Source organism: Streptomyces sp. NPDC046939, assembly GCF_040644575.1.
Classification (GTDB): domain Bacteria; phylum Actinomycetota; class Actinomycetes; order Streptomycetales; family Streptomycetaceae; genus Streptomyces.
This window is the reverse complement of the sequence record NZ_JBEYWV010000023.1, coordinates 57,672-114,554: the sequence shown is the minus strand read 5'-3', so window position 1 is coordinate 114,554 and position 56,883 is coordinate 57,672. Positions and strand designations below refer to the sequence as shown.

Annotated in this window: 51 protein-coding genes, 1 tRNA gene and 1 riboswitch (1 of these 53 cut by a window edge); of the genes, 29 read left to right on the top strand and 23 right to left on the bottom strand. The window is 70.9% G+C overall.

Annotated elements, in window-relative coordinates; all coding sequences use genetic code 11:
- Window positions 1-367: the 3' portion of an ATP-binding protein gene (locus ABZ877_RS24820; RefSeq protein ID WP_361074800.1), read on the top strand. The gene continues 272 nt to the left of window position 1, outside the view; the window shows 367 of its 639 coding nt (coding positions 273-639); the start codon falls outside the window, past its left edge; it ends in the stop codon at window positions 365-367.
- A gap of 128 nt (window positions 368-495) precedes the next feature.
- Window positions 496-1,458, top strand: a complete 963-nt coding sequence (locus ABZ877_RS24815; protein ID WP_361074799.1) for a DUF5926 family protein — start codon at window positions 496-498, stop codon at window positions 1,456-1,458.
- 218 nt (window positions 1,459-1,676) lie between these two features.
- On the opposite strand, the gene ABZ877_RS24810 is transcribed toward ABZ877_RS24815, so the two are convergent.
- The gene (locus ABZ877_RS24810; protein WP_361074798.1) at window positions 1,677-2,357 is read right to left on the bottom strand and encodes a hypothetical protein; all 681 of its coding nucleotides are present in this window, start codon (window positions 2,355-2,357) and stop codon (window positions 1,677-1,679) included.
- Between the two features lie 55 nt (window positions 2,358-2,412).
- Complete coding sequence (locus ABZ877_RS24805) at window positions 2,413-3,108, bottom strand: bifunctional DNA primase/polymerase (RefSeq protein WP_361074796.1); 696 nt, start codon at window positions 3,106-3,108, stop codon at window positions 2,413-2,415.
- 510 nt (window positions 3,109-3,618) lie between these two features.
- Here ABZ877_RS24805 and ABZ877_RS24800 point away from each other — a divergent pair.
- The gene (locus tag ABZ877_RS24800) at window positions 3,619-5,127 is read left to right on the top strand and encodes a PP2C family protein-serine/threonine phosphatase (protein ID WP_361074794.1); all 1,509 of its coding nucleotides are present in this window, start codon (window positions 3,619-3,621) and stop codon (window positions 5,125-5,127) included.
- A 143-nt stretch (window positions 5,128-5,270) separates the two neighbouring features.
- Window positions 5,271-6,743: an aminopeptidase P family protein gene (locus ABZ877_RS24795; protein ID WP_361074792.1), complete on the top strand. Its 1,473-nt coding sequence runs from the start codon at window positions 5,271-5,273 to the stop codon at window positions 6,741-6,743.
- A 101-nt stretch (window positions 6,744-6,844) separates the two neighbouring features.
- On the opposite strand, the gene ABZ877_RS24790 is transcribed toward ABZ877_RS24795, so the two are convergent.
- Window positions 6,845-7,300 carry an ATP-binding protein gene (locus ABZ877_RS24790; protein ID WP_361074790.1) on the bottom strand — a complete coding sequence of 152 codons (456 nt, stop codon included), beginning with the start codon at window positions 7,298-7,300 and terminating at the stop codon, window positions 6,845-6,847.
- A 191-nt stretch (window positions 7,301-7,491) separates the two neighbouring features.
- Between ABZ877_RS24790 and ABZ877_RS24785 the strand changes: the two genes are divergently transcribed.
- The 9 genes from ABZ877_RS24785 (at window position 7,492) to ABZ877_RS24745 (ending at window position 17,487) form a co-directional block, all read left to right on the top strand.
- Window positions 7,492-8,295 (top strand): hypothetical protein, encoded by an 804-nt coding sequence (locus ABZ877_RS24785; protein ID WP_361074788.1) that lies wholly within the window; start codon window positions 7,492-7,494, stop codon window positions 8,293-8,295.
- Window positions 8,296-8,467: 172 nt separating this feature from the next.
- Complete coding sequence (locus ABZ877_RS24780) at window positions 8,468-9,214, top strand: YcnI family protein (RefSeq protein WP_361074786.1); 747 nt, start codon at window positions 8,468-8,470, stop codon at window positions 9,212-9,214.
- 90 nt (window positions 9,215-9,304) lie between these two features.
- Window positions 9,305-9,958 carry an SCO family protein gene (locus tag ABZ877_RS24775; RefSeq protein ID WP_361074877.1) on the top strand — a complete coding sequence of 218 codons (654 nt, stop codon included), beginning with the start codon at window positions 9,305-9,307 and terminating at the stop codon, window positions 9,956-9,958.
- The gene (locus ABZ877_RS24770; RefSeq protein ID WP_361074784.1) at window positions 9,955-10,431 is read left to right on the top strand and encodes a copper chaperone PCu(A)C; all 477 of its coding nucleotides are present in this window, start codon (window positions 9,955-9,957) and stop codon (window positions 10,429-10,431) included. Before ABZ877_RS24775 ends, ABZ877_RS24770 begins: the two co-directional genes overlap by 4 nt.
- 16 nt (window positions 10,432-10,447) lie before the next feature.
- On the top strand, window positions 10,448-12,439 hold the full coding sequence (locus ABZ877_RS24765) for a copper resistance protein CopC (protein ID WP_361074783.1): 1,992 nt from the start codon (window positions 10,448-10,450) through the stop codon (window positions 12,437-12,439).
- Window positions 12,440-12,445: 6 nt separating this feature from the next.
- Window positions 12,446-13,723: an iron uptake transporter deferrochelatase/peroxidase subunit gene (gene efeB, locus ABZ877_RS24760; protein WP_361074781.1), complete on the top strand. Its 1,278-nt coding sequence runs from the start codon at window positions 12,446-12,448 to the stop codon at window positions 13,721-13,723.
- 80 nt (window positions 13,724-13,803) lie between these two features.
- The gene (pheA, locus tag ABZ877_RS24755; protein ID WP_361074779.1) at window positions 13,804-14,736 is read left to right on the top strand and encodes a prephenate dehydratase; all 933 of its coding nucleotides are present in this window, start codon (window positions 13,804-13,806) and stop codon (window positions 14,734-14,736) included.
- Window positions 14,737-15,369: 633 nt separating this feature from the next.
- On the top strand, window positions 15,370-16,641 hold the full coding sequence (serS, locus tag ABZ877_RS24750; protein WP_361074777.1) for a serine--tRNA ligase: 1,272 nt from the start codon (window positions 15,370-15,372) through the stop codon (window positions 16,639-16,641).
- Window positions 16,642-16,665: 24 nt separating this feature from the next.
- Complete coding sequence (locus ABZ877_RS24745) at window positions 16,666-17,487, top strand: HAD family hydrolase (protein ID WP_361074775.1); 822 nt, start codon at window positions 16,666-16,668, stop codon at window positions 17,485-17,487.
- Between the two features lie 39 nt (window positions 17,488-17,526).
- Here the strand turns inward: ABZ877_RS24745 and ABZ877_RS24740 are convergent.
- From ABZ877_RS24740 to ABZ877_RS24715, 6 genes are all read right to left on the bottom strand, one after another.
- Window positions 17,527-17,617, bottom strand: a tRNA-Ser gene (locus tag ABZ877_RS24740).
- Between the two features lie 270 nt (window positions 17,618-17,887).
- Window positions 17,888-18,127, bottom strand: a complete 240-nt coding sequence (locus ABZ877_RS24735; protein WP_361074773.1) for a hypothetical protein — start codon at window positions 18,125-18,127, stop codon at window positions 17,888-17,890.
- A gap of 104 nt (window positions 18,128-18,231) precedes the next feature.
- Window positions 18,232-18,951 carry an ABC transporter permease gene (locus ABZ877_RS24730; protein WP_361074771.1) on the bottom strand — a complete coding sequence of 240 codons (720 nt, stop codon included), beginning with the start codon at window positions 18,949-18,951 and terminating at the stop codon, window positions 18,232-18,234.
- Between the two features lie 9 nt (window positions 18,952-18,960).
- Complete coding sequence (locus tag ABZ877_RS24725; RefSeq protein ID WP_361074769.1) at window positions 18,961-19,872, bottom strand: ABC transporter ATP-binding protein; 912 nt, start codon at window positions 19,870-19,872, stop codon at window positions 18,961-18,963.
- Window positions 19,869-20,771 carry an ABC transporter permease subunit gene (locus ABZ877_RS24720; RefSeq protein WP_361074767.1) on the bottom strand — a complete coding sequence of 301 codons (903 nt, stop codon included), beginning with the start codon at window positions 20,769-20,771 and terminating at the stop codon, window positions 19,869-19,871. Before ABZ877_RS24720 ends, ABZ877_RS24725 begins: the two co-directional genes overlap by 4 nt.
- Window positions 20,761-21,780, bottom strand: a complete 1,020-nt coding sequence (locus ABZ877_RS24715) for an ABC transporter ATP-binding protein (RefSeq protein ID WP_361074875.1) — start codon at window positions 21,778-21,780, stop codon at window positions 20,761-20,763. Before ABZ877_RS24715 ends, ABZ877_RS24720 begins: the two co-directional genes overlap by 11 nt.
- Window positions 21,781-22,019: 239 nt before the next feature.
- Here ABZ877_RS24715 and ABZ877_RS24710 point away from each other — a divergent pair, with 239 nt between their 5' ends.
- From ABZ877_RS24710 to ABZ877_RS24690, 5 genes are all read left to right on the top strand, one after another.
- A complete protein-coding gene (locus ABZ877_RS24710; RefSeq protein ID WP_361074765.1) occupies window positions 22,020-23,801 on the top strand; it encodes an SDR family oxidoreductase in 1,782 nt (593 codons plus the stop codon).
- 31 nt (window positions 23,802-23,832) lie between these two features.
- Window positions 23,833-24,768 carry a MerR family transcriptional regulator gene (locus ABZ877_RS24705; protein ID WP_361074763.1) on the top strand — a complete coding sequence of 312 codons (936 nt, stop codon included), beginning with the start codon at window positions 23,833-23,835 and terminating at the stop codon, window positions 24,766-24,768.
- Window positions 24,769-24,913: 145 nt separating this feature from the next.
- Complete coding sequence (locus ABZ877_RS24700; RefSeq protein ID WP_361074761.1) at window positions 24,914-25,456, top strand: RNA 2'-phosphotransferase; 543 nt, start codon at window positions 24,914-24,916, stop codon at window positions 25,454-25,456.
- Window positions 25,457-25,558: 102 nt separating this feature from the next.
- Complete coding sequence (locus ABZ877_RS24695; protein WP_361074759.1) at window positions 25,559-26,500, top strand: LLM class flavin-dependent oxidoreductase; 942 nt, start codon at window positions 25,559-25,561, stop codon at window positions 26,498-26,500.
- A gap of 127 nt (window positions 26,501-26,627) precedes the next feature.
- Window positions 26,628-27,506 carry a Cof-type HAD-IIB family hydrolase gene (locus ABZ877_RS24690; RefSeq protein WP_361074757.1) on the top strand — a complete coding sequence of 293 codons (879 nt, stop codon included), beginning with the start codon at window positions 26,628-26,630 and terminating at the stop codon, window positions 27,504-27,506.
- 143 nt (window positions 27,507-27,649) lie between these two features.
- Here the strand turns inward: ABZ877_RS24690 and ABZ877_RS24685 are convergent, their stop codons facing one another.
- The 5 genes from ABZ877_RS24685 to hisC all read right to left on the bottom strand — a co-directional run bounded on the left by ABZ877_RS24685 (window position 27,650) and on the right by hisC (window position 36,865).
- On the bottom strand, window positions 27,650-29,371 hold the full coding sequence (locus tag ABZ877_RS24685) for a GAF domain-containing protein (RefSeq protein ID WP_361074755.1): 1,722 nt from the start codon (window positions 29,369-29,371) through the stop codon (window positions 27,650-27,652).
- A gap of 86 nt (window positions 29,372-29,457) precedes the next feature.
- Complete coding sequence (gene cydD, locus ABZ877_RS24680) at window positions 29,458-32,955, bottom strand: thiol reductant ABC exporter subunit CydD (RefSeq protein ID WP_361074753.1); 3,498 nt, start codon at window positions 32,953-32,955, stop codon at window positions 29,458-29,460.
- 45 nt (window positions 32,956-33,000) lie between these two features.
- Complete coding sequence (cydB, locus tag ABZ877_RS24675; protein ID WP_361074751.1) at window positions 33,001-34,005, bottom strand: cytochrome d ubiquinol oxidase subunit II; 1,005 nt, start codon at window positions 34,003-34,005, stop codon at window positions 33,001-33,003.
- 21 nt (window positions 34,006-34,026) lie between these two features.
- Window positions 34,027-35,538 (bottom strand): cytochrome ubiquinol oxidase subunit I, encoded by a 1,512-nt coding sequence (locus ABZ877_RS24670; RefSeq protein WP_361074749.1) that lies wholly within the window; start codon window positions 35,536-35,538, stop codon window positions 34,027-34,029.
- A gap of 247 nt (window positions 35,539-35,785) precedes the next feature.
- On the bottom strand, window positions 35,786-36,865 hold the full coding sequence (gene hisC / locus ABZ877_RS24665; protein ID WP_361074747.1) for a histidinol-phosphate transaminase: 1,080 nt from the start codon (window positions 36,863-36,865) through the stop codon (window positions 35,786-35,788).
- Window positions 36,866-37,245: 380 nt separating this feature from the next.
- On the opposite strand from hisC, the gene ABZ877_RS24660 reads away from it, so the two are divergent.
- The 3 genes from ABZ877_RS24660 (at window position 37,246) to ABZ877_RS24650 (ending at window position 40,717) form a co-directional block, all read left to right on the top strand.
- Window positions 37,246-38,358, top strand: a complete 1,113-nt coding sequence (locus tag ABZ877_RS24660; protein ID WP_361074745.1) for a LacI family DNA-binding transcriptional regulator — start codon at window positions 37,246-37,248, stop codon at window positions 38,356-38,358.
- A 226-nt stretch (window positions 38,359-38,584) separates the two neighbouring features.
- Complete coding sequence (locus ABZ877_RS24655) at window positions 38,585-39,664, top strand: metallophosphoesterase (RefSeq protein ID WP_361074743.1); 1,080 nt, start codon at window positions 38,585-38,587, stop codon at window positions 39,662-39,664.
- 177 nt (window positions 39,665-39,841) lie between these two features.
- Window positions 39,842-40,717: a hypothetical protein gene (locus ABZ877_RS24650; RefSeq protein ID WP_361074741.1), complete on the top strand. Its 876-nt coding sequence runs from the start codon at window positions 39,842-39,844 to the stop codon at window positions 40,715-40,717.
- A 66-nt stretch (window positions 40,718-40,783) separates the two neighbouring features.
- On the opposite strand, the gene thiC is transcribed toward ABZ877_RS24650, so the two are convergent.
- On the bottom strand, window positions 40,784-42,562 hold the full coding sequence (thiC, locus tag ABZ877_RS24645) for a phosphomethylpyrimidine synthase ThiC (protein WP_361074739.1): 1,779 nt from the start codon (window positions 42,560-42,562) through the stop codon (window positions 40,784-40,786).
- Window positions 42,555-42,719, bottom strand: a riboswitch (TPP riboswitch). It overlaps the preceding gene by 8 nt.
- A 71-nt stretch (window positions 42,720-42,790) precedes the next feature.
- Between thiC and ABZ877_RS24640 the strand changes: the two genes are divergently transcribed.
- Complete coding sequence (locus tag ABZ877_RS24640; RefSeq protein WP_361074737.1) at window positions 42,791-44,155, top strand: YibE/F family protein; 1,365 nt, start codon at window positions 42,791-42,793, stop codon at window positions 44,153-44,155.
- Window positions 44,156-44,218: 63 nt separating this feature from the next.
- Here the strand turns inward: ABZ877_RS24640 and ABZ877_RS24635 are convergent, their stop codons facing one another.
- The 4 genes from ABZ877_RS24635 to ABZ877_RS24620 form a co-directional block, all read right to left on the bottom strand.
- Window positions 44,219-44,686: an SsgA family sporulation/cell division regulator gene (locus ABZ877_RS24635; RefSeq protein ID WP_361074735.1), complete on the bottom strand. Its 468-nt coding sequence runs from the start codon at window positions 44,684-44,686 to the stop codon at window positions 44,219-44,221.
- A gap of 100 nt (window positions 44,687-44,786) precedes the next feature.
- The gene (locus ABZ877_RS24630; RefSeq protein ID WP_361074733.1) at window positions 44,787-45,557 is read right to left on the bottom strand and encodes a helix-turn-helix domain-containing protein; all 771 of its coding nucleotides are present in this window, start codon (window positions 45,555-45,557) and stop codon (window positions 44,787-44,789) included.
- A 178-nt stretch (window positions 45,558-45,735) separates the two neighbouring features.
- Window positions 45,736-45,948 carry a DUF5326 family protein gene (locus ABZ877_RS24625; protein WP_361074732.1) on the bottom strand — a complete coding sequence of 71 codons (213 nt, stop codon included), beginning with the start codon at window positions 45,946-45,948 and terminating at the stop codon, window positions 45,736-45,738.
- Window positions 45,949-46,093: 145 nt separating this feature from the next.
- On the bottom strand, window positions 46,094-46,411 hold the full coding sequence (locus tag ABZ877_RS24620; protein ID WP_361074730.1) for a cupin domain-containing protein: 318 nt from the start codon (window positions 46,409-46,411) through the stop codon (window positions 46,094-46,096).
- Window positions 46,412-46,492: 81 nt separating this feature from the next.
- Between ABZ877_RS24620 and ABZ877_RS24615 the strand changes: the two genes are divergently transcribed.
- The 4 genes from ABZ877_RS24615 (at window position 46,493) to ABZ877_RS24600 (ending at window position 49,013) form a co-directional block, all read left to right on the top strand.
- The gene (locus ABZ877_RS24615; protein ID WP_361074728.1) at window positions 46,493-46,870 is read left to right on the top strand and encodes a phage holin family protein; all 378 of its coding nucleotides are present in this window, start codon (window positions 46,493-46,495) and stop codon (window positions 46,868-46,870) included.
- Window positions 46,871-46,875: 5 nt separating this feature from the next.
- Window positions 46,876-47,367 carry a low molecular weight protein-tyrosine-phosphatase gene (locus ABZ877_RS24610; RefSeq protein ID WP_361074726.1) on the top strand — a complete coding sequence of 164 codons (492 nt, stop codon included), beginning with the start codon at window positions 46,876-46,878 and terminating at the stop codon, window positions 47,365-47,367.
- Between the two features lie 198 nt (window positions 47,368-47,565).
- Entirely contained in the window at window positions 47,566-48,471 is a 906-nt protein-coding gene (locus ABZ877_RS24605) for a LysR family transcriptional regulator (RefSeq protein WP_361074724.1), read from the top strand.
- Between the two features lie 59 nt (window positions 48,472-48,530).
- On the top strand, window positions 48,531-49,013 hold the full coding sequence (locus ABZ877_RS24600) for an NUDIX hydrolase (protein WP_361074722.1): 483 nt from the start codon (window positions 48,531-48,533) through the stop codon (window positions 49,011-49,013).
- Between the two features lie 19 nt (window positions 49,014-49,032).
- Here the strand turns inward: ABZ877_RS24600 and ABZ877_RS24595 are convergent, their stop codons facing one another.
- A complete protein-coding gene (locus ABZ877_RS24595; protein WP_361074720.1) occupies window positions 49,033-50,265 on the bottom strand; it encodes a globin domain-containing protein in 1,233 nt (410 codons plus the stop codon).
- A gap of 304 nt (window positions 50,266-50,569) precedes the next feature.
- Here ABZ877_RS24595 and ABZ877_RS24590 point away from each other — a divergent pair, with 304 nt between their 5' ends.
- A complete protein-coding gene (locus ABZ877_RS24590; protein ID WP_361074718.1) occupies window positions 50,570-51,436 on the top strand; it encodes a GNAT family N-acetyltransferase in 867 nt (288 codons plus the stop codon).
- Between the two features lie 37 nt (window positions 51,437-51,473).
- Here ABZ877_RS24590 and ABZ877_RS24585 read toward each other — a convergent pair whose 3' ends face one another.
- Window positions 51,474-52,679 (bottom strand): MFS transporter, encoded by a 1,206-nt coding sequence (locus ABZ877_RS24585; protein ID WP_361074716.1) that lies wholly within the window; start codon window positions 52,677-52,679, stop codon window positions 51,474-51,476.
- Window positions 52,680-52,821: 142 nt separating this feature from the next.
- Between ABZ877_RS24585 and ABZ877_RS24580 the strand changes: the two genes are divergently transcribed.
- Together ABZ877_RS24580 and ABZ877_RS24575 are read left to right on the top strand one after the other, a co-directional pair.
- The gene (locus tag ABZ877_RS24580; protein WP_361074714.1) at window positions 52,822-53,280 is read left to right on the top strand and encodes a MarR family transcriptional regulator; all 459 of its coding nucleotides are present in this window, start codon (window positions 52,822-52,824) and stop codon (window positions 53,278-53,280) included.
- Between the two features lie 34 nt (window positions 53,281-53,314).
- A complete protein-coding gene (locus ABZ877_RS24575) occupies window positions 53,315-53,767 on the top strand; it encodes a GNAT family N-acetyltransferase (RefSeq protein WP_361074712.1) in 453 nt (150 codons plus the stop codon).
- Window positions 53,768-53,852: 85 nt separating this feature from the next.
- Here the strand turns inward: ABZ877_RS24575 and ABZ877_RS24570 are convergent, their stop codons facing one another.
- Both ABZ877_RS24570 and dnaB read right to left on the bottom strand, forming a co-directional pair.
- Window positions 53,853-55,232, bottom strand: coding sequence for a serine hydrolase domain-containing protein (locus ABZ877_RS24570; protein WP_361074710.1), 1,380 nt, complete (start codon window positions 55,230-55,232; stop codon window positions 53,853-53,855).
- 97 nt (window positions 55,233-55,329) lie between these two features.
- Window positions 55,330-56,808 (bottom strand): replicative DNA helicase, encoded by a 1,479-nt coding sequence (gene dnaB, locus ABZ877_RS24565; protein WP_361074708.1) that lies wholly within the window; start codon window positions 56,806-56,808, stop codon window positions 55,330-55,332.
- Window positions 56,809-56,883: the final 75 nt, after the last annotated feature.

The window sequence follows — 56,883 nt, the reverse complement described above, 5'->3', positions numbered from 1 at the left end:
CGGCAGGCCGCTGGGTGACGCCATGGCGGGCGACGGGGACGTGCGCGTCGCCTGGGAGGTGGACGACCGCGGCAGGCTCACGATCGAGGTGACGGACGGCGGCGGCCCGACCCGTCCGGTTCCGGCCACTCCGTCGGTGACCGCGCGCGGTGGCCGCGGACTCAACATCATCACGGCGCTCGCCGACGACTGGGGCGTGCGCGACGACGCGCGGGGTGAGGTCACCGTCTGGGTGGTCGTCCACAAGGACGTGCACGCGGCCGCGTCGTCGCACCGCCGCGACGACTTCGCCGCCCGTATCGCCGCGCCGCCCGCCGCGGAGCTGGTGGGCCTGGATTTCGCGGACGCCCTGGAGGAGTTGGGCTGAGCGCCGCCGTCGGGCCCTACGGGGGTCACGGCCCCGCGCCGGGCGACCGGAGCGCGACACCCGGTGTCGGTACGAGCGGCTAGGCTCGCGCCCGTACGTAGGAAAGCCGTATCCGGGAGACGTCCAAGATGGCCAAGAAGCGCCCGCAGACCAAGGGCAAGCCGCAAGTCACCAGTGGAGAGATCCCGGTCGTCGGTGCCCGCGAACCCTGCCCCTGCGGCAGCGGACGCCGCTACAAGGCCTGCCACGGCCGGGAGGCCGCCCACGCGGTGACCGAGCTGGTGCAGCGCCCCTTCGAGGGTCTGCCGGGCGAGGGTGACTGGGTCGCGCTGCGCGAGCTGGTGCCCGCGGCGACGGTCGAGCTGCCCCTCAAGGACGAGTTGCCGGAGGGCGTCCCGTCGGTGACGCTCGCGACCGTGCTGCCCATGGCGTGGCCCGCGCTGCGCCGTGACGACGGTTCGGTCCTGCTCGGCCTGCAGAACGACACGCCGTCGGGCGACATCAGCCGCGACCTGGCGGACACGTTGCAGCGCGCGCTGACCACCGAGCCGGGCAACCCGGTGCACGCGCGCCGCGCGCCCGCCGACGGCCCGCGCCTTCAGGATCTGATCGACCCGGACGGCGCTTTCGAGCCGGTCGTGCACTCGGGCTTCGAGTTCTGGGTGCCGGACTCGGAGAACGCCTCGGGTGAGGTCGCCGCCTCCCTGGAGCGGGCCAACGCCGCGGCGATCCCGACCGTCAAGCTCACCGGCGTGGACAGCGCGTACTGGTGCGAGACGCCGGACAAGAACCACCTGCGCTGGGTCATGCCGCACCCGGAGGAGAAGCTCCTCGACGCGCTCGCGCGGCTGCACGCGGCCGGCATGTCCTCGCTCGGCGAGGGCACGCGTCTGGTCGGTTCGTTCCGGGCGCACGGCCTGACGGTCCCGGTGTGGGACCTGCCGAGCGAGGTGAAGGCGGAGGATGTCGAGAAGCCGGCCGCCGAGTTCGCCGAGCGGCTCGCCGCCGCGCTGGCCACGGACGCGCCGCTGACCGCGGACGAGCGCCGCGCGCGCGGGGGCCTCACCAACCGCCAGGTGACGCTGAGCTGACGCCTGGGAACGCCCGGTGCGGAACCACGGAACGGGCCGCACCGGAGCGGGTGACTCCGGTCACAACTCCCGGTAGTTGCAGGTAAATCCATGTCCGAATAGAAGAGATCGAATTTGTAAACCGCGGATCTCTTGTTACCGTTCAAGTAGCCCGGTTGCTGGTGCATCCCCCGTCGCCAGCAACCGGGCGCTTTCATGCCCGCGCCCGGCCGGGGGCCTCAACGTCCGTACGCGGGCGCCGAGTTGGTCCCGGAGCGGAGCAGCAGCGGGCCCTCGCCGTCGGCCGCGTACTCCGCCACGGCTGCGTACCGGGCGGGCTCGGCCCGGGTCTGCCAGCGGGGCGTCTCGCACATCCCCGGCTCGTCCTCGGCGCCCACCACGCAGGTGATCCGCACCGTGCGTCCGTCGGGCGCCATCAGGGTCAGGGTGACGCTGAGGCTCTCGCCCGTCGTGTTGCGGTAGTAGGTGCGCGCCCAGGTCTCCTTCGCCTGGCGCAGCACGCAGGTCTGGGCCTCGATGCCTTCGGGCGAGGTGAGCTGCGGGCCGCATTGCGCGGCGGTGGCCAGACCGAGCCCGGTCAGCAGGGAGGAGGCCGGGCGCTCGGACCCGGCGCCGGACTCGTCGCCGCCGCGGTCGTCCGCCGGGGCGGCGCTCGGCCCGGTGCCCGCCTTGTCGTCCACCTTGTCCGCCGCACCGTCCGGCGCCGACTCCGCCTTCGGCACGGGCGGCCGCTCCGGCTCACCGTCCGTGGGGCCCGCGGAGGCGCCCGCCAGGGGCAGCGCCGCGATGAGCACCACTCCGGCCACGAGCCCGAACAGCCGGAGGCGGGACGCGGGTTTCTCCTGCGCGCGCCCAGGGGGAGCCTCGGAAGTCTCTGGGGGCGGGGGCGCGGCAGGCATGCGCCGAACATAGCGGCGCACACCCGTCACAGCGGTCCGCAGCACCCCGACTGCGCTACAACTCGGGCGCGCTCACACCCGTACGAGTGAGAGCCTCCACGACCGCGTCGACGACGGCCTCCACGTCGGGGGTCCAGGGCGCCGCCGAGCCGGGCAGCGGCGCGCGCTCCCAGCGGACCTGGCCCGCGCCCGTGCCGGACGGCGGCAGGGCCAGGTAGCCGCCCTCGCCGTGGAAGCGCAGGGAGCCGGGCACGAAGTCCTGCGCGTAGAGGAGTTCGCCGAGTTGTGCCAGGGAGTAGGGCGCGACGAGGATCGCGATCCGCTCCGGGGTGGCGATCACCGGGCCGAGTCGTACGTCGGCGCGGTCGAGCGCCGCCAGCGCGCGGGCGCCCGCGACAGCGGGGAGGCTCACGGCGCAGGGCGCGCGCCCCTCGGACGCCCCGGACGAGGCACCGGTGGCGAGGATGACCGGGGCGTCGGGCCGGTTGGCCCACCACCAGCGCACCATGCGCTCGTCGGTCGTCGCTGCGAGCAGCCCCGGATCGAAGGGGTGGGCGCCGGGCACCGTGCAGTCAGGGTCGGGGCATGCGCAGCGGACGCCGTCGCGGCGTCCCGCCGCCGCGAGAGCTATGCCGGGCAGAACCGGCCACCGCCAGGCCGTCGCGTACGTGAGGGCCGCGCTGGTCAGGTCAGACTTCCCGCTGTCCCGCCTGGACAGGATCCTGCGTCGCCTTCCGGGGATCTCGCGCATGAGCGCTCGTTCCTTTCCGTTGACCGAAGAGAACGCTGTGGGCCACATCACACCATGTGTCGAACAGTCACCGTGCGTACGTGCTGGAGCGCTTGACCTCAGCCTGGGCTGCCGGCCCGGGGTGGGCACCCCTATGGTCCGAGCGCCTACTGGGTCATTCATAAGCCTGGCGTGGGGTGGCGGCGCCTGGCGTTTTGCCATCCCGCGTACTTTTCGGCGCCTCCCCCACGGGAGGATGGGGCTCGGTCGTCGATGGCTATGACGCCCGGGTCCGGTACCAGGTTCCGGGTGGATCCCAACTGCCCCTGGTCTTCACCGAGTACGTACCCACCATGACCGCTATGACGCTCCGTCGAACGATGCCAGTCGACCTCAGTGCACTGTTCACCGAGTCGGTTTCTGGCCAACTTGGAACGATCTCTATCGTGAATTGATCATGAGGGAGAACCGCGATCTCTTTACCCCAGAAATCCCTTGAGCACCAGAGACACCGGGAATCCCCGCAGGACAATGCTGGACATCCCCTCTCCGGTGCGTGTAGATGTGGAGACATTGCCGGCGGCGCAGAACAACATGGGGGTTTGCGATGCTATTGAGCAATATGCGCCGGTCAGAAAGCCGGAAGCCATGACGACCCCACGTCTTCCGAAAGTGGCCGGAATCGATTCCTCTCCTGGACAGGTTCCCCCTCCCGCCCACACTGTCGCGCCCGCACCCGCGGTCGCATCCGCCGCTGCCGCACCCCCCGCCCCGGGGGCCGTGATCCAGGACCGGCTCGCCGGCTGGGTCTCCGACCTCACGACGCTGCACGAACTCACGGAGCGGCTGGCGCGCACCGGCGCACTCGACGAGGCACTCGACGAACTCCTGCGCGCCGGAGCCGTCCTGGTGGGCGCCCGGCGCGGTCTCGTCGTCCTGGAGCCGGGCGACGGACTCGGCCCCGCCACCACCGTCGGCCTCGGCCTCTCCCGCCCCGACCTCGGCCATCTGGAGACAGTGCCGCGCGCCGCGACCTCGTACGGGCGCATCCTCGACGGGTTCAGCAACCAGGCCGAGGCGCGGGCCGACCTCCTCGCCGAGGACGGCCTCGACCCCCGCCTGCGCGAGGTCTCCGCGCGCCTCGGCCACGCCGCCAGCTACGCGCTGCCCCTGGCCACCGACGCGGCGGGCCGGCTCGGCGCCGCCGCCTGGTTCTACGACGAGCCCGCCGCGCCCTCCGAGCGCCGGCGCCACCTCATCGGCCTGTACGCGCGCTACGCGACCGAGCACCTGGCCCGCCTGCTCGAAACGGAGCGCACGCGCGCGTGGTCGCGCACGCTCAGTGACGAACTGCTGCCCGCGCGGCTGCCCCGCGTCGCAGGCGTCCAGCTCGCCGTGCGGCACCGCACCGGGCCGCGCGGCGGCGGCGACTGGTACGACGCACTGCCGCTGCCCGAGGGGGCGCTCGGCCTCGCCGTCGGTTCGGTCACGGGCTCCGGCGCGAGCGCGGTCGCCGCGATGGGGCGCCTGCGCGCCTCCTTGCGGGCGTACGCGGTGATGGAGGGGGAGGACCCGGTCGCGGTCCTGTCCGACCTCGAGCTTCTGTTGCGGCTCACTGAGCCGGCGCGCAGCGCGACCGCCCTGTTCGCCTACTGCGAGCCCGCGCAGCGCAAGCTCCTCCTCGCGGGCGCCGGACACTGCCCGCCCCTGCTGATCGGGGAGCGCCGCACCGAGTTCGCGGAGACGACGCTGTCCGCGCCGCTCGGCATGCTCGCCTGCTGGGAGGCGCCGAGCCTGGAGATCGAGCCGGACCCGGGCGAGACGGTGCTGCTCTACACGGACGGCCTCCTGCACCGCACCGGCGACCCCATGGACCGCGCCTTCGCCCGGCTGCACGCGGCCGCCGCGGGCGTCCCCAAGGCGCTCCGCGAGGACCCCGGCGCGATCGCCGACCATGTGCTGCGCACGATGCTCCCCGACGGCCTCGACATGGCCGACAGCGATGAGGACGTGGTGCTGCTCGCGGCCCGTTTCGCGTAGCCGCTCCCGCACATCCAGTAAGAGGCCATCCGGCCCTGGACCCCCTTCCGTACGCTCGTACGATGGAGGGGGTCCACAGCCATATCAGGCCATAGCCACAGGCCATACCCCGGTCATCAACGGACCCGCGTCGAGGAGGAACCGTGTCGGAGGAGCTCACCCCGGAGAACCCGGAGATCATGGAGGCCCCCGAGGGCGACGAGCCCATCAAGCAGCGCAAGAACGGCCTCTATCCCGGTGTCTCCGACGAGCTCGCCGAGAACATGAAGTCCGGCTGGGCCGACACCGAGCTGCACGACCTGCGGCCGATCGCGCAGGCCGCCGAGACGGCCGCGCGCCGCGCCGCCCTGTCCGCCCGCTTCCCGGGCGAGCGCATCGTGGTGCCCGCGGGCAACCTCAAGACCCGCTCGAACGACACGGAGTACGCCTTCCGCGCCTCCGTCGAGTACGCGTACCTCACCGGCAACCAGACGGAGGACGGCGTCCTCGTCCTGGAGCCCACCGCCGACGGCCACCAGGCGACGATCTACCTCCTTCCGCGCTCCAACCGCGAGAACGGCGAGTTCTGGCTCGACGGCCAGGGCGAGCTGTGGGTCGGCCGCCGCCACTCCCTGACCGAGGCCGAGAAGCTCTACGGCATCCCCGCCGCCGACGTCCGCGAACTCGCCGACGCGCTGCGCGAGGCCACCGGCCCCGTGCGCGTGGTGCGCGGCTACGACGCCGGCATCGAGGCCGCCCTGACCGACAAGGTCACCGCCGAGCGCGACGAGGAGCTGAAGACGTTCCTGTCCGAGGCGCGCCTCGTGAAGGACGCGTTCGAGATCGGCGAGCTGCAGAAGGCGGTCGACTCGACCGTGCGCGGCTTCGAGGACGTCGTGAAGGTCCTCGACAAGGCCGAGGCGACGAGCGAGCGCTACATCGAGGGCACGTTCTTCCTGCGCGCCCGCGTCGAGGGCAACGACATCGGCTACGGCTCCATCTGCGCCGCGGGCCCGCACGCCTGCACGCTGCACTGGGTGCGCAACGACGGCCCGGTCCGCTCCGGCGACCTGCTGCTGCTCGACGCCGGTGTGGAGACGCACACGTACTACACCGCCGACGTCACGCGCACGCTGCCGATCAACGGCCGCTACAGCGACCTCCAGCGCAAGATCTACGACGCCGTGTACGAGGCCCAGGAGGCCGGTATCGCAGCGGTCAAGCCCGGTGCCAAGTACCGCGACTTCCACGACGCCTCGCAGCGCGTGCTCGCCGAGAAGCTCGTCGAGTGGGGTCTGGTCGAGGGTCCGGTCGAGCGCGTCCTGGAGCTGGGGCTCCAGCGCCGCTGGACGCTGCACGGCACCGGGCACATGCTCGGCATGGACGTCCACGACTGCGCGGTCGCGCGGACCGAGACGTACGTGGACGGCACGCTGGAGCCCGGCATGGTCCTCACCGTGGAGCCGGGTCTGTACTTCCAGGCCGACGACCTGACCGTGCCCGAGGAGTACCGCGGCATCGGCGTCCGGATCGAGGACGACATCCTCGTCACCGAGGACGGCAACCGGAACCTGTCGGCCGGGCTGCCGCGCCGGTCCGACGAGGTCGAGGCGTGGATGGCGGGTTTGAAGGGCTGATGCGCGGCCTATAGCGGCGCATTCGGAGGCGGAACCGTGACACGGTTCCGCCTCTCGGCGTATGAGTGGCCTGTGTGGCGCGTCAGTCGGGCCGCGCGGCGTCACACCGCCATGAGGGGGGTGTCCTTGCGCCACTTGAGCAGCTTGTCGAAGCTGACCACCGTGCCGGGTCTGCCGGGCTTGGTGGCGACGTCGACGTGGTCGGCGAGCGCGTGGATGAGGCCGAGGCCCCGGCCGTGCTCGGCGTCGTCGGGCGCCTGGCGCGGCGCCGTGCGGCCTCTGAGCGGGGCGATGCCGGGGCCCGAGTCGGCGACCTCGATGCGGCACTTCTCGCCGTCCAGGTACGCGGTGACCCGATAGGCTCCCGAGGACTCGCTGGTGGCGTGCGGGCCGCCGTGCTCGACCGCGTTCGCACACGCCTCGCTGAGGGCGACCGACAGGTCGTAGAGGACCTCCGGGTCGACGCCCGCGGTCTCCATGGTGCCGACGAGAAGGCGTCTGGCGAGCGGCACGCTCGCGGCCTCACGCCGCAGATGGAGGGACCACCAGATGCTCATGCTCCAGCCTCCTGGCCGCGGCTCGACATACCGATACGTATTGCCAGCCCCGGCCCCGCGCAATCGCGCAGGTGTCGTGGTTCCGCCCATTTGGTCGACGCGAGCGGGCCACTCGTCGCGATAAGGGAGATTCACGACCTTGTGGACCTGCCGTATGGGACGGGTCAGGCCAGTGGGATGATGACCACGCCATGTCTGCCCCCCACCCGCGCGGGACGCGCAGTGCGGCCGATCTCCGGCTGCTGAGGGCCGCGGTGTTCGCCGCGGTCTGCGTCGTGCTGTCCGCGGCGGGGCACGTCCTCGGCTCGACCGCCACGGTTCCGCTGTGGACGCTGGCGCTCGGCTTCCTCGCGGCGTTCTGCGTGGCCGCCCCACTGGCCGGCCGCGAGCGGTCGCTGCCCGGCATCGCCGTCACGCTGGGGCTCGGACAGATCGGCCTGCACAGCCTCTTCGGACTCGGCCAGCACGGCCCGATGGGCACGGGCGGCGGACAGCCCTCCGTGGTGGAACAGGCCGCGCACCTGATGTGCGGGGCGGGCGCGTCGGCGCTCAGCCCGGTGCAGGCACAGCGCATCCTCGACCAGGCACGCGTCACGCCGGACGCCGTCGCCGGGACGCATCACGACATGGCGGTCGCGGCGAGCTCCTCCATGCCGCTGCTGCCGTCCCTGCCGATGCTCATCGGGCACCTGCTCGCCGCGGCGGGCGCCGGCTGGCTGCTGCGCCGCGGCGACCTCGCCCTGAGCCGCATCGTGCGGCTCTCCAAGGTGTCGGCGCAGCAGGTCGCGGAAGGGGCGCTGGTGCGTTCCCTGCGGGGTGCGCTCGCGCTCGTACGGGCGCTGCGTGCGGGCCTCCTCGGCGCGCTCGGGGCGCTTCCGCGCGTGCCGCACGCCGGGTTCCCCGCGCTGCCCGCGCTGCGGACGGCGGCGCTTCAGCACTCCGTGATCCGGCGCGGGCCGCCGGTCGTCGGCGACACGTTCCTTCTCGCTGCCTGACACAGCAGCCGGACTCCCCGCGCGACCGTGTGGTCCCGCGTGAGGGTGAGGCGTGCTGTGCGGCACGCGCGCGTACCCGTCCTTTCACCGCGTCGCAACGGCGCGCGGTGCTGCGCGGGCGCGCCCCTCAACCCTTTCGTCGGATCCCGCTGAACGTGGAGTTCACCCAGTCATGAAGAAGATGTCCCGCGCCGCTCTCGTCGGTGCCGCCGCCGTCTCCTCCGTCGTCCTCGTCTCCGCCCCCGCCTTCGCGCACGTGAGCGTGCAGCCGGAGGGTGCCGCCGCCAAGGGCGGTTACGCCGTGATCGACTTCAAGGTGCCGAACGAGCGCGACGACGCCGCGACGGTCAAGCTCGAGGTCAACTTCCCGACCGACCACCCGCTCGCCTCGGTGATGCCGCAGCCGATGCAGGGCTGGAAGGTCGAGGTCACCAAGTCCAAGCTCGACAAGCCGCTGGAGATGCACGGCGAGAAGATCACCCAGGCGGTCTCCAAGGTCACATGGACGGCGACCGGCTCCGGTGCCGACAAGGGTGTCCAGCCCGGTTACTTCCAGAAGTTCCCGGTCTCGGTCGGCGCCCTGCCGACCGACGCCGACGAGCTGGTCTTCAAGGCGATCCAGACCTACGACAACAAGGAGGTCGTGCGCTGGATCGAGCCGCAGCAGAAGGGCCAGGAGGAGCCGGAGAACCCGGCGCCGGTGCTCGCGCTGACGGCCGCCGCGGACGACGAGCACCAGGCGTCCGGCGCCTCGGCCGACAAGGCTGACGACAAGGAGGCCACGGCGGCCTCCACCACGTCGTCCGACAGCTCCGACAGCGACACCACCGCCCGTGTCCTCGGCATCGTCGGCATCGTCGTCGGCGCCGCCGGTGTGGCGTTCGGGGTGCTCGCGGGCCGTCGGCGCACCACCGCCTGAACCACCCATGGCGGGTGCCGGGGCCGCGGTGGGCGGCCCCGGCGTCCGCCGACCCCTTCACATCTGGGACATTTCTCTATGCGCACGACCATGAACAAGAAGCTGTTCGCCGCCGCCGGACTGGTCCTGGCGGCCACCCTCTCCCTGACGGCCTGCGGCAGCGACGACGACAGCGGCAAGGCCGTCGCCGACGTGTCGGCCGAGTCCGGCACGAAGAAGGCCGCGACCGTCCTCGACCAGCCCTTCAAGAAGCCGGACGTCGTCCTCACGGACACCCACGGCAAGAAGTTCGACCTGCGCGAGCGGACCGCGGGCAAGCCGACGCTGCTCTACTTCGGCTACACGCACTGCCCCGACGTCTGCCCGCTGACGATGAGCAACATCGCCGTCGCCAAGAAGGCCCTGCCCAAGGCCGAACAGGACCAGCTCCAGGTCGTCTTCGTCACCACCGACCCCGACCGGGACACCCCGGCCGTGCTCGGCAAGTGGCTCAAGGCGCAGGACCCCGCCTTCATCGGCCTGACCGGTGACTTCGCCACCATCCGGAAGTGCGCCCGCACGCTCGGCATCTCCATCGAGCCGACCAAGAAGGACAAGAACGGCAAGCTCGTCTCGATGCACGGCACGCAGGTCATCGCCTTCTCGCCGAAGTCGAACGCCGGGTACGTCCTCTACGGCGAGGACGCCACGGTCGACGACTACACCAAGGACCTGCCCAAGATCGTCAAGGGGGCGACCCCGTGAGGCGCGCCCCCGTGGCCCTGAGCGCCATAGCGCTGGCCTGCGGGCTCACGCTGACCGCCTGCGGGTCCGACAGTTCCGGTGACACACCGGATGTGAAAGTGGAGGGCGCGTTCATCCCCGAGCCCGCCTCCGACGACATGGCGGCGGGATTCTTCCTCGTACGCAACGACGGCGGCGCCGACACCCTCTCCTCCGTCAGCAGCGACATCGCCGGACAGGTCACCCTGCACACCACCGAGGGCGGGGTGATGAAGGAGCAGGACTCCTTCGCCGTACCCGCCGACGGCGAGCTGGACTTCGAACGGGGCGGCAACCACCTCATGTTCGAGAACCTGAAGCGGAAGCCGAAGGAGGGCGACAAGGTGTCGGTGAAGCTGCGCTTCGACAAGGCGGGGACCGTCACCGTCTCCTTCCCGGTGAAGGCCGCCACCTACAACCCGGCGTCGCACACGTCGTCGCACGCTTCTCACTGAAGGGGCTGACCCGTACGTGAAGACCATCGCTCCCCGCTCCGGGCACCCGGTCCCGCGCTTCCGCCACCTGGTGCTGCTGTTCCTCGCCGTCACCGGCGCGCTCCTGGCCGGTGCCGCGCCCGCGTCCGCGCACGCCGCGCTGACCGGGAGCGACCCCCAGCAGGGAGCGGTGGTCCAGACGGCGCCCAAGCAGGTCTCCCTGACCTTCTCCGAGGACGTCGCCATGTCGAGCGGCTCGGTGCGCGTGCTCGACCCCGCGGGCAAGCGCGTCGACAGCGGCAAGGTGGGCCACCCCGGCGGCACGACGTACACCGTGGGGCTGCACTCGGGCCTGCCCGACGGCACCTTCACCGTCGCCTACCAGGTCGTCTCCGCCGACAGCCACCCCGTCTCCGGCGCCTTCACCTTCTCCATCGGCGCCCCCTCCAAGACCACCGCGGTCCTGTCCGACCAGAACGCGGGCGGAGGCGTCGTCGGCGCCCTCTACGGCTTCGCGCGCTACGTCTCCTACGCGGGCTTCATCCTGCTGGTGGGCGGCGCGGCGTTCGTCCTGGGCTGCTGGCCGCGCGGCGCCGGGCTCAAGCCCGTGCAGCGGGTCGTCGTCGGCGGCTGGACCGCGCTGACCGCGGCCACGCTCGCCCTGCTGCTGATGCGCGGCTCGTACACCGGCTCGGGCAAGGTCAGCGACATCTTCGACATGGATCTGCTCGGGCAGGTGCTGCAGACGAAGTCCGGCGCGGCCCTGACCTCCCGCCTCCTGCTGCTCGCGGCGGCCGCCCTCTTCATCGCCGTCCTCTTCGGCGCGTACGTGAAGCGGGCCGAGGACGGCGACGAGAAGGAGGTCAGGGACCTCACCTTCGGTCTCGCCGTCGGCGGCGCCGTCGTCGCGGCGGGGCTCGCCGCGACCTGGGCCCTGGCCGAGCACGCCTCGACCGGCCTCCAGGCCGGTGTGGCCATGCCCGTCGACATCCTGCACCTGCTGGCCGTGGCCACCTGGCTCGGCGGGCTGACGACCCTGCTCACCGCGTTGTACCGGGCCCCCTCCATCGAGGCGTCCGCGGTGCGCCGCTACTCCCGGGTGGCGTTCTCCAGCGTCGTCGTGCTCGCCGCGACCGGGCTCTACCAGTCGTGGCGCCAGGTCGGCTCCTGGTCCGCGCTGACCGGGACGCGCTACGGGGTGCTGCTGCTGATCAAGGTCGGCCTCGTCGCCGTCCTCGTCGGCATCGCCTGGTTCTCCCGGCGGTGGACGGGCCGGCTCTCGGAGCGGCTGACCACCGACGCCACCGACAGCGCGGAAGCCCCCGAGGCCACCGTCGCGCCGGTGGAGCACCAGCGTGCCTCCGAGAAGAAGAGCAAGGTCGCGGTCGGTGGCGCCGCCAAGAAGGCTGCCGAGGGTGAGGACAAGGACGGGGACAGCGAGGAGCAGGCCGGGCACGACCCCGCCCGCGCCGCGCAGTTGGCCCGGCAGCGGGCCGCCGTCGCCGCCGCCCGCGCCAAGCGCATGCGCGACGCCGACCCGCACCGCTTCGGTCTGCGCCGCTCCGTCCTCGCCGAAGCGGGCGTCGCGATCGTCCTGCTCGCCGTCACCACCATGCTGACGACGACCGAACCCGGCCGTACGGAGGAGGAAGCCTCGTCCGCCACCTCCGCCGCGCAGACCCGGTCCGGGCCGCTCTCGCTGAAGCTGCCGTTCGACACCGGCTCCACGGACGGCAAGGGCACGGTCCAGGTCGACCTGGACCCCGGCCGCACCGGCACCAACGTCATGCACCTCTACGTCGAGCGGCCCGGCGGCAAGGCCTTCGACGTCCCCGAGGTGAAGATCTCCTTCACCCTGGAGGCGAAGAAGATCGGCCCGCTGCCCGTCGTGCCCGACCGCATCGCCACGGGACACTGGACGGCGAACAACGTGCAGATCCCCGGTGCGGGCGACTGGAAGATCGCGGTGACCGTGCGCACCTCCGACATCGACCAAGTGACCGTCACCAAGAACGCGAAGATCGGCTGAACCACCATGGCGGACACCGAAAGCCGTACGGGCTCGCAGACGCGGGCCACCACGGCGTCCGAAGGCATCACCCGGCGCCGGCTCATCGGGACGGCGGGCGCCACCGGCGTCGCCCTCGGCGCCGTCGGCGCGGGCGCGGGATACGCCGCGGCCGCGTCGAACAAGCTGGAGCAGACGACCGCGTTGACGTCACTCGGCGCGGACGCGGTGATGTTTCACGGGAAACATCAGCCCGGCATCACCACCCCGCTCCAGGCCCGCGGCCATCTCGTCGCCTTCGACCTGGCCGCGGGGGCGGGCCGCAAGGAGGCCGCCGCTCTGCTGCGCCGCTGGTCGGCGACGGCCGAACGGCTGATGGCGGGCGAGGCGGCGACGAACGACGACACGGACGTCGCCCGCGACGCCGGACCGTCCTCCCTCACGGTCACCTTCGGCTTCGGCCACAGCTTCTTCTCCCGTACGGGGCTGGAGAAGCAGCGCCCGACCGCCCTGGACCCGCTGCCCGACTTCTTCTCCGACCACCTCGACAAGGCCCGCAGCAACGGTGATCTGTGGGTGCAGATCGGCGCCAACGACTCCCTCGTCGCCTTCCACGCCCTGCGCGCGCTCCAGAAGGACGCGGGGAAGGCGGCGAAGGTGCGCTGGCAGATGAACGGCTTCAACCGCTCGCCCGGCGCCACCGCCCACCCCATGACGACCCGCAACTTGATGGGTCAGATGGACGGCACCAACAACCCCAAGCCCGCCGACGCCGACTTCGACAAGCGGATCTTCGTGCCGGAGTCCGGCTCGCCCGCGTGGATGGTGAACGGCTCGTACGTCGTCGTACGGCGGATCCGGATGCTGCTCGACGACTGGGAGAAGCAGTCGACGGCGGCGCAGGAGAGCGTGATCGGCCGCAAGAAGTCGACAGGCGCACCGCTGACCGGCGGGGACGAGACGACCGAGCCGGACCTGGAGAAGACGGACGCGGGCGGGAACCTCGTCATCCCGCTCAACGCCCACGCCCGCATCACCCGGCCCGACCAGAACGGCGGTGCGGCGATGCTGCGGCGCCCGTTCTCGTACCACGACGGCTTCGACCCGGACGGCGCCCCGGACGCGGGCCTGCTCTTCATCTGCTGGCAGGCGGACCCGCTGCGCGGCTTCGTCCCCGTCCAGCGCAAGCTCGACCGCGGCGACGCGCTGTCGCAGTTCATCCGCCACGAGGCGAGCGGCCTGTTCGCGGTGCCGGGCGGGGCGGAGAAGGGCGGATACGTGGGGCAGGCGCTGCTGGAGGGGTGAGCGGCGGGTGCCTGGTGGGGCGGGAGTGCCTGGTGGTTCGTCCGTGGGCCGGGCCGCGCGGGGCCCATTAGGGTGACCTCATGCCAGCCAGCTACGCGTATCTCGGCCCCGAGGGCACCTTCACCGAAGTCGCCCTGCGCACGCTCCCGGAGGCTGCCACCCGCGAACTCGTCCCGATGGTGTCCGTGCCCGCGGCGCTCGACGCCGTCCGCAACGGCGAGGCCGAGGCCGCCTTCGTGCCGATCGAGAACTCCGTCGAGGGCGGCATCACCACGACCCTTGACGAGCTGGTCGCGGGCCGGCCGCTGATGATCTACCGCGAGGTGCTGCTCGACATCACCTTCGCGCTGCTCGTACGGCCCGGCACCCAGCTCAGCGACATCAAGACCGTCACCGCGCACCCCGCCGCCCAGCCGCAGGTCCGCAACTGGATGAAGGCCCATCTGCCGGACGTCGTCTGGGAGTCCTCCGCGTCGAACGCCGACGGCGCCCGCCTCGTCCAGGAGGGCCGCTACGACGCCGCCTTCGCCGGGGAGTTCGCGGCCGCGCGCTACGGGCTCGAACCCCTGGTCACGGAGATCCACGACGCGCAGAACGCGCAGACCCGGTTCGTCCTGGTCGGCAGGCCCGCGCGCCCCGCCGCGCCGACCGGCGCGGACAAGACCTCGGTGGTCATCTGGCAGCGGGACGACCGGCCCGGCACGCTGATGGAACTGCTCCAGCAGTTCGCGATCCGCGGGGTCAACCTGATGCTGCTGCAGTCACGGCCCACCGGCAAGGGCATCGGCGACTACTGCTTCGCCATCGACGCGGAGGGCCACATCTCGGACCGCAGGGTGGCCGAGGCGCTGATGGGCCTGAAGCGGGAGTGCCCGCAGATCCGCTACCTCGGCTCGTACCCGAGGGCCGGCGTCGCCGTGGAGGACGTACGACCGCTGCGGACGGGGACGTCGGATGACGCGTTCGCGACGGCGTCCGACTGGCTGGCGCGCTGCCAGGACGGCCGGTTCTGAGCCGCCCGTGGCGGCGCCTCCTTTCCACATGCCCCCGCCCCCGGTCCGACCAGCGGATTTTCGCCGTCCACAAGAGTTATCCACAGCCCTCATCTCGACGTGGGGATAAGTCGACAGCAAGACGCGACATGGTCGACAAATCGGTCTACAGACCACAAGTGTGTCCACAGTCCCGCACGTCACCCCTAGTCGCACCACGTCCATCCTTTTCCTTTGATCAACTCTTTGGAGTGAAGCGTTTCCACCCGAAAGTGAGCATGGCGCTGGTTTGATCCGGGAATCCTTCGCGATGGATGCGGCTTTCGGAACGCCTCCCTCCGATGTCCACAGATCTTTCTCACAGCCTGTGGACAACTTGCCCGCAGTGGGCGCCCCTGTGGACAACGGGGCCCCAAGTCCCGCCCGCCGCAAGGGATTCAGGTCAAGGCACGGGGCCGGATCTGGCCCTTTCGGGGAAAACAGCCCTTTTCATTGACGCGCCACAGACGAGCGCTTTACGCCTGTCACGGACGGCCCGGATTGATCTTTTTCGGCCACGTCGCATCGTCGTCCCATATTCCGGCAAATCGCCCACAAAGCGGCGCAATGGATATCGGGTCGAGAGCCGGAACGCCGCACCGGTAGCCTGGAGGGGTGATTGACCTTCGCCTGCTCCGTGAGGACCCCGACCGTGTTCGCGCCTCCCAGCGCGCCCGTGGAGAGGACGTCGCGCTCGTCGACGCCGTCCTCTCCGCCGACGAGCGGCGCAGGTCGTCCGGGCTCCGCTTCGACGAACTCCGCTCCGAGCAGAAGTCGCTCGGCAAGCTCATGGGCAAGGCCACGCCCGAGGAGCGCGCGGAGCTGCTCCAGAAGGCCGAGGGTCTCAAGGCGCGCGTGAAGGCCGCCGAGGCCGACCAGCGCGAGGCCGAGGAGGAGACCCAGCGTCTCGCCCTCCAGCTGGGGAACGTCGTGCACCCCGACGTCCCGCGCGGCGGCGAGGAGGACTTCGTCGTCCTGGAGACGCACGGCACGATCCGCGACTTCGGCGCCGAGGGCTTCGAGCCCAAGGACCACCTGGAGCTCGGCGAGGCGCTCGGCGCCATCGACGTCGAGCGCGGCGCGAAGGTCTCCGGCTCGCGCTTCTACTACCTGACCGGCGTCGGCGCCCTCCTGGAGCTGGCGCTCGTCAACGCGGCGATCGCGCAGGCCACCGAGGCCGGCTTCACGCCGATGCTGACCCCGGCCCTGGTGCGCCCGCGCGCCATGGAGGGCACGGGCTTCCTCGGCCAGGCCGCCGAGAACGTGTACCACCTGGAGAAGGACGACTACTACCTGGTCGGCACCTCCGAGGTCCCGCTCGCCGCGTACCACATGGACGAGATCATCGAGGCGGACCAGCTGCCGCTGCGCTACGCCGGGTTCTCCCCCTGCTTCCGGCGCGAGGCGGGCACGTACGGCAAGGACACCCGCGGCATCTTCCGCGTGCACCAGTTCGACAAGGTCGAGATGTTCTCGTACGTCCACCCCGACGACGCGCAGAACGAGCACCAGCGCCTCCTGGAGTGGGAGAAGCAGTGGCTGACCGGCCTGGAGCTGCCCTTCCAGGTGATCGACGTCGCCACCGGTGACCTCGGCTCCTCCGCCTCGCGCAAGTTCGACTGCGAGGCGTGGATCCCGACGCAGGGCAAGTACCGCGAGCTGACGTCGGCGTCGAACTGCGACGGCTTCCAGGCGCGCCGCCTGTCGGTCCGCATGCGCGACGGCAAGAAGGTGCAGCCGCTCGCGACCCTGAACGGCACGCTGTGCGCGGTGCCCCGCACGATCGTCGCCATCCTGGAGAATCACCAGCAGGCCGACGGCTCCGTGCGCGTGCCCGAGATGCTCCGGCCGTACCTCGGGGGCCGAACCACTCTTGACCCCAAGTAACCGCAGCCTGGAGCCGATCCACTCGTGAGCCATCCCGCTCCCCCCGCACCCGCCTTCCCGTACAAGCTCGTCGCGACCGATCTCGACGGAACGTTGCTGCGCTCCGACGACACGATCTCCGGGCGGACGCGGGACGCACTCGCCGCGGTCACGGCAGCGGGCGCCTCGCACATCATCGTGACCGGCCGGGCCGTGCCCTGGACCCGCCACATCCTCGACGACCTCGGCTACGACGGGATCGCGGTGTGCGGCCAGGGCGCGCAGGTCTATCACGCGGGGGAGCACCGCCTCCTCACCTCGGTGACGCTCGACCGGCAGCTCGCCGGGCTCGCGCTCGCCAAGATCGAGGCGGAGATCGGCCCGCTGGCGCTGGCCGCGAGCCGTGACGGGCTCGACGGCGAGGTCATCGTCGGCCCCGGCTACCGCGAGGGCGGCGGCCTGCCCGCGACCCCGTTCACGGACGTCGCCGAGCTGTGGGCCGCGCCGCTCAACAAGGTCTACGTCCAGCATCCGGAGCTGACCGACGACCAGCTCGCGGAGGCCGCGCGCACCGTCGCCGGCGATCTGGTGGGCGTCACGATGGCGGGCGAGGGCATCGTGGAGCTGCTCCCGCTCGGGCTGTCGAAGGCGACGGGGCTCTCGCTGGCCGCCCGCCGTCTCGGTGTGAAGGCCACCGACACGATCGCCTTCGGCGACATGCCCAACGACCTGCCGATGTTCGCGTGGGCGGCTCATGGCGTGGCGATGGCCAACGCCCACGAGAGCCTCAAGGAGGTCGCCGACGAGGTGACCGCGTCGAACGACGACGACGGGATCGCGGTCGTCCTCGAGCGGATGCTGGGCTGAGACCTGCCGGTCATCGGCGGCGGTTGTACGTCCTGCTGGTGGCGGAGGATGCGCGGATCGAACGCGCGCGGGGCTTCCAACCCCGACGACGGCTTAGCGGGCCGCTGCCTTACCACTCGGCCAATCCTCCGGGAGGGGCGGCCCGCGCGCCGCGGAGGGCACGCGCTCGAAGCGGCCGCCCCGGGCAGCACCCCTGGGGCGGGGCTCGACGGAGTGCGATGACTACTCCGGAGCCTGCCTCGGGCTGCCCCGCAGGGAGCTCGACGGACTACTGACAGACATCGTCGCGCTCCTCTCCCGGTGGGTGGGCGCCGGTGGGTCCCCGGCGCGGTGCTACGACAACTACTCTGCCGCGCTGCCGAGTTCAACGCCACCGAATAAACGGCAGGTCCTCACCCGGTCAGCGCCGACGCCACCTGCGCCGCCGCGCCTTGCTGAAGAACCACCCGGCAGGCGGCTCGTCCGAACGCCACGGCTGCGGGTCCGGGCCGCCGTCGCGCCACCGCGCGGCGAGCATACGGGCCCGCGCGGACGGTTCGGCCGTCTCGGCGGCGCGTATGAAGTCGGCGTCCAGGACCACGCCGTCCCAGGCGTCACCCTGGCCGGACCGGGCGTCGTCGCCGGTCTGCTCCTGTGCCATCGTCGATCCTCCTCGGGTCGCCTGTCGGACGGCGCACCCTCCCACCAGTGTTCCGGGGGGAGGGTGAAGTCGGCATGAAGAGACGGCCGAGCCGGCCCCGGCGCCTACTCCTCGCCCGCCAGCTTCAGCGCCCGCAGCCGCTGTCCCGCGTACCAGGTCGCCACGACGGTCACGGCCACGAGGAGCACCGTGGCGAGCGGCAGTCCCACGTCCGAGGTGACGAGGTCGCCGCCGGACACCTTGTGGGCGACCGCGAGGGACCACTGCTGCACGCTGAGCGTGCGCGCCCCGGCGACCAGGGAGCCGAACAGCGCCTCCCACACGAGGGCGTAGACCAAACCGAACACCACGGCGTGCCGGGTCACCGTGCCGAGGAGCAGGAAGATCGCGGCGTACGCGATGGAGGCGACCAGCGCGGCGATGGTGTAGGCGACGGCGATCTGTTGCCCGTTCCCGTTCAGGATCAGGCCCGCGATCAGCGTCGGGACGGCCGAGAAGACCATGGTCACGGCGATCGCCACGATGAGCTTCGTGAAGATGATCGTGGGGCGCTTGACCGGCTTGGACAGGAGGTAGACCACGGAGCCGTCGTCGATCTCGGGGCCGATGGCGCCGGTGCCCGCGATGACGCCGATGAGCGGCACCATCGTGGCCAGGGCGAAGCCGCCGAGGACGTCGACCGCGGTCTGGTCGTCCGCGCCGGTGAGGCCGCGCACCAGCGCGGAGATCACGACGAGCAGGACGGGCAGGGCGAACAGGATGAGGGCGCGGCGCCGGCCGAGCAGGGCCCGGTAGGTGAGGCGGGCGACAGTGGGGTCGTACATCAGGGCCTCCTACGCCGCGACGAGATACGAGAAGACGGACTCGAGGGACTCGTCGGACGGCGAGACCGTGAGCAGGCGGATGCCGTTCGCCCGCGCCACCTTCGGCAGCAGGGTCGTGAACCGGCCGAAGTCGACGGCCTGGACGCGCAGCGCGCCTTCCTTCAGGTCGACCTCGATGCCCGCCGTCGACGGGTCCGCGATCAGCGCGGCGGCCAGGGCCCGGTCGTCGCTGGAGCGGATCAGGTAGCGGTGGGGCCGGTCGGTCATCAGGCGGCGGATCTTGCGGAAGTCACCGCTGGCCGCGTGGCGACCGGCGACGATCACCTCGATGTGCGAGGCGAGCTGCTCGACCTCCTCCAGGATGTGGGAGGAGAAGAGCACCGTGCGCCCCTCGTCCCCCATGCGCCGCAGAAGGTCCATGAGCTGCATGCGCTGGCGCGGGTCCATGCCGTTGAACGGTTCGTCCAGGAGCAGCACGGACGGTTCGTGCACGAGCGCGGAGGCCATTTTCACGCGCTGCCGCATGCCCTTGGAGTACGTCGAGATCTTGCGGTCCTGCGCGTACTCCATCTCGACCGTGGCGAGCGCCCGCTGGGCCTCCTTCTCGCCGAGGCCGTGCAGCTCGGCGTTGGCGACGACGAACTCCTTGCCCGTGAGGAAGTCGTACATCGCCTCGCGCTCGGGGACGATGCCGATGTGGCGGTAGATCTGCTCGTTGCGCCAGATCGGTTCGCCGTCGAGGGTCACCGATCCGTTCGACGGGGCGAGGAAGCCGCCCATCATGTTGATGAGGGTGGACTTCCCCGCGCCGTTCGGGCCGAGGAGGCCGGTCACGCCGGGGCCGATCGTCATCGTGACGTCGTTGACGGCCACGACGTTGCCGAACCAGCGCGAGACGTGGTCGATGTTGATCGCGGTCACAGTCCGACCTTCCGGTAGCGGCGCATCAGCAGCCCGTAGGAGCCGGCGATGAGCCCGAGTACGACGAGCAGATAGACCACGCCCTGGCCCGTGCCCGGACCGTCGGCGCCGGGGAAGGCGGAGGTGGCGCCCAGGAAGGCGGTCTGTACGCCGTCGATGAGCGTGATCGGCGAGAAGAGGCCGAGCCAGGACACCGCGCTTCCGTTGCCCTGGTTGTGGGCGATCGCCTGCACCGTGGAGACCGCTCCGTAGGAGATGGTCAGGACGGCGATGACGGCCGCGATGCCGAAGCCGCGGCGCGGGGTGACGGCGGAGACGACGAGCCCTATCCCGGCGAAGAGCAGCGACAGCAAGGCCACGGAGACCAGTCCCTGGGCGAATCCCTTGGTCTGCTCGGAGAAGTCCAGTTTGGCGAGCAGAGAGCCGACGTAGAGGACGAGCAGGGGGGCGGCCGTGAGGATGAACAGGGCCGACGTCATGGCGGCGAACTTCGCGGCCACGTAGTCCACGTGCTCGATGGGGCGCGAGAAGTACAGCGGAACCGTCTTGAAGCGCAGGTCGCGGGAGACGGCCTGCGGTGCCTGCGACGCCACGTACAGGCCGATCACCGCCTGGAGGATGATCGCGTAGCGCGTGTAGTCGACGGGGAGGTCCTTCGCCTTGGTGGCGACGGCGACCGCGACCATGATCAGCGCGGGGACGCACATCACGACGAAGAGCAGCATCGGCAGCACTTTGGACTTGGCCGAGCGGCCGAGCCCGTACGCGCCGCGCAGGCTCTGCGAGAACAACGAGCGGCGGGCGTACGCGCGGCCGAGGCGCGGGCCGTCGTAGTGGCGGTAGCCGATGTTGTGGATCTGGGTGGACGACCGGTCCGTGGGCATGGGCTCAGTGGTCATCGCGCGAGCCTCCCGTCTGTCGTGCGGCGGTGGTGGCCGCCCAGGCGGCGGCGCGCTCCGAGAGCTGCTCCTGCCGCTCCTCGTCCTGGGGGCGGAAGACTTCCGCGATGTGGTGCCTGCGCTGCTCCATGCGGACCAGACCCAGGCCGAGGTCCGCGACGACGTCGCGCACGATGTCGTACGTCTCCTCGCCCTGGGCGGTGAGCAGGACGGTGTGGCCCGCGCCGGGCAGCTCGCCGCCGGTGGTCGTCTCGATGCCGCGACGCGCGAACGCCTCGCGCAACGCGGTGGTCCCGTCCGGGTGTTCGTCGCTGTCGGTGACCTCGATCGCGAGCGTCGCCGTGCTCTGCGTGAAGTCGGTGGTGGAGCTGGAGCGCAGCAGCTTGCCGCCGTCGATGACGACGACGTGGTCGCAGGTGCGCTCCAGCTCGCCGAGGAGATGGGAGGTGACCAGGACCGAGATGCCGAAGTCCGTGTGGACGCGGCGGATGAGGTCCAGCATGTCGTCGCGGCCGACCGGGTCCAGGCCGTTCGTCGGCTCGTCCAGGAAGACGAGCTGCGGGTCGTGGACGAGGGCCTGCGCCAGCTTCACGCGCTGCTTCATGCCCGTCGAGTAGCCGCCGATGGGGCGGTAGCGCTCCTCGTACAGGCCGACGTGGCGCAGGGTGTCGGCGGTCCGCTCACGGGCGGCGGTGGGCGGCAGCCCCGACATGCGGGCCATGTGGACGACGAACTCGGTGGCCGAGACGTCGGGCGGCAGGCAGTCGTGCTCGGGCATGTACCCCACGCGCTCGCGGATCTCACCGCCCTTGGTCGCGACGTCCAGTCCGAGCACTTCGGCACGGCCCTCCGAGGCGGGGGACAGACCAAGGAGAATCTTGATCATGGTGGACTTGCCGGCGCCGTTGGCACCGACGAGTCCGGTCACCCCGGGCCCGATATCCATGGTCAGCCCGTCGAGCGCGGTCACCCGGGGGAACCGCTTGCTCAGGCTTTCGGTCGCGATCACAGTCACGGTTCGACCGTAGTGGCGCGTGCCACACGGAATCGTCAGACCAGAGGGTCGACCTTCTATGAGACCTGAGTATTACGGGTCCCTAGGGGTCCTCCCTGGGTAGCCCCCCGCACCCCTTTTTCCACAACCTGCGCGTTCTCCACAGACTGCCGCGACCCCCCTTGACGCCGCCGCCGGGCATTGTCACATTCATCGGTGTCACATTCGTGCGGCGCAGAGGCGGAAGGCATCCGATGACGGACCTCACGAAGATCCATGGCGCGCGGGAGCGCTGGGTACGTACGGGCGGGATCGAGCTGTGCGTCGTCGAACTCGGTGACGCGGCGCGGCCCACCGTCGTCCTCGTGCACGGCTATCCCGACTCCAAGGAGGTCTGGTCGGAGGTTGCGACGCGCCTCGCGGACCGCTTCCACGTCGTGCTCTACGACGTCCGCGGGCACGGCCGCTCCACCCCGCCGACCCCGCTGCGCGGCGGCTTCACCCTGGAGAAGCTGACCGACGACTTCGTGGCGGTCATCGACGCCGTCAGCCCGGACGAACCGGTCCATCTGGTCGGGCACGACTGGGGTTCCGTGCAGGGATGGGAGTTCGTCACGGTCCGGCGGACCGAGGGGCGCATCGCGTCCTTCACCTCGATGTCGGGCCCGTCCCTCGACCACTTCGGGCACTGGATCAAGCAGCGGATGAAGCGGCCCACACCGCGCAAGGTGGGCCAACTGCTCGGGCAGGCCGCCAAGTCCTGGTACGTGTACGCGCTGCACACACCGGTTCTTCCGGAGCTCGCCTGGCGCGGACCGCTCGGCAAGCGCTGGCCGGGCATCCTGGAGCGCGTGGAGAAGGTTCCGGCGGGCGACTACCCGACGGCCTCGCTCCGCTCGGACGCGGCCCACGGCGCATGGCTGTACCGGGACAACGCGCGCGCGAGGTTCCGCCGACCGCGCGACGACGCGTACGCGCACGCGCCCGTGCAGCTCATCACGCCGCTCGACGACGCCTTCCTCTCGCCCGCGCTCTACGACCGCCTGGAGCAGTGGGTGCCGCACCTCACCCGGCGTGTGCTGCCGGCCAAGCACTGGGTGCCGCGCACCCGGCCGGACCAGCTCACCGCGTGGATCGCCGACTTCGTCACCGCGCACGAGAAGCGGGAAGCGGGCGAGCCGGCGCCGCGCACCACGGCCGACGGCAAGCACGCGGACCGGTTCGGCGGGCAGCTCGTCCTGGTCACCGGTGCGGGCAGCGGCATCGGACGGGCCACCGCGCTCGCGTTCGCGCGGGCGGGCGCACGCGTGGTCGCCGCCGACCGGGACGCCGGGACCGCGGCCCGTACCGCCGAGGCGGCCCTGCTCGACGGGGCGCCGGAGGCGTGGGCCGAGACCGTCGACGTGACCGACGAGCCGGCCATGGAGAAGTTCGCCGAGAAGGTCGCGGCCGAGTACGGCGTGGTGGACGTACTGGTGAACAACGCGGGGATAGGGCTGTCGGGGTCCTTCTTCGACACGACACCGCAGGACTGGAAGAACGTCCTCGACGTCAACCTGTGGGGCGTCATCCACGGCTGCCGCCTCTTCGGCAAGCAGATGGCCGATCGCGGGCAGGGCGGCCACATCGTGAACACCGCGTCCGCGGCCGCCTACCAGCCCTCCAAGGCACTGCCCGCCTACGCCACCTCGAAGGCCGCCGTGCTCATGCTCAGCGAGTGCCTGCGCGCCGAGCTGGCCGGACAGGGCATCGGGGTCTCCGCCATCTGCCCCGGCTTCGTGAACACGAACATCACGGCGACGGCCCACTTCACCGGGGTCGACGCCGAGGAGGAGAAGCGCCGCCGGAAGAAGACCGCCCGCCTGTACGGCCTGCGCAACTACCCGCCGGAGAAGGTCGCCGACGCGATCCTGGAGGCCGTCGCCCGGAACAAGGCGGTCGTGCCCGTCACCGCGGAGGCCCGCGGGGCGCGTCTCCTGTCACGTGTCGCGCCCAGGACGCTGCGGGCGATCGCCCGTCTGGAGCCACCGCTGTGAGCGCCGGGCGCGGAGCCGAGGGGAGTGCGCTGTGACAGACCAGCGATCAGGCGCCGAGCACCCGGCCGAGTACCGGATCGAGGACCTCGCGCACCACAGCGGCGCCACGGTCCGCACGATCCGCGCCTACCAGGACCGGGGTCTGCTGCCACGCCCCGAGCGGCGCGGCCGCGCCAACGTGTACACCTCCGCGCACCTGTCCCGGTTGCGCCAGATCGCCGACCTGCTGGACCGCGGCTACACCCTGGCCTCTATCAAGGAACTCCTGGAAGCCTGGGACGCGGGGCGCGGGCTGGGCGGCGTACTCGGTCTCGTCGCCGAGGTGGACGGCCCCTGGACGGACGAGCGCGCGGGCCGCATCACACGCGCGGAGCTGACCGAGAGGTTCGGCGGCGAGCACAGTGAGGCCGCGGTGAGGGAAGCGGTGGAGCTTGGTGTACTGGAGCGAGTGCCGGGCAGCGACGACGAGTTCATTGTCCCGAGCCCGCAAGAGCTGGCCGTGGCGGTGGAGTTGTATGCGGCCGGTGTTCCGTTGCCCGCCATAAGCGGGCACCTAAGGGAGTTGAGGGTCAGCGTCGAGCACATTGCCGCCCGTTTCCTGGAGTTCACGACCGAGCACGTCTTCGGCCGCTATTTGGGCCCGCACCCGCCGACCGACGCGGAAGCCGCCGAGGCCGCGTCGCTCGTACGCCGCCTGAGACCGCTCGCGCAGCAGTCGGTCGACGCGGAACTGGCGCGGGCCATGCGGATGTTCGCGACCCGGCACTTGCAGCGGCGGCTTGTGGAGGGGCCTGTGGAGGTGGACGCGGGTGAGCGGGATTTTGTCGCGCTGCCTCGGAACACAATGCGGGCTGTACGGGATCTGGTTGGGCCGGGAGCGGTTTCGGATTTTGTTGCGGCTGCTGCTGAACGTGAGGTGCAGGCGCGCAGGTTGGATGCGCTGACTTCAAGGGGCGCTGATGAGTAACTATTTGCTCAACGCCTGGCTCTGGTCGGGCGGTTGAGCAAGTGCTGTGCTATGCAGGTCAGTTGAGAGTCTGCCCGTCCAGCCCACTCAGACGGGAGGACGAAATCGGCGTGCACCGCGACCCCCTTACAGGCACGCTGCCGTCATGAATGAGCACCGCACCATCAAGGTGTCCAAATACCTTTCACGGCATTTGCGGCACCAACCCGACCGCATCGGGCTGGCCCTCGACGACGCGGGCTGGGTCGAGATCGACGAGCTGCTCGCGGCAGCGGCCGCGCACGGCTTTCGCATCAGCCGGGCGGAACTGGACCGCGCGGTCGAGGAGAACGACAAGCGGCGCTTCTCCGTCGAGGGCACCCGTATCCGGGCCAACCAGGGCCACACCGTCGACGTCGACCTGGGCCTGGCAGCGGCGGAGCCGCCCGCGTACCTCTATCACGGCACGGTCGGCCGCTTCCTCGACGCGATCCGGGCCGAGGGGCTCATACCCATGGGCAGACACGACGTGCACCTCTCCGTGGACCGCGAGACGGCCACGCGGGTCGGTGCCCGGCGCGGGCGGCCGGTCGTGCTGAGCGTCGACGCGGGGGCGATGCACCGTGACGGCCATACGTTCCGGGTGAGCGCGAACGGGGTCTGGCTGACGGCCGCCGTGCCGCCGGAGTACCTGCGTCTCCGTGACTGAGGCGGCCCGGCCATCCCGCCACCCCGGCCCCTGTCCCCAGGGCCCCCACACCCACAGCAACCCCCGCCCCTTTCTCCTCCCTCTCCCCTTTACGCTCACCCCATGACCGTTAAGCCCTCCGCCCCCAAGCCCCCGCTCCGCCTGAGCACCGTGATCCTGCCCCACCGTCGGTGGCGCGACGGGGCCCGGGATGCCTGGCAGCGCGCTGAGGAGCTGGGGTTCCACACCGCGTACACGTACGACCATCTGTCCTGGCGCGTGCCGTTCCGCGACGGGCCGTGGTTCGGCGCGGTGCCGACGCTGACCGCCGCCGCCGGCGTGACCACGAGGATGCGTCTCGGCACCTTGGTGACCTCGCCGAACTTCCGGCACCCGGTCACCCTCGCCAAGGAGCTGATCTCGCTCGACGACATCTCGGACGGCCGGATCACGCTCGGCATCGGCGCGGGCGGCACCGGTTTCGACGCCCACGCGCTGACCCGCAGCGACCAGGAGCCGTGGACGCCGCGGGAGAGGGCGGACCGGTTCGCGGAGTTCGTCGAGCTGCTCGACCGGTTGCTCACCGAGGACACGGTCTCGTACGACGGCACCCACTACTCGGCGGGTGGTGCCCAGAACATCCCGGGCTGTGTGCAGCGCCCCCGGCTGCCCTTCGCGGTGGCCGCGACGGGGCCCCGCGGGCTCAGGCTGGCGGCTCGGTACGGGCAGGCGTGGGTGACCACCGGCGACCCGAAGCTGTACGAGACGGGCACCCCGGAGGAGTCAGTTCAAGCCATTCGTGGTCAGGTCGAGAGGCTGGCCGCGGCCTGCGACGCGACCGGCCGTGACGTGGCCGAGCTCGACAAGGTCCTGCTCACCGGTTTCACTCCGGACCGCACGCGCCCCATGGAGTCCGTCGACGCGTTCGTGGACTTCGCGGGCACCCACCGTGAGCTGGGGTTCACCGAGATCGTGGTGCACTGGCCGATCCCTGACACCGACTTCGCGGCCGACCAGAAGACCTTCGAGGCCATCGCGACCCAGGCGCTGTCGCAGCTCGACTGATCCGGGACCCGTACAGCACACGTCAGGGGCGCGACAGCACCGGGCGCACGGGGCGCATGCGCCAGGAGCGCTCTCATCTGCGCGCCCCGCCGCACGCCCGTGCACGCAAATGAGCGACCATAGAGCGGTGACCTCACCGACTCCTGGGCCTCGGACCCCGGCCCCCACCGCTCCCGCGCCCCGGCTGATCGCCACGGATCTCGACGGGACGTTGCTGCGCGACGACAAAACCGTTTCTCCACGGACGGTCGCCGCGTTGGCCGCCGCTGAGGAGGCCGGCATCGAGGTCTTCTTCGTGACGGGCCGCCCGGCCCGCTGGATGGACGTCGTCAGCGACCACCTCCACGGTCACGGCCTGGCGATCTGCGGCAACGGCGCCGCCGTCGTGGACCTGCACGGCGGCCCCGGCAACCACCGCTTCGTCAAGATCCGCGAGCTGGCCGTCCCGGACGCGCTGGACGTCGTACGCGTCCTTCGTGAGGCGGCGCCGGGCACCTCGTTCGCCGTCGAGCGGACGGGCGGCCTGCACCACGAGCCGACGTACCCGCCGCTCCACCTCGACCCGGGCGAGAGCGTCGCGCCCGCCGAGAAGCTGCTGGCGGCGGACTTCGCCGGGTCCACGGTGGCGGAGCAGCCGGTGCTGAAGGTCCTGGCGTTCCACCCGGAGCTCGACCCCGACGCCTTCCTGGCCCTGGCGCGCGACGCGGTCGGCGAGCTGGCCGCGATCACCCGCTCCAGTCCGAGCGCCCTCCTGGAGATCAGCGGGCGGACCGTCTCCAAGGCGAGCACGCTCGAACTGTGCTGCGCCGAGCGCGGCATCTCCCCCGCCGAGGTGGTCGCCTTCGGGGACATGCCCAACGATATGGAGATGCTCACCTGGGCGGGCGCCTCCTACGCCATGGGCAACGCGCACCCCGACGTCCTTGCCGCGGCGAGCGGCGTCACGGCGACCAACAACGAGGACGGCGTGGCCCGCGTCATCGAGGACATCCTGGCCGCGCGCTGAGCCGTATCTCGCAGGGCGGGTGCGGCCCGGTCGGGTTGCCCGTGGTCCGCGCCTGCCCGAGCCGCTGCCCCTGCCGCTGCCGCTGCCGCTGCCGCTGCCGCGCAGAAACGTACCGCCACGGCGGCTCGGTACACCGCGCTGTCTCAGTGCGGCGCCTCCCACACCACCGTCGTACCGCCCGCCGCACCCGAACCCCCCTCCTCGTCCCCGAGGCCCGGCCCGTACCAACTGTCACCGCCGAGCGACTCCGCGCGCCTCTTGAGGTTCTTCAGGCCACTGCGCCGCCCGCCCGCCGGGATGCCCACACCGTCGTCGGCGACCGTGAGACGTACGCCCTCGCGGCCGTCGGGCAGCCGGACGGTGGCGTCCACGACCACGTCGATCCGGGTGGCCCGCGCGTGCCGGAAGGCGTTCGAGAGTGCCTCACGCAGCGCCGCGATGAGGTTCTTGGCCGTGAGTTCGCCGACGACGGTGTCGACCGGTCCGACGAAGCGGTGCGAGGGCTTGAACCCGAGCGGCACGGCGGCCATGTTGATCTCCCGCAGCACGCGCGTGCACAGCCCGGAAGGCGCCTCCGCCGGGCCCTGTTGCAGCGCGAAGATGGCTGTCCGGATCTCCTGGATGGTGACGTCCAGTTCATCGACGGACTTGCCGATGCCCGAGCGCACCTCCGGCACCGCTGACCCGCGCTGGGCCGTCTCCAGCATCATCCCGGTGGCGAACAGCCGTTGGATGACGAGATCGTGCAGGTCACGCGCGATGCGGTCGCGGTCCTCGAACACGGCGAGACGCTCCCGGTCGCGTTGCGCCTCGGCCATCATCAGCGCGAGCGCGGCCTGCGAGGCGAACTGGGTGGCGAGCACGCGCTCGCCCTCCGTGAAAGGACGCGCCCCGCGCGCGCGGGGCGTCACCAGCGCCCCCAGGACGCGTCCGTCGCTCCGCAGGGGCAGCAGCATGGCCGGTCCGTAGCCCCGCGCAAGGTCGGTGAGCACGCGGGGATCGGAGGCCACGTCCTCCATGAACACCGGTCGCCCGGCGAGGAGTTCGGCGGCGATACCGCTCTCCGGCGGCAGGATCAGGCCGAGCGCGGCGGAGGGTGCGTCCGAGGCGACGGCGACGATCTCCATACCGCCCTCACCGGTCGGCAACAGCACCAGGCCCGCCGCCGACTCCGACAGCCTGCGGGCCTGCTCGGCGACCACCTGCAACGCGTCGTCGGCGTCCCCGCCCGACAGCAGCGCCGTGGTCACGGCCACGGAGCCGTCGATCCACCGCTCCCGCTGCCTGGCCGCTTCGTACAGACGCGCGTTGCCGATCGCGATGCCCGCCTCGGTGGCGAGCACCCGCACCATGGTCAGGTCGTGGTCGGTGAACGCCCGCCCTCCGCGCTTCTCCGCGAGGTAGAGGTTGCCGAAGATCTCCTCCTGTACGCGGATGGGGACGCCCAGGAATGTGCGCATCGGCGGATGGTGCGCGGGGAAGCCGCACGCGCGCGGGTCACCGGAAACGTCCACGAGGCGCATGGGGTCGGGGTCGTGGAGGAGCGCGCCGAGCAGGCCCCGGTGCCCGTCGGGAAACCGCCCGATGCGCCGCGCTGTCTCCTCGTCCACGCCGTGATGGACGAAGTCCGCGAGGCCCTCACCGTCCTCGGCGACGACACCGATCGCCGCATAGCGCGCGTCCGCCAGCTCGGCGGCGGTCTCGCAGATGCGGTCGAGCGTGGAGTGCAGCTCCAGGCCGGTGCCGACGGACCGCATCGCCTCCAGAAGCTGCGGCACGCGCGCGTGGAGCTCCGTCGACGGTCCTTGGACACCAGAAGGCGGGGACGGGACGGACGAGGCGGACGACTCCATGGGGGCTGCCATGCCCCGAGACTAATAAGTCCCATTTGGCAAGGAAAGCCGGAATCTCGTACGCCTCAGCCCCAGGCCCTATGACACCGCCCCCACGCTCACCGACCGGCGCCGACCAGCAGCTCAACCGCCCGCTCCCGCGCCCGAAGCTCCCGCAGCGGCCCCTCGACAGCGGCCAGCTCGGCGTACGCACCGCGCTGCACGACCCGTCCGCCGTCGAGCACGATCACCTCGTCGACGGCGTCGAGACCGGCGAGCCTGTGCGTGATCAGCACGGTCGTCCGGCCCTGGGTCGCGTCCAGCAGGTCCGCGGTGAGCGCGTCCGCCGTCTCCAGGTCGAGATGTTCGGCCGGCTCGTCCAGGACGAGGACCGGGAACTCGGCGAGGAGCGCCCGGGCGAGCGCCAGCCGCTGCCGCTGCCCGCCGGACAGCCGCGCGGCGTGCTCGCCGACCAGGGTGTCGAGCCCGTCCGGCAGCGCGTCCGCCCACTCCAGAAGGCGTACGCGGCCGAGCGCGGCCCGCAGTTCGTCCTCGGTGGCGTCCTTCTTGGCGAGCAGCAGGTTCTCGCGGACGCTGCTGTCGAAGAGGTGGGCGTCCTGGGCACACAGTCCGACGAGCCGCCGTACGTCGTCGCCGTCGAGCGCGTACGCGTCGGTACCGCCGAGCGTGTAGGTACCGGCGTCCGCGTCGAGGAAGCGCACCAGGACCTGGGCGAGCGTCGACTTGCCCGATCCGGACGGGCCGACGACGGCGATCCGGCGGCCGCGCTCCAGCGTCAGGTCGACCCCGGTGAGCGCGTCCCGCGCCTGCCCCTCGTACCGGGCGGTGAGACCCCGTACGACGAGCGGGAAGGGCTCCTCCGGCGCCTGTGCGGGCCGCTCGGGCTCCCGTACGGGTTCGGGGGCGTCGAGCACCTCGTAGACGCGCTCGGCGCTCTTGTGGACGCGCTGGCGGTACTGGACGGCGAGGGGCAGCCCGAGCACCGCCTCGAACGCGGCCAGCGGGGTCAGGACGACCACCGCCATCGCCACGCCGTCGAGCTGCCCGGAACGCACTCCCTGCACGCCGGCCAGCGCGGCGGCGGCCACGGTCAGGCCGGTGATCAGCGCGGTGAGCCCATCGCCGAGCGCGGTCGCGGTGGCCGCGCGGGAAGCGATCCGGGTCAGCGCCGAGTCGGCGTCGGCGGTCTCCTTCGTCCGGCGGGGCAGCGCACCGGCGACGGTCAGTTCGGCGGTGCCGGTGAGCAGTTCGGCGACCTTGGTGGCGAGCGTCCCGCGCGCGGGGGCGAGCCTCCGCTCCGCCCTGCGGGCCACCGCACCGGACAGGAGGGGTACGCCGACCCCCGCGAGCAGCAGTCCGACGGCGAGGACGGCACCGGCCGCGGGCAGCATCCAGGTGGTGAACGCCACCGACGCCACGCCCACGAGCGCCGCGACCGAGGCGGGCAGCAGCCAGCGCAGCCAGTAGTCCTGGAGCGCGTCCACATCGGCGACGAGCCGGGAGAGCAGGTCACCGCGTCGTGTCGTCCGCAGTCCGGCGGGCGCCAGCCGCTCCAGACGGCGGTAGACGGCGACCCGGGTGTCGGCCAGCATCCGCAGCACGGCGTCGTGCGACACGAGCCGCTCCGCGTACCGGAAGCAGGCCCGGCCGATGCCGAACGCGCGCGTGGCCGTCACCGCGACCATCAGGTACAGCACCGGCGGCTGCTGCGAGGCCCGCGAGATCAGCCACCCGCTGGTCCCCATGAGCCCCACCGAGCTGCCGAGGGCGAGCGCGCCGAGCAGCAGGGCGAGCGCCAGCCGCGAGCGGCGCGGACGCGCGGCGGCCCGCAGCCGGGTGAGGACGTGGCGCCCGTCCCAGGGTGTGTCCCGCGTCCGCCGGTCCACCGGCGCGGCGGCGAGCTGGGCGCGCTCGGGCGAGCCCGCCGTCACGGCCGCGCGCTGCCCGGACGGCCGGCCCGCGCCGGGTGTGTCCAGGCGGACCACCCGGTCGGCGACAGCGAGCAGCGCCGGCCGGTGCACGACCAGGAGCACGGTCCGGCCGACGGCCAGCCTGCGCACCGCCTCGACGATCCCGGCCTCGGTCTCGCCGTCGAGCGCGGCGGTCGGCTCGTCGAGCAGGACGACGGGCCGGTCGGCGAGGAACGCGCGGGCCAGCGCCAGGCGTTGCCGCTGCCCGGCCGACAGGCCAGCCCCGTCCTCACCGAGCTCGGTGCGCACCCCGTCGGGCAGCGCCTGGACGAACTCCAGCGCGCCCGCCTCGCGCAGGGCAGCCAGCACCGCCGCGTCGTCGGCGTCGGGCCGGGCGAGCCGTACGTTGTCCGCGATCGACCCGGCGTACAACTGCGGTCGCTGCGGAACCCACGCCACGCGCGCGTGCCACGCGTCCCGCTCCACGGTGGAGAGGTCGGCGCCCCCGACGAGCACACGCCCGCCACGGGGACGTACGAACCCCAGCAAGGTGCTCAGCAGGGTCGACTTGCCCGCGCCGCTGGGGCCCACGAGGGCGACGGTCTCGCCGGGTGCGACGGCGAAGGAGGCATGGGAGACGGCGTCTTCCGTACGTCCCTCGTAGCGCACGGAGACGTCGTCGAACTCGATGCCCGTGGTCGCGGGGACGGGCTCGCTGCCGGACTCCGGCAGCGGCGTCTCCAGGACGGCGAAGATCTCCTCCGCCGCCGCGAGCCCCTCGGCGGCCGCGTGGAACTGCGTCCCGACCTGCCGCAGCGGCAGATATGCCTCGGGCGCGAGCACCAGAATCACGAGGCCGATGTAGAGGTCCATCGTGCCGTGCACGAGCCGCATGCCGATGGTGACCGCGACCAGGGCGACCGACAGCGTCGCGAGGAGTTCCAGGGCGAAGGAGGAGAGGAAGGCGATGCGCAGGGTGCGCATGGTCGCCCTGCGGTACTGGCCGGTGATCGTGCGGATGGACTCGGCCTGCGCCTTGGCGCGACCGAACACCTTCAGGGTCGGCAGGCCCGCGACCACGTCCAGGAAGTGGCCCGACAGGCGCGACAGCAGCCGCCATTGCCGGTCCATGCGGGACTGGGTGGCCCAGCCGATGAGCATCATGAAGATCGGGATGAGGGGCAGTGTGCCGACGATGATCGCCGCCGACACCCAGTCCTCGGTGACGACACGGGCGAGGACCGCCACCGGAACCACCACCGCGAGCCCGAGCTGCGGCAGATAGCGCGAAAAGTAGTCGTCCAGCGCGTCCACGCCACGCGTGGCGAGCGCGACCAGCGAACCGGTCCGCTGCCCGCTCAGCCACCCGGGGCCGAGCTGTGCCGCGCGTTCGAGCAGACGCCCCCGCAGCTCGGACTTGACCGCCGCGCTCGCACGGTGCGCGGCGAGTTCGGTCAGCCACGCGACCAGGCCCCGGCCGGCGGCGACGGCCACCAGCAGCAACAACGGGGTCCGCACCTGCGCGACATCGAAGCCGTGCTGGAAGGCGCCCACCACCACCTCGGCGATGAGCATCGCCTGCGCGATGACCAGGCCCGCCCCGGCGGCACCCAGGACGATCACCGCAAGGAGGAAGAGACGGGTGGCCCGGGCGTACCGGAGCAGGCGCTGGTCGATCGGTTTCACGTGAAACACGCCCCCTCAGGGTTCACTGCGCGGTATTCAGTGCGTTCAGTGCGCGGCATCGGCGATGTGCTTCGTCCCGATGCGCTTGCGGAACACCCAGTACGTCCACGACTGGTAGAGCAGCACGAGCGGGGTCGCGATCGCCGCGAGCCAGGTCATGATCTTCAGGGTGTAGGGGCTCGACGAGGCGTTGGTGACCGTGAGGCTCCAGGCCGGGTCGAGCGACGACGGCATGACGTTCGGGAACAGCGTGAGGAAGAGCGTCGCGAACGCCGCCGCGATGGTGATGCCGGACAGGGCGAACGACCATCCCTCGCGCCCCGCCTTGATGGCGCCGATCGCCCCGATGAAGGCGACCAGGGCCACGATCATCGCGATGAGCGAACCGCCGTCCCCCTTGTCGGCCTGGGTCCACAGAAGGAACCCGAGCGCGAGGACCAGGGTCACCAGCCCGAGCCGCAGCGCGAACCTCCGCGCCCGCGCCCGGATGTCGCCCAGCGTCTTGAGCGAGGCGAACACCGCTCCGTGGAAGGTGAACAGGGTCAGGGTGACCAGGCCGCCCAGGAGCGCGTACGGGTTGAGGAGGTCCCAGAAGGTGCCGACGTACTCGAAGTGCCGGTCGAGCTTGACCCCGCGCACGATGTTGCCGAAGGCGACGCCCCACAGCAGCGCCGGGATCAGCGAGGTCCAGAAGATCGCGTGCTCCCAGTTGGTCTGCCACTTCTCCTCGGGCCGCTTCGCGCGGTACTCGAAGGCGACACCGCGCACGATGAGGCAGACTAGGATGATCAGCAGCGGCAGGTAGAAGCCGGAGAAGAGCGTCGCGTACCACTCGGGGAACGCGGCGAAGGTCGCTCCGCCGGCCGTGAGCAGCCACACCTCGTTGCCGTCCCAGACGGGACCGATCGTGTTGATCAGCACCCGCCGCTCGGCACGGTCGCGCGCGAGCAGCTTGGTGAGGATGCCGATGCCGAAGTCGAAGCCCTCGAGGAAGAAGTAGCCGATCCAGAGGACCGCGATGAGGACGAACCAGACGTCGTGGAGTTCCATGACTTGTGCGCTCCCTTGGCCCTAGTAGGAGAAGGCCATCGGCTTGTCGGCGTCACGGTCGCCGCCGATCCTGGTGGGCGGGTTGAGGTCGTCGTCCGAGAGCTCGGGCGGCCCGGCCTTGACGTACTTGACGAGCAGCTTGACCTCGATGACGGCGAGCACCGCGTAGAGCAGGGTGAAGACGGTCATCGAGGTGATGACCTCGGCCTGCGAGACGCTGGGGGAGACGGCGTCGCGGGTCTGCAGGACGCCGTAGACGACCCACGGCTGGCGGCCCATCTCGGTGAAGATCCAGCCCCAGGAGTTGGCGATGAGCGGGAATCCCATGGTCCACAGGGCGGCGATCCAGTAGAGCCGGGCGAACTTCGGGCTGAGGACCTTGTTCTTGAAGAGCACCAGGTTCGGTACCTCGTCCTCGCCCGTCCGCAGGTGCTTCGGCAGCATGAACTTCTTGCGGGTGAGCCAGAGTCCGAGGAGGCCGAGGGCGAAGGACGCCATCCCGAACCCGATCATCCAGCGGAAGGCCCAGAAGGTGACGGGGATGATCGGCCGGTAGTCGCCGGGCCCGTACTTCTCCTGCTCGGCCTTGTTGGTGTCGTTGATGCCGGGGATGTGCGAGGTGAAGTTGTCGTCGGCGAGGAAGGACAGCACGCCGGGGATGGAGAGTTCGACGCTGTTGTGGCCTTTGCTCACGTCCCCGTAGGCGAAGATCGAGAACGGTGCCGCGTCCTGGCCGTCCCACAGCGCCTCGGCCGCCGCCATCTTCATCGGCTGCTGCTTGAACATGACCTTGCCGAGCTGGTCGCCGCTGATCGCGGTGAGCATTCCGGCGATGACGACGGTGATGAGGCCGAGCCGCAGCGAGGTCCTCATCGTCGCGATGTTCGTCCGCTTCTTGCGCGCCAGGTGGAAGGCGGCGATGCCGACCATGAAAGCGCCGCCGGTCAGGAACGAGGCGGTGATGGTGTGGAAGAACTGGGTGAGCGCGGTGTTCTGCGTCAGCACCTGCCAGAAGTCGGTCAGCTCGGCGCGGCCGGTGGCCTTGTTGTACTTGTAGCCGACCGGGTGCTGCATCCAGGAGTTGGCCGCGAGGATGAAGTACGCGGACAGGATCGTGCCGATGGACACCATCCAGATGCAGGCCAGGTGGATCTTCTTCGGCAGTTTGTCCCAGCCGAAGATCCACAGGCCGATGAAGGTCGACTCGAAGAAGAACGCGATGAGTGCCTCGAAGGCCAGCGGCGCACCGAAGATGTCACCGACGAAGCGCGAGTAGTCGGACCAGTTCATGCCGAACTGGAACTCCTGCACGATGCCCGTCACGACGCCCATCGCGATGTTGATCAGGAAGAGCTTCCCCCAGAACTTCGTGGCCCTGAGGTACTTCTCCTTCTCGGTCCGCACCCAGGCGGTCTGCAGCCCGGCGGTCAGCGCCGCCAGCGAGATCGTCAGCGGCACGAAGAGGAAGTGGTAGACGGTGGTGATGCCGAACTGCCATCGCGCCAGGGTCTCCGGCGCCAGAGCCAGGTCCACTGCGTCATCTCCTTACATCGCCGCGGCCACGCAGCGGTTTGCCCCTTAAATCACGGACTTCTCCGGAGGAAACGGGACACGCTTGTGAACGCGTTCACATTCACAAGCATTATGTCGTACCGGCTGTCGGAAACCGAAGCCGGGGTCCCCTACTGCGAGCAACGCCACAGTGCGGCGTCAGAGGCGCAAAAGAAGACGCGAGGCGGCTGCTGCCACCTCGCGTCTCTCACACGCCGTCCGCCGCGGCTCAGAGCTCCTTGCGGAACGCCTCCGCCGTGTGCAGGAAGATGTCGTTGGCCTCGGTCTCCGCGACCGTGACGCGGACGCCCTCACCGGCGAACGGCCGCACGACGACCCCCGCCCGCTCGCACGCCGCGGCGAAGTCCAGCGTCCGCTCGCCCAGGCGCAGCCACACGAAGTTGGCCTGCGTCTCCGGCACGGTCCAGCCCTGGGCCCGCAGCGTCTCGAGGACCCGGGTGCGCTCCTCGACCAGCAAGCCGACGCGGCCGAGCAGCTCGTCCTCCGCGCGCAGCGAGGCCACCGCCGCGTCCTGCGCGAGCTGGCTGACACCGAAGGGGACGGCCGTCTTGCGCAGCGCCGCCGCCACCGGCTCGTGCGCGATGGCGAACCCGACCCGCAGGCCCGCGAGGCCGTACGCCTTGGAGAAGGTCCGCAGCACCGCCACGTTCGGCCGCTCGCGGTAGATCTCCACGCCGTCCGGCACATCGGGGTCGCGGATGAACTCCCGGTACGCCTCGTCGAGCACGACCAGGACGTCGGAGGGCACCCGGTCGAGGAAACGCTCCAGCTCGGGCCGGCGGATGGCGTTACCCGTGGGGTTGTTGGGGTTGCAGACGAAGATGAGGCGCGTGCGGTCGGTGATCGCGTCCGCCATGGCGTCGAGGTCGTGGTCCTCACCCGCCGTGAGCGGCACCTGCACCGACGTCGCCCCGCTGATCTGCGTGATGATCGGGTACGCCTCGAAGGAGCGCCACGCGTAGATCACCTCGTCGCCCGGGCCGCTGGTCGCCTGGAGCAATTGCTGGGCGACGCCGACCGAGCCCGTGCCGGTGGCCAGGTGCGTGACCGGCACGCCGAAACGGTCCGCCAGCTCGTCCATCAGGCCCGAGCAGGCCATGTCCGGGTAGCGGTTGAAGGTGCCCGCCGCGGCGATCGCCCGCTCCATCACCCCGGGCAGCGGGGGATAGGGGTTCTCGTTGGAGGACAGCTTGTACGCCGCCGGGCCCCCGGCGGCCGCGGGCTTGCCCGGCTTGTAGGTGGGGATCCCCGCCAGCTCCGCGCGCAGCTTGGGGTTCGTCTCGCTCACCGCAGTCCTCCTCGTGGCCACCGTTCGAATACTGCTTACCTTATGAGGATTGGCCGTCCACCCCAATGGTCCGGGCCTGACCGCCCTGAAGAAGGGGGACGAGCAGGCGTACGGCGAGGGGGGAGCGCTCCGCGGCCTGGCGCGCGCCGGTGGCTCGCGCCGTGGCGCGCATCACCCGTGCAGGTGAGTTGAGACCGACTCGCAACATCGCGGAGGCGGCAGGCCCGTCGGTGCCGACAGGTGACGTAACCGCGTCGAAACCGCTAACTTCCTGCTGTTCCATGGTCATTGACGGGTCGTCACCTTGCAGAAACGTGCCTGTCAACGCGTGCATATGCACCCCCGCCATGCGGCCGCATGAGCCCTACTATCGGCTCGCCATGACAGCAGCAGGGAAGCACCAGGTGAGCCGGGCAGAGACGACCCGCAGAGGCACCCGGCCGGGCCGGGCAGGCATCAGAGACGTTGCCGCCGCCGCCGGGGTCTCGATCACGACTGTCTCGGACGCGCTCAACGGCAAGGGCCGGCTCCCGGACGCCACCCGACGCCATGTCCGCGAGGTCGCCGACCGGCTGGGCTATCGCCCTTCCGCGGCCGCCCGCACGCTCCGTACCGGCAAGTCGGGCCTCATCGGCCTGACAGTGACGACCTACGGGGATGAACCTTTCACCTTCACCGAATTCGCGTATTTCGCGGAGATGGCGAGAGCCGCGACCTCCGCCGCGCTGGCCCGGGGCTACGCCCTCGTCATCCTGCCCGCCACCTCACGCCACGACGTGTGGTCGAACGTCGCCCTCGACGGCACCGTCGTCATCGACCCCTCCGACCACGACCCGGTCGTCAGCGAGCTGGTCCGCCAGGGCCTGCCCGTCGTCTCGGACGGACGTCCCGCGGGCACCCTGCCCGTGACCGCCTGGGTGGACAACGACCACGAGGCCGCCGTCCTCGGCATCCTCGACCACCTCGCCGAGGCCGGCGCGCGCCGCATCGGCCTGCTCACCGGCACCACCACCGACACCTACACCCACCTGTCCACCTCCGCCTATCTGCATTGGTGCGAGCGGATCGGGCAGGAGCCGGTCTACGAGTCCTACCCGGCGCACGACCCGTGCGCGGGCGCCGTCGCGGCCGACCGGCTGCTCGCCCGCCCCGACCGGCCCGACGCGGTCTACGGCCTCTTCGACCCCAACGGCACCGACCTGCTCGCCGCGGCCCGCCGCTACGGGCTGCGCGTACCGGAGGACCTGCTGCTGGTGTGCTGCAGCGAGTCGACCGTGTACGCGACGACCGAGCCGCCCATCACGACCCTGTCCCTGAAACCGCGCCGCATCGGCACAGCCGTCATCCAGCTCCTGATCGACGCCATCGAAGGCGTCGATTCGGACCAACCGGTCGAACAGGTCATACCGACAGAACTCATCGTGCGGACCTCCTCGCAGCGCCGCCCGCAGCGCACCACGGTCAGCCCGCCCCGCTCCCCGGGGCAGGGCTGACCGGCCCCACTCGCCCTCCCGACCCGTTGCAGCCGCCACGGACGAGAGGAAAAGTCCACACCAATTCGGGAGAAAAGTGTGGCGAACAGCCGCCCGTCACCGATTCACCACCCCTGGTGCATCACACAGCACGAGCCGCATTCCTATGATGGGCGGACGACACCGCGGGCCGCTGCGACCAGGCAGTCCGATCCGGTGCACAGGCGGCGCAATGGTGGAGGGGTCGATGACTCAGGGGGCCGGTCAGGGACCCGCAGCGCGCACGGAGACGCTGCGTGACTTCCGCGTGCCCGCGTACGTCCATGACGTACCGGCGAACGTGCAGCCGACCACCCCCGTCCCCGACTCCCCCGAGCCGGCGCAGTACCCCGACGGTTACACGCCGACCGAGCGCGACCTGCCCGTCATCAACCGGGGAGACACCGTGCAGATGGACACCGCCGCGACCGCCGCACCGGCGCCCAGGGCCGGTGACGAGAAGGGGCCGCTGTACGTCGTCGGTGACGTGCACGGCTACCTCGACGAGCTGCTCGCGGCGCTCCGCGAGAAGGGCCTGGTCGACGCGGACGGCGCCTGGATCGCGGGCAACGCGCGCCTGTGGTTCCTCGGCGACTTCACCGACCGGGGACCCGACGGCATCGGCGTCATCGACCTCGTGATGCGGCTCAGCGCCGAGGCGGCCGCCGCGGGCGGCTACTGCAAGGCGCTGATGGGCAACCACGAGCTCCTGCTCCTCGGCGCGAAGCGGTTCGGCGACACGCCGGTCAACTCCGGCGCGGGCACCGCCACCTTCCAGGCGGCCTGGCTGCTCAACGGCGGGCAGAAGTCGGACATGGACCGCCTCCAGGACGTGCATCTGCAGTGGATGTCCCGGCTCGACGCGATCGAGATCGAGGACGACCACCTGCTCATGCACTCGGACACCACCGCGTACCTGGACTACGGCGACTCCATCGAGGCGGTCAACGACACGGTCCGCGAGACCCTCACGCGCAATGACGCGGACGAGTGCTGGGACGTGTTCCGCAAGCTGACCAAGCGCTTCGCGTTCCGCGACGAGGAGTCGGGCCCCGGTGCCGTACGCGAACTCCTCGGCACCTACGGCGGCTCGCGCGTCGTGCACGGCCACAGCCCCATCCCGTACCTCCTCGGCGAGGTCGGCACCGAGGACGCCGACGGCGAGGAGAGCGGTCCCGTGGTCGAAGGGCCTCATGTCTACGCGGGTGGGCTCGCCATCGCCATGGACGGTGGCGTCACCATGGCCGGAAAGCTGCTGGTCCAGCAACTCCCCATGCTTGACCGCTAGTTCTCTGGGCAGGCGCCGTGGACGGAGCGTCGCGCGCGCGGGGGCGAATTTCGAAAACTCCCTGTCACGGCGTGCTGTGACCGCTCTACCATCGGCGTATCCGTAGCAGGCTCCCCTCCGTTTCTGCCCGACGGCTCGTAACCATGCGGGCCACCAAGCCCTACGGAGCATCGGGGGATGCACATGAACAGCGCTCCGCATTTGCTGAACGAGGACCGCCCCGAGTTCGAGCGGATCCTCGATGAGGCGCTGCGTACCGCACCCAACCGGCCTGAACTCGCCGCCGTGGGCCAGCGGCTCAACCCCGAACAACTGCGCACCATGGCGTTGAACGCCGCCGCACTGATCAGCACGGCGGCGGCCACCGAGTACGAGCACTACACCAAGGTCCGTGACGAGCTGCGCTCCGCTCCGCAGCCCGTCCGTCCGCTACGTGAAGGAGGCACCTCCAGCTCGTCCGAGTCCGGCGGCAGCTCCCTCGGCTTCGCCGCCACGGTGGGTGAGGTCGCGGAGACCACGGGGCCCGGTGTCGCCGCGGTCGCCGTCGTGCTCGCCCCGGTCCTCGCCGGGACGGCGGCCGCCATCTTCCTGCTGGTCGGCTACATCCTGAAGATGCTCAACCCGCCACCGGACTTCGCCGACACCCTGCTGTCCGTCGGCTGGGTCTTCGGCGCGCTCACCGCGGCGGGCATCCTCGTCGCCGCGGTCTGCCTGCTCCTGACGGCCCTGCGCAACGGATCGACGTCGCTCCACGCAGGCGCGTACGGCGAGGCCAGCGAAGAGGTGAGGCGCGCCAGGGAAGCCTGGGGCGAGGCGCTCCTCGAGCGGGGCATCCTGCCGTTCCTGCGGGACGCGCAGGAACGGACCGCCCTCGGCGGCGGTTCGCTGAGCGGTGGCGGCGGCTCCACCGGCCGCATGCCGCAGCTCGGCTACAACAGGCCCGGGTTCAGCAGCCCCGACGGCGGCGGCACCGCCACGGGGCAGCGTGCCGGGTTCTCCAGCCCGGATTTCTCGAGCCCGGACTTCGGGGGCCCCGAGCACCAGCCGGACTGAGACCGGGGTACAGGGCTCGGGGCGCACGGTGGCGGCCCCGAGCCCGTCGTCATGCGCGGACGCCGGTCAGTCGGCGAGCGGCAGATAGACGCGGTTGCCCGCCTCGGCGAACTCCTTCGACTTCTGTTCCATGCCGGCCTCGACCTCGGCCCGCGTGGTGCCGTGCTCGCGGCGGATGTCCTGCGAGATCTTCATCGAGCAGAACTTCGGGCCGCACATGGAGCAGAAGTGCGCCGTCTTCGCCGGTTCGGCGGGGAGTGTCTCGTCGTGGAACTCCCGTGCCGTGTCCGGGTCGAGCGCCAGGTTGAACTGGTCCTCCCAGCGGAACTCGAAGCGGGCGTCCGAGAGCGCGTCGTCCCAGTCCTGCGCGCCCGGGTGCCCCTTGGCGAGGTCCGCCGCGTGCGCCGCGATCTTGTACGTGATGACGCCGGTCTTCACGTCGTCGCGGTTGGGCAGGCCGAGGTGCTCCTTGGGCGTGACGTAGCAGAGCATCGCCGTGCCCCACCAGGCGATCATCGCGGCCCCGATCCCGGACGTGATGTGGTCGTACGCGGGCGCCACGTCCGTGGTCAGCGGACCGAGCGTGTAGAACGGGGCCTCCTCGCAGATCTCCTGCTGGAGGTCGATGTTCTCCTTGATCTTGTGCATCGGGACATGGCCCGGGCCTTCGATCATGGTCTGGACGCCGTGCCGCTTGGCGATCGAGTTGAGCTCCCCGAGCGTCCTGAGCTCCGCGAACTGGGCCTCGTCGTTGGCGTCCGCGATGGAGCCGGGGCGCAGCCCGTCGCCGAGCGAGTACGTGACGTCGTACGCCGCGAGGATCTCGCAGAGCTCCTCGAAGTGCTCGTAGAGGAAGCTCTCCTTGTGGTGGGCGAGGCACCAGGCCGCCATGATCGAACCGCCGCGCGAGACGATGCCGGTCTTGCGGTTGGCGGTCAGCGGGACGTACGGGAGCCGGACGCCGGCGTGCACCGTCATGTAGTCCACGCCCTGCTCGGCCTGCTCGATGACGGTGTCCTTGTAGATCTCCCAGGTCAGCTCCTCGGCCTTGCCGTCGACCTTTTCGAGGGCCTGGTAGAGCGGCACCGTGCCGATGGGGACGGGGGAGTTGCGCAGGACCCATTCGCGGGTGGTGTGGATGTTGCGGCCGGTGGAGAGGTCCATGACGGTGTCGGCGCCCCAGCGGGTCGCCCACGTCATCTTCTCCACCTCCTCCTCGATGGACGAGGTGACGGCGGAGTTGCCGATGTTGGCGTTGACCTTCACCAGGAACCGCTTGCCGATGATCATCGGCTCGATCTCCGGGTGGTTCACGTTGGCGGGCAGCACCGCGCGGCCCGCCGCGATCTCCTCGCGGACGGTCTCGGGTGCGACGTTCTCCCGGATGGCCACGTACTCCATCTCCGGGGTGATCTCGCCCCGCCTGGCGTACGCGAGCTGGGTCACGGGCTCGCCGGTCCTGCTGCGGCGCGGCTGGCGGGGGCGGCCGGGGAAGACCGCGTCGAGGTTGCGCAGACCGCCGCGTGGCGAGGTGTGCTTGATGCCGTCGTCCTCGGGGCGGGCGGGGCGGCCCGCGTACTCCTCGGTGTCGCCGCGGGCGATGATCCAGTTCTCCCGGAGCGGTGCGAGCCCCCTGCGCACATCGGTGTCGACGGTCGGATCGGTGTACGGGCCGGAGGTGTCGTACAGCGTGACGGCCTGGCCGTTGGTGAGATGCACCTGTCGGACCGGCACCTTGAGGTCCGGGCGTGAGCCCTGGATGTACCCCTTGTGCCAGCCGATGGACTTCCCGGCCTCCGGCTCAGAGCCGTTGGAGGCAGGCGTGCGTGTGTCCGTTGTGGTCATGAGACCTACTCCCTACGCCGGCATTACCCGGTAACAGGTTCGGCGGTCGACGCAGCGGTGTTCGTCGGCGGTGTTTCACGCTGTTTCACGTGAAACACGCATGGACGAAGGTCAGCGCCCTCTCAGCCCGGTGCTCCGAGCTCCCGCGTGTGCAAAGGTGCCTCCACGCTAGCGGCAGTTCGGACGCGTTGAACAGAGGGCCCCTGTCGCTCTTGCGATGATCGGGCGGTGACCACGACGCAGCAGCCCCCGCCTCCGCCGCCCCAACCGCCGCATGGGCCCGGCCCCTCAGGGTCAGGGCACGGCCCGGGCGGACACGGCCACTCGCACAGTCATGGGCCCGCCACGCCCGTCTCACAGCACCTGCGCAAGGTCATCGCGGCGATCCTGGTGCCGTTCTCCGTCGCCGTCGTCGTCGGCCTCGTGGTGCTGTGGCCGGGCGGGGCCCCCGACCACGAGCGCACCGGTGTCGGCTTCGACCGCCAGACGCAGCAGGCCACCGTCGCCCGGGTCGAGAAGGTGGACTGCAAGTCCGTGAACGCGGCGGGCTCCGCCACCCAGGACCCGTCGGGTGCGCCGACGCAGGGCCGGGCCTCCGGTACCTGCGAGAAGGCGACGATCCGGGTCGCCACCGGCAAGGACACGGGTCGTACGTTCACGGAGATCATCCAGCCGGACTCGCCACGGCAACTGCGCGAGGGCCAGAAGGTGATCGTCGCCTACGCGCCGGACGCGCCCAGGGAGTTGCAGTACTCGGTCACCGATGTGGACCGCAAGATCCCCATGGCGCTGCTCGCCGGGATCTTCGCCCTGGTGGTCGTCGTGGTGGGCCGCATGCGCGGCGTCATGGCGCTGGTCGCGCTCGCGGTCAGCTTCCTGGTGCTGACGCTGTTCATCCTCCCGGCGATCCTCCAGGGCTCGAACCCGCTGGTCGTGGCCGTCGTCGGGGCGAGCGCCATCATGCTGATCGCGCTCTACATGTGCCACGGGCTGACGGCCCGTACATCGGTCGCCGTCCTCGGCACCCTCGTGTCACTGCTGCTCATCGGCGTGCTGGGATCGCTCTTCATCGGCTGGGCCGCCCTGACGGGCAACACGGACGACAACACCGGCCTGATCCACGGCCTGTACCCGGACATCGACATGAGCGGCCTGCTGCTCGCCGGCGTCATCATCGGGTCGCTGGGCGTGCTGGACGACGTGACGGTCACGCAGACGTCGGCGGTGTGGGAGCTGCACGAGGCCAACCCGACGATGGGCTGGCGCGGCCTGTACCGGGCGGGCATCAGGATCGGCCGCGACCACATCGCGTCCGTCGTCAACACCCTGGTCCTCGCGTACGCGGGCGCGGCGCTGCCGCTGCTCCTGCTCTTCTCGATCGCGCAGAGCAGCGTCGTCGACGTGGCCACCAGTGAGCTGGTGGCCGAGGAGATCGTGCGCACGCTGGTCGGTTCGATCGGCTTGGTGGCGGCGGTGCCGGTGACGACCGCGCTGGCCGCACTGGTGGTCTCCGCCGACCGTCCGACGTCCGGCGGGCGGCCCGCGCGGACCGCTCCTGGACGTGGTGGCGGCGGTCGACGACGCAAGCGCTGAGCGGCGCGGAACGGCTCGGGTGCACCGCGCCGCACAAACGTCACATCGTCAACTGCTGGTTGATCAACCCGCGTTCTGCTCCTCGGCGAGGATCCGGTCGAGCGCCTCGTCGAGTTCGGCCTCGTAGTCGGCCAGGGACTGCTCCTGACCGAGGGGGACGAGCTTGTCCGTACGGTCGAGGAACGCCACCAGCGGGGCGACCCCGGCCCGGAACAGGGCGTGGTCACCGCCCACTTGCAGCCGGATGTGCACCTCCGTCGGCAGCTCGTCGGCGCCGCCGCCTCCCGCGCTCTCCACGGGCAGGATCCGCACATCACCGTCGCCCGTGGCCCCGTTGACCCCGTCGACCAGGAGTTCACGGCCGAACGCCCAGGTCACAGGCGCGTCGCCGGGGAGATGGAAGGTGAGGCGCACGGCGTACGGATCAGCCGACTCGTACCGCAGCTCCACCGGGATGCGGAACGAGAGCTCCTCGGAGACGAGGAAGCTCATCATGACCTCTGCTTGCACTGCTTCTACCGACTCGCGCATCGCCTACCCCGTCAATGTGACGTCGATTGGCCAGGAATGACCATCCTGACGCTGCTGGCATCTTGCTCAACGTACACGGGGGATTACAAGGAGTGAGTTTTCACATGCTGATAGAGAAGGCGAGTGTCCCTACGAGACGGCCGATCTCGTCCTGCAAACGATGTGCGAGGGGCAGCAGTCTGTCCGCCTGATGGGCGGGGAGGGAGACGGCCACCGCCGCTGCGGTCGAGCCGATGGTGACGGGGAACGCGGCGCAGGCCGTGCCCAGCGCGTACTCCTGGCGTTCGATGAGCGGTTCCATGCGTCCCACCGTCCGCAGCTTGCGCAGCAGGGTCTCGTTGTCCGGAACCGAGTACGGGGTGAGGGCATGGGCCGGGTAGCGGTCGAGGTGGTCGCGGCGGGCCTCCTCGCTGAGCTGGGAGAGCAGGCACTGGCCGATCGCGTGCGCGTGGCCGGTCGCGGCGAAGTCGGCCCACTCGGCGACGGCGGGGCTGGCCGGGGTGTCGGCGACGGAGACGATCTCGATCTCGCCGTCGCGGTAGATCGCGAAGTAGACGGGCACGCCGAGCGTGTCCCGCCAGTGGCGCAGCGCGTCAGTGATCATGCCGCGACGATTCTGCTGAGCTGCGCCGCTGCTCAGCCGCTCGATCGCGTCCCCGAACAGGAAGACACCCCTGTCCTTGCGGAGGTAGCCCTCGTGGGCCAGCGTGCGCAACAGGTGGTAGGCCGTGGGGAGGGCGACCCCGGCCTCTCGGGCGAGCTGCTTGGCGGGAGCCCCCTCGCCGTGGGAGGCGACCGCCTCGAGCAGCCGCATGGCGCGCTGGACGGAGCCGATGAGCGTCTGCGGGGCTGCGGATGCGGGATCGGCCACGGTTCACTCCCGGTACGCGTGCGTCCCCCGCGCTTCCCGGACTGGCGGGGATCGGGGGCATCGGAATCCGGACCCTAACCGTTGGCCACCGCTGGGTGCCCGCCCGGAGCGGAAACTCCCCCCGTTTCAGCGAACCGTCGCACCCCACAACGAACGGGGCCCCGCGCCCCGCCGTTGTTCACCAGTCGCTGCGCGAGGACGAGCCCGCCATGAACCTCCGCACGAGGTAGACGACTCCACCCACCAGGGCGGCGAACACCAGCACCTTGAAGAGCAGGCCGATCACGAACCCGACGACGCTGGCGATCAGCCCGCCGAACACGACCAGAGCGATGACCGGCACCGCGACCCACTTCACCCACCACGGCATGCCCGCGAAAATCTCTCGCACTGCCCTCGCTCCTTCGCTCCCGAGGCCCTTGTCGGGACTCTTCCGATTTCCTGTACTCGATGCTGACACGTCGGGAGCGCGCGCGGGGCGCCGCGATCCCCTGTCCTCCCCTGACCCGCCCCCTAGGGAATCCCGGGGTCCGGAGTCAGCTCTCCGGGGGAGAGAAGACGACCAGGACCCGCAGGTCCTCGCTGATGTGGTGGAACTTGTGGGCCACACCCGCCGGCACGTACACCACGCTGCCGCGCCCGACCTGGGTGGTCTCCATGCCGACCGTGATCGACGCCCGGCCGCTGACCACGAGGTAGACCTCGTCCTGCTGGTGCGGCTGCTGCGGGTCCTGCGCCCCCGCGTTCAGCGCGTACAGCCCGACCGACATGTTCCGCTCACGCAGGAACTGCAGATAGGCGCCGTCGTTGGCGGCGCGCTCCGCCTCCAGTTCGTCCAGCCGGAATGCCTTCATCGCCTTTGTCGTCCTCGCTGTTCGCGCTCGTCACACTCGTCACCGGCAACACCGCCGGTCCCGTCTGCCACGATCAGACACATGTTGAATTTCCTAGTCAAGACGATCGCCAACGCAGGGGCCCTGGCCGTCGCGGTGCTGCTCGTCGACAAGATCACGCTGACCGGGGACGGCACCGGCAAGAAGATCGGCACCCTGATCCTGGTGGCGCTCCTCTTCGGCCTGGTCAACTGGCTGGTGAAGCCCGTCGTGAAGGTCCTCACCTTCCCGCTCTTCATCCTCACCCTCGGCCTGATCACACTGGTCGTGAACGCCCTGATGCTGCTCCTCACGTCGTGGCTGGCCGACAAGCTCGACCTGAGCTTCCACGTCGAGGGCTTCTGGACCGCCGTCCTCGGCGGCCTCATCATCTCGATCGTCTCCTGGGCGCTGAACGTCGTCCTGCCCGAGAAGGACTGACCGCCATGACCTACCGCGTCTGCTTCGTGTGCACGGGCAACATCTGCCGCTCACCCATGGCCGAGCATGTCTTCCGCACCCGCGTCGAGGAGGCCGGACTGTCCGGCGCCGTCGAGATCGACAGCGCGGGCACCGACGGCTGGCACGTCGGGGAGGGCGCCGACCCGCGCACCATCCACGTCCTCGATGAGCACGGCTACGCCACCGCGCACACGGCCCGCCAGTTCGACGCCGACTGGTTCGCCCGCCTCGACCTCGTGATCGCCCTCGACGCGAGCCATCTGCGCACCCTGCGCCGCCTGGCGCCGAGCCCGCAGGACGCGGAGAAGATCCGCCTGCTGCGGTCCTACGACCCCGGGGCGGGCGACGACCTGGACGTCCCCGACCCGTACTACGGCGGCCCGGCCGGCTTCGAGGAGTGCCTGCGGATGGTGGAGACGGCGAGCGACGGGCTGCTCGACGCCGTGCGCGAGGCGGTGGAGGAGCGGGCGGCCTGAGCCAGTACGGGGGCTACGCACAACAGACGGCCCGAGCCTCCCCCCTCGTGGCTCGGACCGTCCCGGTTCTGCGCGCGAAGAACCGCGCCCACAAGGCTAGTTGACTCTCTGTCAGTGTCCAATCACCGTAGCGACAGGGACTCATCCGCATATTTATAGTTGAGCGCGTCCCCAGGGTCGGGAGGGAGGCGCGTCACCATGGACCTCGCTTTGCTGCGCACCTTCGTCACGGTCCACCGCGCCGGTTCCTTCACCCGCGCCGCCGCCCTGCTCGGTCTCTCCCAGCCGGCGGTCACCTCGCAGATACGCACGCTGGAGCGGCAGTTGGGCCGCCCGTTGTTCCTGCGCCAGGCGCGCGGTGTGACCCCCACGCCCATCGGCGACGAGCTGGCGCACAAGGTGGCTCCGCACCTCGACGCCCTCATGGAGATCACCGAGATCGGGCTCGACGAGGAGTCGTCCGTCCGCACGCTGCACATCGCGGGGCCGCCGGAGTTCACCGCGGAACGCGCGCTGCCCGCGCTCACGGAGCTGACCAGGGACGATGGCCAGAGCATCGCCTTACGTGCCTCCTTCGGCACCGCCGAGGAATCCGTGGAGGGGCTCGCCGCCGGACATCATGATCTGGCCATCACGACGGCCCGTCCGCGCGGCCCTCTGCTCACGGCGACTCCGCTCTGCGACGAGGAGCACGTTCTGGTCGCCTCACCCCGCTGGGCCGCCCGGATCGGCTCCGGGGCGCTGCACCGCGCTGCGGCGCCCTCCCTCGAGAAGCTCCCCATGGTCGAGGTCCATGAGTCGCTGCCGCTGATCCAGCGGTACTGGGCCACTGTCTTCGACTCCCGCCCCGCCGTCTCCGGCACCGTCGTCGTGCCGGACCTCCGCGCGGTCCTCGCCTGCGTGATCACCGGCGCAGGTCTTGCCGTCCTGCCGCGCTATCTCTGCGCTTCCGCCCTGGAGCAGGGTGAGGTCGTGGCGCTGCTCGATCCGCCGGTACCGCCGCTGCGCACCTACTTCCTCGTCGTACGCACCGGCACGCTCGCCTCGCCGCACATCGCGCGGGCGCACGAGTGGCTGCTGCGCGCTGCGGTCGACTGGTCGTGAGCGGCACGGGGCGCGGTGCGCGATGTTTCACGTGGAACCAGCCGGGCCACATTTCTCCCATGACCGTCCGACCCGTGGTCAAGCGCACCGCACGCGCCGTTCTGCTCGACGGCGACCACCTCATCCTCATCAAGCGGACCAAGCCGGGCGTCGATCCGTACTGGGTGACTCCTGGCGGGGGCGTCGAACCGGAGGATACGACCGTCGTCGACGCCCTGCACCGCGAGGTGCACGAGGAGCTCGGCGCGAAGGTCACCGACGTGGTGCCGTGCTTCGTGGACACCGTCGAGCACATCGGTGAGGACGCCGCGACGACCGGCGTGAAGGTCCAGCACTTCTTCGTCTGCAGGCTGGAGTCGATGGACCTGTCCCAGCGCCACGGCCCGGAGATCGAGGAGCCGTGCGGCGAGTACGAGGTCGTACGGGTCCCGTTCACCCGCGTCGGCATCGCCTCGGTCCATCTGGTGCCGCTCTCCCTGCGCCACTACCTGGACGGCAACATCGAGGGCGTACGGGCGCTGCACGCGCCTGACCTGGGCTGATCCTGAGCCGACACGGGATTCAGTCCGCGGCCGCGACCAGTTCCTCCACCGCGTCGTGGCGGATGCGGTGGTGCGGGACGCCAAGGGCGCGCAGGGTGTCGACCCCGGTGCGGATCATGCCGGGTGGGCCGGAGAGATAGGCGTCGTACTCGTTCCACGGGCCGTACTCGCGCACGGCGTCCGGCAGGTGCCGATGGGCCCGCCGGTCGACGACGGGCCGGACCGCGAGCCACGGATGGCTGCGCTGGAGCCGCAGCATGGTGTCGATGTCGTACAGGTCGTGGTCGGTGCGGGCCCCGTAGAACACCTCGACCGGCCGCCGCTCCCCGTGCTCGGCGACGTCCTCCACCAGCGCCTTGATGGGCGCTATGCCGGTGCCGCCGCCCAGGCAGAGCAGGCCGCTGTCGGTGCTGTGGTCGACGGTCATGGAACCGGCGGGCGGCCCGAGCCGCAGCACGTCGCCGGGTCGGGCGCGGTGGACCAGGGCGTTGGACACCCAGCCCGCCGGGACGGCCTTCACGTGGAACGACAGCAGCCCGTCGGCGCGGGGCGCCGACGCGAAGGAGTAGTTCCGCCAGATCCGCGGCCACCACGGCGTCTCGAGCGTCGTGTACTGACCGGCCAGAAAGGGGTACGGCTGGTCGGGTCGGACGGTGACGACCGCGATGTCGGAGGTGCGCGGCTCGTGCGCGACGACCTCGGCCAGCCACCAGGCGGGCGCCTTCTCCTCGTCCTCGGCGGCCGCGTCGATCATCACCTGGGAGATCGTCGTGTACGTGCGGACCCACGCGGCCTCGGCCGCCTCGTCCCAGGTGCTCGTGGCGTAGCGGGCGAGCGCGGCGATGAGGCACTCGCCGACGGCCGGGTAGTGCTCCGACCGCGTGCCGTACTTGCGGTGGCCGCGGCCCAGGTTCTTCAGGTACGGGACGAGCACGAGCTTGTTGTCGACGTGGTCAGCGGCCGTCAGCAGCGCCTTGAGCAGGCGGTCCCGCTGGGCGTCCATCGCGACGGGGAACAGCGGACGCAGCTCCGGGTGGCGGACGAAGAGCAGTGCGTAGAAGTACGAGGTGAGCTGGGAGGCGACGGGCCCGATCTCGTCCATCGTGCGCCGCACGAGCACCGCGTCGGGAGAGGCCCTCTCGGCGAGGGAGCGGGGCGGCGGTACGCGCTGGGCCGGGTCGGCGCGCGATCTGGACCAGCCGTCCCCGCCGCCCGGACCGGAATCGGCCGGCGTAGCGCTCGGAGCGTCCATGCGATGCCTCGCCTCGAACATCTCGGGTCGGTCTGCGTACGTCCGTCTCGCTGCACACTTCCGCATGGGCCGCACGCCGCTACGGAGAGGTCCACATCGCAGAGTGCCACTCCTTTCCCTCCTGTTGAGGGGAAACCGAAAAGTACAGGTTGTTGATCTTTCGCCTGGTTGGCCTTGAACGGCTCGCGCGGGCACCGTGTCCGCCACTGGGGACGGCCGGGCCCGATGCCGGTGGCCGAAAGTATCGGGCCACTGCACGCAAAGCGGTGGACGCCACCGGGCTCCGTCCGACAGCCTGACCAGCGTGTCGACACCTTCCCTCCCCGACCTGCCCATCCGCCGTCTCACCCCGCGCGACGTGCGCGCCTGCGCCGACCTCTCCGAGGACCGGGGCTGGCCCCGCGAGGAACACAAATGGGGGCTGCTGCTCGCCGCCGGTACCGGCTACGGCATCGACGCCCCCGACGGCGGGCTCCTCACCGCCTGCGTCGTGACCGAGTACGGGCCACACGGACGGCCCGAACTGGCCGCTGTCGGCATGGTCCTGGTCGCCGAGCGGTACGCACGCCGAGGAGTCGGACGGCGCCTGATGCGCCACATCGTCGAGCAGGCCGGCACGACCCCGCTGACGCTGTACGCGACACCGTACGGGCGCCCGCTCTACGAGGAGCTGGGCTTCAAGGTGACCGGACGGGCCGAGATGGTGCGCGGCCGCTTCGTCGCCGGGGGCCCGGCGCCGACCGTGGCCACGCGTGCGGCCACAGCCGAGGACCTGACCGCGATCCTGCGTCTGGACGCCGAGGTGTTCGGCGCCGACCGCACGCACGTCCTGGCGCGGCTCCCCGCTTTCGCGGACCAGTTGCGCGTGGCCGAGGAGGGCGGACGGCTCATCGGGTACGCCGCCGCCTGGCCGAACATGGACACGCACGTCGTCGGGCCGCTGGTCGCCCGCGACACCGAGACGGCGAAGGCGCTGGTCACCTCCCTCGCGGCCGGTACGGACCGGCCGCTGCGGACCGATATCGACGTCCGCCACGAGGAGTTGCTGACCTGGCTTAAGGAGCGGGGTCTCGAGGGCGTGAGCCAGAACGCCGTGATGAACCACGGCGCCCCGGACCTGCCGGGGGACTGGACCCGCCGCTTCGCACCGTTGACGGTGGCGGCGGGCTGACCAGACCTGCGGTGGGCCGGGGCGGTGATCAGCCGGGTCAGTGGCGGACCGGCTCGGCCTGCCGCTGTTCGGAGCCGGTGACGACCACGCTCGGCTCAGGGGCGCGGCGCTCCAGCGCGGCCGACACGACGGCCAGGACCAAGGCGCTCGCGGCGAGCACCGCGCCGACCCAGTTCGGGGCGGTGTAGCCGAGACCCGCGGAGATCACCATGCCGCCGAGCCAGGCGGAGAGGGCGTTGCCGAGGTTGAAGGCGCCGATGTTGACCGCCGAGGCGAGCGTGGGGGCGCCGGACGCCTGGTCGAGGACCCGCTTCTGCAGCGGCGGCACGGTCGCGAAGCCGAGGGCGCCGATCAGTACGACGGTGACCGCGGCGAGGACCTTGTTGTGGGCGGTCACCGTGAAGAGGCCGAGCACGAGCGCGAGGGCGCCGAGCGAGACGTACAGCAGGGGCATCAGGGCGCGGTCGGCGAACCTGCCGCCGACGAGGTTGCCGCCGACCATGCCGAGGCCGAAGAGAACGAGCAGCCAGGTCACCGATCCGTCGGCGAAGCCGGTGACGTGGGTCATCATCGGCGCGATGTAGGTGATGGCAGCGAAGACGCCGCCGAAGCCGAGCACGGTCATGGCCATGGCCAGCAGCACCTGGACGTTCTTGAAGGCCGCCATCTCGTGGCGCAGGCGGACACCCTCGGGCTTGGGCAGGTCCGGGACCAGCTTGGCGATGCCGAGGAGCCCGACGACACCGAGCGCGGCCACGATCGTGAACGTGACGCGCCAGCCGGCGGCCTGGCCGACGAACGTGCCGAGCGGCACACCGACGACGTTGGCCACGGTCAGGCCGGTGAACATCATGGCGATCGCGCCGGCCTTCTTCTGCGGGGCGACCAGTTCGGCGGCGACGACCGAGCCGATGCCGAAGAAGGCGCCGTGCGCGAGCGAGGCCACCACACGGCCGATCAGCATCACGGCGAAGACGGGCGCGACGGCGGAGAGCAGGTTGCCGACGATGAAGAGGCCCATGAGCAGCATCAGCATGCGTTTGCGCGGGACGCGCGTGCCCAGGACCGTCATGAGTGGGGCGCCGAACATGACGCCGAGGGCGTAGCCGGTCACCAGGAATCCGGCCGTGGGGATGGAGACGCCGAAGTCGCCCGCGACCTCGGGAAGCAGTCCCATGATCACGAATTCGGTGGTTCCGATCCCGAACGCCCCGATCGCGAGGGCGAGAAGCGCGAGAGGCATGGGGGTTGACCCTTCAGACAGTTGCAGGTGCGCCTTACGAGTCAACACAATAATTGCAGACGCGCGCTAATTGCAAGCGCGGGCAATTTCACGGATCGATTACCCTGGTATGCAGTCGCTCCGGACGGAGGATCCACGAGCCATGACCGCGACAGACCCCGCACTCACCGCCCTCTCCCAGGGCTGGTGCGCCCTTTCCCTGCTGCACGGGAGGATCGAGGCGCACATCGAGCGTGCCCTCCAGGCCAAGCACGACCTGAGCGTGCGCGAGTACTCCCTGCTCGACGTCCTCAGCCGCCAGCACGACGGAGAGGGCGGCCACCTGCAGATGAAGCAGGTCGCCGACGCCGTCGTCCTCAGCCAGAGCGCCACCACGCGCCTCGTGACCCGTCTCGAGGACCGCGGCCTGCTGTCGCGCTACCTGTGCCCCACCGACCGGCGCGGCATCTACACGAACGTCTCCGAGGCGGGCCTGGCCCTCCTGCGGGAAGCCCGCCCGACGAACGAGAGGGCCCTGCGCGAGGCCCTGGACGCCGCGGCCGAGAACCCCGAACTGGCCCCGTTCGTCCGAGCCGTCGAAGGACTCCAGGTTCCTGCCTGATCCGGATCGGCGGGCGGCGCCCTAGGCTGCCGCCATGGAAGATCTTGAAATACGAGCGGCCACGGTGGATGACGTTCCGGCGATCGTCGCGATGCTGGCCGACGACCCGCTCGGCGCTCAGCGTGAGTCGCCCGAGGACCTCACGCCGTACCTCGCCGCTCACGCGCGCCTGTCCTCCGACCCGAACCAGCATCTCGTCGTCGCCTTGCGCGGGGACCAGATCGTCGGCACGCTGCAGCTCACCTTGGTGCCGGGCCTCTCCCGTCGGGGAGCGACCCGGTCCATCATCGAGGGCGTACGCATCCACGCCGGGGAGCGCGGCAGCGGTCTGGGCACGCGGCTCATCGAGTGGGCCGTCGACACCTCTCGGCGCGAGGGGTGCCGGCTCGTGCAGTTGACGTCGGACGCGACCCGTACCGACGCTCACCGCTTCTATGAACGGCTCGGGTTCACGGCATCGCACGTGGGGTTCAAGCTACAGCTCTGACCCGGGTTTCACGTGAAACACCCGGGTCCTGTTTCACGTGAAACGGGTCCGGTGAGTACCCCGTCCTTCCTGGCGCCGTCTCTAGCTACTGCGGCAGTCCTCGCCATCCCTCCGCGTCCACCCCGCCGGGCACGGGCGCGTCCGGCCCGTACGGCTCCCGGGTGAAGACGAACGATCCGAGATCCAGGTGGCTCACCGAACCGTCCTGTCGCCGCACCGCCCGAAGCACCTCCCCCGCGTAGTAACCGTCGAGACCCGTCCAGGTGCCGTCACCGTTGGCGCGGAACCGGGAGCGCCGCCCTGCACCGGCCGCCGGGCCCAGATCCACCCCGCCGTCGGCGGTCAGGCGCAGAGCCACGACCTGCGTGCCCCAGTACCAGGGTCCCGTCAGCTCCAGAACCGCCGGGTCGACCTCGGGCAGCGGCCGCCACGGCTCGGGGATCCGCGGCTCGGCCTCGGCGACGATCCGCAGGAGGTCGGCTGCCACGGTCGCCGCGGGCAGACCCGACGTGCAGTTGGCCAGGGCGACGGCGGTGAGCCCGTCCTCCTCGCTCAGCCACAGGCCCGCCACGAACCCCGGCAGCGAACCGGTGTGGCCCGCCAGCGTGCGCCCGCCCCCTCGGACCACCTGCATTCCGAGGCCGTAGGACGCCTCCCAGTCGCCGGGCAGCGTCGGCGCCGCGGGCGTACGCATCTCCCGTACGGACTCCGCGCTCAGGACGCGGTCGTCCCCCGTGGTCAGGAACGCCGCGAAGGCGGTGAGGTCCCGGGCGGTGGACCACAACTGACCGGCGGGCGCCATCAGCCCGAGGTCCTCGCTGGGCTCGGGCAGCAGTACATCGGCATACGGGTGCACGGCCCAGCCCCCGGCGTGCGGCGCCTGCGCCGAGACACTCGTGCGGCTCAGCCCGAGCGGCTCCAGAATCTCACCGCGCAGCGCCTCCTCCCACGGGACACCGCGCACCGCCTCCACCAGCGAGCCGAGCAATGTGTAACCCGGGTTGGAGTAGTGATGGCGCCGCCCGACCGGATGCCGGAAAGGCTGCTCCCCCAGGACTTCGGCGAGGGTCGGGCGGAGCGTGGCCGACGAACGCTCCCACCACTCGCCCGGTGTCTCCGCCGCCAACCCACCGGTGTGGGCGAGCAGTTGGGCGATCGTGACGTCTCCCGCACCGGTTCCCGGGAGGTGCTTCTCCAACGGGTCGGCCAGATCGAGCAGCCCCTCGTCGCGCAGGCGCAGCACCAGCACAGCGGTGAAGGTCTTCGTGATCGAGCCGATCCGGTACTGGACGTCCTCATCGGGGCCGCGCCCATCCACCGAGGTACGCGAACCGGTCCACACCAGCTTCCCGTCACGGCCGACCGCCGCGCAGAGAGACGGCGCGCGCCCGTCCCTCTGCGCGACGGCGATGCGGTGCAGGAGGGCGCGGCGAGTGGCGGGGAGCAGTTCTGCGGGTGTCGTCATGCGCCCAGTCCACCGTGGGTGCCGCCCGGCGTCGAGCCGATTTCACCGGAGGCTGATCAAGGATGCGGTACGCCCGTCGCCGCGGTCCGCGAAGGAATCAGGTCTGCGCCATGTCCACGAAGCGCGAGTAGTGGCCCTGGAAGGCGACCGTGATCGTGGCCGTCGGGCCGTTTCGGTGCTTGCCGACGATGATGTCGGCCTCGCCCGCGCGGGGCGACTCCTTCTCGTAGGCGTCCTCGCGGTGGAGCAGGATGACCATGTCGGCGTCCTGCTCGATGGAGCCGGACTCACGCAGGTCGGACACCATCGGCTTCTTGTCCGTGCGCTGCTCGGGGCCACGGTTGAGCTGCGAGAGCGCGATGACAGGGACTTCGAGCTCCTTGGCCAGCAGCTTGAGGTTACGGGACATGTCCGACACCTCCTGCTGACGGCTCTCGGAGCGCTTGGACCCGCCGGCCTGCATCAGTTGCAGATAGTCGATGATCACGAGCTTGATGTCCTGGCGCTGCTTGAGGCGGCGGCACTTCGCGCGGATCTCCATCATCGACAGGTTCGGGGAGTCGTCGATGTAGAGCGGCGCGGCCGAGACCTCGGGCATGCGGCGCGCGAGCCGCGTCCAGTCCTCGTCGGTCATCGTGCCGGACCGCATGTGGTGCAGGGCGACGCGCGCCTCGGCCGACAGCAGACGCATCGCGATCTCGTTGCGCCCCATCTCGAGGGAGAAGATGACGCTGGGCAGGTTGTGCTTGATCGACGCGGCGCGCGCGAAGTCGAGGGCGAGCGTCGACTTACCCATGGCGGGGCGGGCCGCGATGACGATCATCTGGCCCGGGTGCAGGCCGTTGGTCAGGGAGTCGAAGTCCGTGAACCCCGTCGGCACGCCGGTCATCTCACCGCTGCGTGAGCCGATCGCCTCGATCTCGTCGAGCGCGCTCTCCATGATGTCGCCGAGCGGGAGGTAGTCCTCGCTGGTGCGCTGCTCGGTGACCGCGTAGATCTCGGCCTGCGCCTTGTTAACGATCTCGTCGACGTCGTCGTCCGCCGCGTACCCCATCTGCGTGATCCGCGTGCCCGCCTCGACGAGGCGCCGCAGCACGGCCCGCTCGTGGACGATCTCCGCGTAGTACTCGGCGTTCGCCGCGGTGGGGACGGTCTGGACGAGGGTGTGAAGATAGGCGGGGCCACCGACCTTGTTGATCTCGCCGCGCTTGGTCAGCTCGGCGGCGATGGTGATCGGGTCGGCCGGCTCGCCCTTGGCGTAGACGTCGAGGATCGCCTGGAAGATCGTCTCGTGCGCCGGCTTGTAGAAGTCGGCGCCCTTGAGGACCTCGACGACGTCGGCGATGGCGTCCTTCGACAGGAGCATGCCACCGAGCACCGACTGCTCGGCATCCAGGTCCTGGGGCGGTACGCGCTCGAAGGTGGCCGGGCCGTCGTCCCAGGCCCCGCCCTCCCTGCCGCGCTCGTGCTCGTCGCTTCGCCCGCGGCCGCCCTGGCGGCTCTGCCGGGAAGAGGGCAGACGGTCGCTGGGACCGCTGTCGGCCCAGGGGTCGTCCAAGGGCTCGGAGATACTCACCGGGCCACCTCCTCCCGTCCGCCGAGCGGACCTCGCCGTGCCTCTCATTCCTACGGCACGACACTGACAAATAAG

Excerpts from the sequence above, each read along its gene's own strand:
- cydB (WP_361074751.1), bottom strand. The coding sequence starts at position 34,005 with ATGGAACTCCACGACGTCTGGTTCGTCCTCATCGCGGTCCTCTGGATC.
- ABZ877_RS24720 (WP_361074767.1), bottom strand. The coding sequence starts at position 20,771 with ATGACCACTGAGCCCATGCCCACGGACCGGTCGTCCACCCAGATCCAC.
- ABZ877_RS24780 (WP_361074786.1), top strand. The coding sequence starts at position 8,468 with ATGAAGAAGATGTCCCGCGCCGCTCTCGTCGGTGCCGCCGCCGTCTCC.
- efeB (WP_361074781.1), top strand. The coding sequence starts at position 12,446 with ATGGCGGACACCGAAAGCCGTACGGGCTCGCAGACGCGGGCCACCACG.
- ABZ877_RS24810 (WP_361074798.1), bottom strand. The coding sequence starts at position 2,357 with ATGCCTGCCGCGCCCCCGCCCCCAGAGACTTCCGAGGCTCCCCCTGGG.
- ABZ877_RS24650 (WP_361074741.1), top strand. The coding sequence starts at position 39,842 with ATGCACATGAACAGCGCTCCGCATTTGCTGAACGAGGACCGCCCCGAG.
- ABZ877_RS24585 (WP_361074716.1), bottom strand. The coding sequence starts at position 52,679 with ATGCCTCTCGCGCTTCTCGCCCTCGCGATCGGGGCGTTCGGGATCGGA.
- ABZ877_RS24575 (WP_361074712.1), top strand. The coding sequence starts at position 53,315 with ATGGAAGATCTTGAAATACGAGCGGCCACGGTGGATGACGTTCCGGCG.
- ABZ877_RS24775 (WP_361074877.1), top strand. The coding sequence starts at position 9,305 with ATGAACAAGAAGCTGTTCGCCGCCGCCGGACTGGTCCTGGCGGCCACC.
- ABZ877_RS24595 (WP_361074720.1), bottom strand. The coding sequence starts at position 50,265 with ATGGACGCTCCGAGCGCTACGCCGGCCGATTCCGGTCCGGGCGGCGGG.
- ABZ877_RS24655 (WP_361074743.1), top strand. The coding sequence starts at position 38,585 with ATGACTCAGGGGGCCGGTCAGGGACCCGCAGCGCGCACGGAGACGCTG.
- ABZ877_RS24700 (WP_361074761.1), top strand. The coding sequence starts at position 24,914 with ATGAATGAGCACCGCACCATCAAGGTGTCCAAATACCTTTCACGGCAT.
- pheA (WP_361074779.1), top strand. The coding sequence starts at position 13,804 with ATGCCAGCCAGCTACGCGTATCTCGGCCCCGAGGGCACCTTCACCGAA.
- ABZ877_RS24805 (WP_361074796.1), bottom strand. The coding sequence starts at position 3,108 with ATGCGCGAGATCCCCGGAAGGCGACGCAGGATCCTGTCCAGGCGGGAC.
- thiC (WP_361074739.1), bottom strand. The coding sequence starts at position 42,562 with ATGACCACAACGGACACACGCACGCCTGCCTCCAACGGCTCTGAGCCG.
- ABZ877_RS24635 (WP_361074735.1), bottom strand. The coding sequence starts at position 44,686 with ATGCGCGAGTCGGTAGAAGCAGTGCAAGCAGAGGTCATGATGAGCTTC.
- ABZ877_RS24790 (WP_361074790.1), bottom strand. The coding sequence starts at position 7,300 with ATGAGCATCTGGTGGTCCCTCCATCTGCGGCGTGAGGCCGCGAGCGTG.
- ABZ877_RS24570 (WP_361074710.1), bottom strand. The coding sequence starts at position 55,232 with ATGACGACACCCGCAGAACTGCTCCCCGCCACTCGCCGCGCCCTCCTG.
- ABZ877_RS24660 (WP_361074745.1), top strand. The coding sequence starts at position 37,246 with ATGACAGCAGCAGGGAAGCACCAGGTGAGCCGGGCAGAGACGACCCGC.
- ABZ877_RS24800 (WP_361074794.1), top strand. The coding sequence starts at position 3,619 with ATGCTGGACATCCCCTCTCCGGTGCGTGTAGATGTGGAGACATTGCCG.
- ABZ877_RS24815 (WP_361074799.1), top strand. The coding sequence starts at position 496 with ATGGCCAAGAAGCGCCCGCAGACCAAGGGCAAGCCGCAAGTCACCAGT.
- ABZ877_RS24600 (WP_361074722.1), top strand. The coding sequence starts at position 48,531 with ATGACCGTCCGACCCGTGGTCAAGCGCACCGCACGCGCCGTTCTGCTC.
- ABZ877_RS24610 (WP_361074726.1), top strand. The coding sequence starts at position 46,876 with ATGACCTACCGCGTCTGCTTCGTGTGCACGGGCAACATCTGCCGCTCA.
- ABZ877_RS24710 (WP_361074765.1), top strand. The coding sequence starts at position 22,020 with ATGACGGACCTCACGAAGATCCATGGCGCGCGGGAGCGCTGGGTACGT.
- ABZ877_RS24785 (WP_361074788.1), top strand. The coding sequence starts at position 7,492 with ATGTCTGCCCCCCACCCGCGCGGGACGCGCAGTGCGGCCGATCTCCGG.
- ABZ877_RS24605 (WP_361074724.1), top strand. The coding sequence starts at position 47,566 with ATGGACCTCGCTTTGCTGCGCACCTTCGTCACGGTCCACCGCGCCGGT.
- ABZ877_RS24580 (WP_361074714.1), top strand. The coding sequence starts at position 52,822 with ATGACCGCGACAGACCCCGCACTCACCGCCCTCTCCCAGGGCTGGTGC.
- ABZ877_RS24695 (WP_361074759.1), top strand. The coding sequence starts at position 25,559 with ATGACCGTTAAGCCCTCCGCCCCCAAGCCCCCGCTCCGCCTGAGCACC.
- ABZ877_RS24615 (WP_361074728.1), top strand. The coding sequence starts at position 46,493 with ATGTTGAATTTCCTAGTCAAGACGATCGCCAACGCAGGGGCCCTGGCC.
- ABZ877_RS24685 (WP_361074755.1), bottom strand. The coding sequence starts at position 29,371 with ATGGCAGCCCCCATGGAGTCGTCCGCCTCGTCCGTCCCGTCCCCGCCT.
- ABZ877_RS24620 (WP_361074730.1), bottom strand. The coding sequence starts at position 46,411 with ATGAAGGCATTCCGGCTGGACGAACTGGAGGCGGAGCGCGCCGCCAAC.
- ABZ877_RS24735 (WP_361074773.1), bottom strand. The coding sequence starts at position 18,127 with ATGGCACAGGAGCAGACCGGCGACGACGCCCGGTCCGGCCAGGGTGAC.
- ABZ877_RS24730 (WP_361074771.1), bottom strand. The coding sequence starts at position 18,951 with ATGTACGACCCCACTGTCGCCCGCCTCACCTACCGGGCCCTGCTCGGC.